General features: G+C 56.0%; 46 protein-coding genes and 4 tRNA genes (1 of these 50 running past the window's edge). 22 read left to right on the top strand and 28 right to left on the bottom strand.

Annotated elements, in window-relative coordinates; genetic code table 11:
* The 13 genes from rnr to nnr all read right to left on the bottom strand — a co-directional run.
* Positions 1–1,542: the 5' portion of a ribonuclease R gene (gene rnr / locus ACOTXF_RS09010; RefSeq protein WP_008502912.1), read on the bottom strand. The gene continues 900 nt to the left of window position 1, outside the view; 1,542 of the gene's 2,442 nt are visible here — the first part of the coding sequence; its start codon is at positions 1,540–1,542; its stop codon lies beyond the left edge, outside the window.
* Between the two features lie 38 nt (positions 1,543–1,580).
* Positions 1,581–2,006, bottom strand: a complete 426-nt coding sequence (nsrR, locus tag ACOTXF_RS09015; protein ID WP_023293453.1) for a nitric oxide-sensing transcriptional repressor NsrR — start codon at positions 2,004–2,006, stop codon at positions 1,581–1,583.
* Between the two features lie 192 nt (positions 2,007–2,198).
* A complete protein-coding gene (locus ACOTXF_RS09020; protein WP_006178975.1) occupies positions 2,199–3,497 on the bottom strand; it encodes an adenylosuccinate synthase in 1,299 nt (432 codons plus the stop codon).
* Between the two features lie 104 nt (positions 3,498–3,601).
* On the bottom strand, positions 3,602–3,799 hold the full coding sequence (locus ACOTXF_RS09025) for a DUF2065 domain-containing protein (protein WP_003855996.1): 198 nt from the start codon (positions 3,797–3,799) through the stop codon (positions 3,602–3,604).
* Between the two features lie 71 nt (positions 3,800–3,870).
* The gene (gene hflC, locus ACOTXF_RS09030; RefSeq protein WP_008502916.1) at positions 3,871–4,875 is read right to left on the bottom strand and encodes a protease modulator HflC; all 1,005 of its coding nucleotides are present in this window, start codon (positions 4,873–4,875) and stop codon (positions 3,871–3,873) included.
* 2 nt (positions 4,876–4,877) lie between these two features.
* Positions 4,878–6,137 carry an FtsH protease activity modulator HflK gene (gene hflK / locus ACOTXF_RS09035; protein WP_032675814.1) on the bottom strand — a complete coding sequence of 420 codons (1,260 nt, stop codon included), beginning with the start codon at positions 6,135–6,137 and terminating at the stop codon, positions 4,878–4,880.
* Between the two features lie 56 nt (positions 6,138–6,193).
* A complete protein-coding gene (gene hflX / locus ACOTXF_RS09040; RefSeq protein WP_047744927.1) occupies positions 6,194–7,474 on the bottom strand; it encodes a ribosome rescue GTPase HflX in 1,281 nt (426 codons plus the stop codon).
* Positions 7,475–7,548: 74 nt separating this feature from the next.
* A complete protein-coding gene (hfq, locus tag ACOTXF_RS09045; RefSeq protein WP_047744928.1) occupies positions 7,549–7,860 on the bottom strand; it encodes an RNA chaperone Hfq in 312 nt (103 codons plus the stop codon).
* Positions 7,861–7,945: 85 nt separating this feature from the next.
* Positions 7,946–8,896 carry a tRNA (adenosine(37)-N6)-dimethylallyltransferase MiaA gene (gene miaA / locus ACOTXF_RS09050; protein ID WP_047073328.1) on the bottom strand — a complete coding sequence of 317 codons (951 nt, stop codon included), beginning with the start codon at positions 8,894–8,896 and terminating at the stop codon, positions 7,946–7,948.
* Complete coding sequence (gene mutL / locus ACOTXF_RS09055; protein ID WP_316937118.1) at positions 8,889–10,733, bottom strand: DNA mismatch repair endonuclease MutL; 1,845 nt, start codon at positions 10,731–10,733, stop codon at positions 8,889–8,891. The genes miaA and mutL overlap by 8 nt, the downstream gene beginning before the upstream one ends.
* Positions 10,734–10,742: 9 nt before the next feature.
* On the bottom strand, positions 10,743–12,083 hold the full coding sequence (gene amiB, locus ACOTXF_RS09060) for an N-acetylmuramoyl-L-alanine amidase AmiB (protein ID WP_232926829.1): 1,341 nt from the start codon (positions 12,081–12,083) through the stop codon (positions 10,743–10,745).
* 16 nt (positions 12,084–12,099) lie between these two features.
* On the bottom strand, positions 12,100–12,561 hold the full coding sequence (gene tsaE, locus ACOTXF_RS09065; protein WP_008502923.1) for a tRNA (adenosine(37)-N6)-threonylcarbamoyltransferase complex ATPase subunit type 1 TsaE: 462 nt from the start codon (positions 12,559–12,561) through the stop codon (positions 12,100–12,102).
* Positions 12,554–14,077 carry a bifunctional ADP-dependent NAD(P)H-hydrate dehydratase/NAD(P)H-hydrate epimerase gene (nnr, locus tag ACOTXF_RS09070; protein ID WP_232926830.1) on the bottom strand — a complete coding sequence of 508 codons (1,524 nt, stop codon included), beginning with the start codon at positions 14,075–14,077 and terminating at the stop codon, positions 12,554–12,556. The genes tsaE and nnr overlap by 8 nt, the downstream gene beginning before the upstream one ends.
* Here nnr and queG point away from each other — a divergent pair.
* Positions 14,076–15,215, top strand: coding sequence for a tRNA epoxyqueuosine(34) reductase QueG (gene queG, locus ACOTXF_RS09075; protein ID WP_048962922.1), 1,140 nt, complete (start codon positions 14,076–14,078; stop codon positions 15,213–15,215). The genes nnr and queG overlap by 2 nt on opposite strands.
* A gap of 270 nt (positions 15,216–15,485) precedes the next feature.
* On the opposite strand, the gene ACOTXF_RS09080 is transcribed toward queG, so the two are convergent.
* From ACOTXF_RS09080 to orn, 4 genes are all read right to left on the bottom strand, one after another.
* Positions 15,486–15,561: transfer RNA gene (locus ACOTXF_RS09080), tRNA-Gly, on the bottom strand.
* Between the two features lie 36 nt (positions 15,562–15,597).
* Positions 15,598–15,673, bottom strand: a tRNA-Gly gene (locus tag ACOTXF_RS09085).
* Between the two features lie 36 nt (positions 15,674–15,709).
* A tRNA-Gly gene (locus ACOTXF_RS09090) sits at positions 15,710–15,785 on the bottom strand.
* Positions 15,786–15,981: 196 nt separating this feature from the next.
* Positions 15,982–16,527: an oligoribonuclease gene (gene orn / locus ACOTXF_RS09095; RefSeq protein ID WP_232926831.1), complete on the bottom strand. Its 546-nt coding sequence runs from the start codon at positions 16,525–16,527 to the stop codon at positions 15,982–15,984.
* Positions 16,528–16,634: 107 nt separating this feature from the next.
* On the opposite strand from orn, the gene rsgA reads away from it, so the two are divergent.
* The 3 genes from rsgA (at position 16,635) to mscM (ending at position 22,096) form a co-directional block, all read left to right on the top strand.
* Positions 16,635–17,687 carry a small ribosomal subunit biogenesis GTPase RsgA gene (gene rsgA, locus ACOTXF_RS09100; RefSeq protein ID WP_044597275.1) on the top strand — a complete coding sequence of 351 codons (1,053 nt, stop codon included), beginning with the start codon at positions 16,635–16,637 and terminating at the stop codon, positions 17,685–17,687.
* 97 nt (positions 17,688–17,784) lie between these two features.
* On the top strand, positions 17,785–18,753 hold the full coding sequence (gene asd, locus ACOTXF_RS09105; protein WP_023293460.1) for an archaetidylserine decarboxylase: 969 nt from the start codon (positions 17,785–17,787) through the stop codon (positions 18,751–18,753).
* A 19-nt stretch (positions 18,754–18,772) separates the two neighbouring features.
* Positions 18,773–22,096 carry a miniconductance mechanosensitive channel MscM gene (mscM, locus tag ACOTXF_RS09110; protein WP_021240719.1) on the top strand — a complete coding sequence of 1,108 codons (3,324 nt, stop codon included), beginning with the start codon at positions 18,773–18,775 and terminating at the stop codon, positions 22,094–22,096.
* A 37-nt stretch (positions 22,097–22,133) separates the two neighbouring features.
* On the opposite strand, the gene yjeM is transcribed toward mscM, so the two are convergent.
* Both yjeM and epmA read right to left on the bottom strand, forming a co-directional pair.
* Positions 22,134–23,633 (bottom strand): glutamate/gamma-aminobutyrate family transporter YjeM, encoded by a 1,500-nt coding sequence (gene yjeM / locus ACOTXF_RS09115; RefSeq protein WP_063846338.1) that lies wholly within the window; start codon positions 23,631–23,633, stop codon positions 22,134–22,136.
* A gap of 178 nt (positions 23,634–23,811) precedes the next feature.
* On the bottom strand, positions 23,812–24,789 hold the full coding sequence (epmA, locus tag ACOTXF_RS09120) for an elongation factor P--(R)-beta-lysine ligase (protein WP_008502931.1): 978 nt from the start codon (positions 24,787–24,789) through the stop codon (positions 23,812–23,814).
* 310 nt (positions 24,790–25,099) lie between these two features.
* Between epmA and frdA the strand changes: the two genes are divergently transcribed.
* From frdA to frdD, 4 genes are read left to right on the top strand one after another with little or no spacing between them, the layout of a single operon-like run.
* Positions 25,100–26,890, top strand: coding sequence for a fumarate reductase (quinol) flavoprotein subunit (gene frdA, locus ACOTXF_RS09125; protein WP_008502932.1), 1,791 nt, complete (start codon positions 25,100–25,102; stop codon positions 26,888–26,890).
* Complete coding sequence (locus ACOTXF_RS09130; RefSeq protein ID WP_003855955.1) at positions 26,883–27,617, top strand: succinate dehydrogenase/fumarate reductase iron-sulfur subunit; 735 nt, start codon at positions 26,883–26,885, stop codon at positions 27,615–27,617. Before frdA ends, ACOTXF_RS09130 begins: the two co-directional genes overlap by 8 nt.
* A gap of 10 nt (positions 27,618–27,627) precedes the next feature.
* Complete coding sequence (gene frdC / locus ACOTXF_RS09135; protein WP_045418063.1) at positions 27,628–28,023, top strand: fumarate reductase subunit FrdC; 396 nt, start codon at positions 27,628–27,630, stop codon at positions 28,021–28,023.
* A gap of 10 nt (positions 28,024–28,033) precedes the next feature.
* The gene (frdD, locus tag ACOTXF_RS09140; protein WP_045418067.1) at positions 28,034–28,393 is read left to right on the top strand and encodes a fumarate reductase subunit FrdD; all 360 of its coding nucleotides are present in this window, start codon (positions 28,034–28,036) and stop codon (positions 28,391–28,393) included.
* Between the two features lie 29 nt (positions 28,394–28,422).
* Here frdD and ampR read toward each other — a convergent pair whose 3' ends face one another.
* On the bottom strand, positions 28,423–29,298 hold the full coding sequence (gene ampR, locus ACOTXF_RS09145) for a LysR family transcriptional regulator AmpR (RefSeq protein WP_008502935.1): 876 nt from the start codon (positions 29,296–29,298) through the stop codon (positions 28,423–28,425).
* 132 nt (positions 29,299–29,430) lie between these two features.
* Here ampR and ACOTXF_RS09150 point away from each other — a divergent pair, with 132 nt between their 5' ends.
* Together ACOTXF_RS09150 and ACOTXF_RS09155 are read left to right on the top strand one after the other, a co-directional pair.
* A complete protein-coding gene (locus ACOTXF_RS09150; RefSeq protein WP_045418072.1) occupies positions 29,431–30,576 on the top strand; it encodes a cephalosporin-hydrolyzing class C beta-lactamase MIR-3 in 1,146 nt (381 codons plus the stop codon).
* Positions 30,577–30,706: 130 nt separating this feature from the next.
* Complete coding sequence (locus tag ACOTXF_RS09155) at positions 30,707–31,237, top strand: lipocalin family protein (protein WP_232926832.1); 531 nt, start codon at positions 30,707–30,709, stop codon at positions 31,235–31,237.
* Here ACOTXF_RS09155 and sugE read toward each other — a convergent pair.
* The gene (gene sugE / locus ACOTXF_RS09160; protein ID WP_008502938.1) at positions 31,234–31,551 is read right to left on the bottom strand and encodes a quaternary ammonium compound efflux SMR transporter SugE; all 318 of its coding nucleotides are present in this window, start codon (positions 31,549–31,551) and stop codon (positions 31,234–31,236) included. The genes ACOTXF_RS09155 and sugE overlap by 4 nt on opposite strands.
* 261 nt (positions 31,552–31,812) lie before the next feature.
* On the opposite strand from sugE, the gene ACOTXF_RS09165 reads away from it, so the two are divergent.
* Positions 31,813–32,412, top strand: coding sequence for a helix-turn-helix transcriptional regulator (locus ACOTXF_RS09165; RefSeq protein WP_021240725.1), 600 nt, complete (start codon positions 31,813–31,815; stop codon positions 32,410–32,412).
* A 37-nt stretch (positions 32,413–32,449) separates the two neighbouring features.
* Here ACOTXF_RS09165 and ecnB read toward each other — a convergent pair whose 3' ends face one another.
* The 3 genes from ecnB to efp all read right to left on the bottom strand — a co-directional run bounded on the left by ecnB (position 32,450) and on the right by efp (position 33,461).
* Positions 32,450–32,596 (bottom strand): lipoprotein toxin entericidin B, encoded by a 147-nt coding sequence (ecnB, locus tag ACOTXF_RS09170; RefSeq protein WP_003025482.1) that lies wholly within the window; start codon positions 32,594–32,596, stop codon positions 32,450–32,452.
* Positions 32,597–32,704: 108 nt separating this feature from the next.
* Entirely contained in the window at positions 32,705–32,836 is a 132-nt protein-coding gene (locus ACOTXF_RS09175) for an entericidin A/B family lipoprotein (protein WP_024907352.1), read from the bottom strand.
* A gap of 58 nt (positions 32,837–32,894) precedes the next feature.
* The gene (efp, locus tag ACOTXF_RS09180) at positions 32,895–33,461 is read right to left on the bottom strand and encodes an elongation factor P (protein WP_008502940.1); all 567 of its coding nucleotides are present in this window, start codon (positions 33,459–33,461) and stop codon (positions 32,895–32,897) included.
* 40 nt (positions 33,462–33,501) lie between these two features.
* Between efp and epmB the strand changes: the two genes are divergently transcribed.
* Complete coding sequence (gene epmB, locus ACOTXF_RS09185; RefSeq protein ID WP_045418076.1) at positions 33,502–34,530, top strand: EF-P beta-lysylation protein EpmB; 1,029 nt, start codon at positions 33,502–33,504, stop codon at positions 34,528–34,530.
* Between the two features lie 65 nt (positions 34,531–34,595).
* Here epmB and ACOTXF_RS09190 read toward each other — a convergent pair whose 3' ends face one another.
* Positions 34,596–34,949 carry a DUF4156 domain-containing protein gene (locus ACOTXF_RS09190; protein WP_008502942.1) on the bottom strand — a complete coding sequence of 118 codons (354 nt, stop codon included), beginning with the start codon at positions 34,947–34,949 and terminating at the stop codon, positions 34,596–34,598.
* A 234-nt stretch (positions 34,950–35,183) separates the two neighbouring features.
* On the opposite strand from ACOTXF_RS09190, the gene ACOTXF_RS09195 reads away from it, so the two are divergent.
* From ACOTXF_RS09195 to iadA, 3 genes are read left to right on the top strand one after another with little or no spacing between them, the layout of a single operon-like run.
* Positions 35,184–35,849, top strand: a complete 666-nt coding sequence (locus ACOTXF_RS09195) for a nucleoside recognition domain-containing protein (RefSeq protein WP_008502943.1) — start codon at positions 35,184–35,186, stop codon at positions 35,847–35,849.
* Positions 35,830–36,291 (top strand): YjiG family protein, encoded by a 462-nt coding sequence (locus tag ACOTXF_RS09200; RefSeq protein ID WP_023293466.1) that lies wholly within the window; start codon positions 35,830–35,832, stop codon positions 36,289–36,291. Before ACOTXF_RS09195 ends, ACOTXF_RS09200 begins: the two co-directional genes overlap by 20 nt.
* A 10-nt stretch (positions 36,292–36,301) precedes the next feature.
* Positions 36,302–37,465: a beta-aspartyl-peptidase gene (gene iadA, locus ACOTXF_RS09205; protein WP_047744934.1), complete on the top strand. Its 1,164-nt coding sequence runs from the start codon at positions 36,302–36,304 to the stop codon at positions 37,463–37,465.
* A gap of 65 nt (positions 37,466–37,530) precedes the next feature.
* On the opposite strand, the gene groL is transcribed toward iadA, so the two are convergent.
* Together groL and ACOTXF_RS09215 are read right to left on the bottom strand one after the other, a co-directional pair.
* Positions 37,531–39,174, bottom strand: a complete 1,644-nt coding sequence (groL, locus tag ACOTXF_RS09210) for a chaperonin GroEL (RefSeq protein ID WP_008502946.1) — start codon at positions 39,172–39,174, stop codon at positions 37,531–37,533.
* A gap of 31 nt (positions 39,175–39,205) precedes the next feature.
* Positions 39,206–39,499 carry a co-chaperone GroES gene (locus ACOTXF_RS09215; RefSeq protein WP_003855929.1) on the bottom strand — a complete coding sequence of 98 codons (294 nt, stop codon included), beginning with the start codon at positions 39,497–39,499 and terminating at the stop codon, positions 39,206–39,208.
* 179 nt (positions 39,500–39,678) lie between these two features.
* Between ACOTXF_RS09215 and yjeH the strand changes: the two genes are divergently transcribed.
* Complete coding sequence (gene yjeH, locus ACOTXF_RS09220) at positions 39,679–40,902, top strand: L-methionine/branched-chain amino acid transporter (protein WP_048961972.1); 1,224 nt, start codon at positions 39,679–39,681, stop codon at positions 40,900–40,902.
* Positions 40,903–40,935: 33 nt separating this feature from the next.
* Here yjeH and ACOTXF_RS09225 read toward each other — a convergent pair whose 3' ends face one another.
* Entirely contained in the window at positions 40,936–41,400 is a 465-nt protein-coding gene (locus ACOTXF_RS09225) for an FxsA family protein (protein ID WP_023616652.1), read from the bottom strand.
* Between the two features lie 334 nt (positions 41,401–41,734).
* Here ACOTXF_RS09225 and aspA point away from each other — a divergent pair, with 334 nt between their 5' ends.
* The 6 genes from aspA to ACOTXF_RS09255 all read left to right on the top strand — a co-directional run bounded on the left by aspA (position 41,735) and on the right by ACOTXF_RS09255 (position 47,520).
* Entirely contained in the window at positions 41,735–43,171 is a 1,437-nt protein-coding gene (gene aspA / locus ACOTXF_RS09230) for an aspartate ammonia-lyase (protein ID WP_003855923.1), read from the top strand.
* Between the two features lie 115 nt (positions 43,172–43,286).
* On the top strand, positions 43,287–44,588 hold the full coding sequence (locus tag ACOTXF_RS09235; RefSeq protein ID WP_003855921.1) for an anaerobic C4-dicarboxylate transporter: 1,302 nt from the start codon (positions 43,287–43,289) through the stop codon (positions 44,586–44,588).
* Between the two features lie 113 nt (positions 44,589–44,701).
* Positions 44,702–45,025 carry a divalent cation tolerance protein CutA gene (gene cutA, locus ACOTXF_RS09240; RefSeq protein ID WP_003855908.1) on the top strand — a complete coding sequence of 108 codons (324 nt, stop codon included), beginning with the start codon at positions 44,702–44,704 and terminating at the stop codon, positions 45,023–45,025.
* Entirely contained in the window at positions 45,001–46,692 is a 1,692-nt protein-coding gene (locus tag ACOTXF_RS09245; RefSeq protein ID WP_048961971.1) for a protein-disulfide reductase DsbD, read from the top strand. Before cutA ends, ACOTXF_RS09245 begins: the two co-directional genes overlap by 25 nt.
* Before the next feature lie 49 nt (positions 46,693–46,741).
* A complete protein-coding gene (locus tag ACOTXF_RS09250; protein WP_021240733.1) occupies positions 46,742–47,317 on the top strand; it encodes a transcriptional regulator in 576 nt (191 codons plus the stop codon).
* A 127-nt stretch (positions 47,318–47,444) separates the two neighbouring features.
* Positions 47,445–47,520: transfer RNA gene (locus ACOTXF_RS09255), tRNA-Phe, on the top strand.
* The last annotated feature ends 287 nt before the right edge of the window (positions 47,521–47,807 follow it).

Here is a 47,807-nt window from a genome sequence, read left to right on the forward strand (position 1 = left end):
TGGCTTATTGCCGCCCGGCAGCTCCAGACCGAGCTCGGCCAGCACGGAGCGGAACGCGGTGATGGCTTCCGTCGACGGTTTATCGTGAATACGAAACAGCGCAGGCTCTTTGGCTTTCTCAACGAAGCGTGCCGCCGAGATGTTCGCCAGGATCATACACTCTTCAATCAGCTTGTGCGCATCGTTACGCTGAGTCTGCTCGATGCGCTCAATGCGGCGCTCGGCGTTGAAGATAAATTTCGCCTCTTCGCTCTCAAAGGAGATCCCGCCGCGCTCTTCGCGCGCCTGATCCAGCGTTTTATAGAGGTTATGCAGCTCTTCGATGTGTTTAACCAGCGGCGCGTACTGTTCGCGCAGATCCTGGTCGCCCTGCAGCATATGCCAGACCTTGGTGTAGGTCAGACGCGCGTGCGAGCTCATCACCGCTTCGTAGAATTTATAGCCAGTTAAGCGCCCTTTGTTGGAGATGGTCATCTCGCAAACCATACAGAGGCGGTCAACCTGCGGGTTCAGGGAACACAGGCCGTTAGACAGCACTTCCGGCAGCATCGGTACAACCTGCGACGGGAAGTAGACCGACGTACCACGGCTGCGCGCTTCGTTATCCAGCGGAGTATGCGGACGAACGTAGTAGCTTACGTCTGCAATCGCTACCCACAGACGCCAGCCGCCGCCGCGTTTTTTCTCGCAGTAGACGGCGTCATCGAAGTCACGGGCGTCTTCACCGTCGATCGTAACCAGCGGCAGGGAGCGGAGATCCACGCGGCCCACTTTGGATTCTTCCGGCACTTCTTCACGCAGGCTTTCGATCTGCTCTTCAACCGCTTTCGGCCAGATGTATGGAATTTCGTGGGTGCGCAGCGCCATATCAACGGCCATGCCGGTGCCCATATTATCGCCAAGCACTTCGACGATTTTACCTACCGCTTTGGTGCGACGGGTTGGGCGCTGGGTGAGTTCCACCACCACCACAAAGCCCATGCGGGCGCCCATCACCTCTTCAGGTGGGATCAGGATGTCGAAGCTCAGACGGCTGTCGTCCGGCACCACGAAGCCCACGCCCGCGTCGGTAAAGTAGCGGCCAACAATCTGGCTGGTTTTTGGCACCAGGACGCGCACGACGCGCGCTTCTCGGCGACCTTTACGGTCAGCGCCCAGCGGCTGCGCCAGAATTTGGTCGCCGTGGATGCACATTTTCATCTGTTCAGATGAGAGATACAGATCGTCTTTACGGCCTTCCACGCGCAGGAAGCCGAAGCCATCGCGGTGACCAATGACGGTCCCTTTCAGCAGATCGAGGCGTTCTGGCAGCGCGTAGCACTGGCGGCGGGTAAAGACCAGCTGCCCGTCACGCTCCATCGCGCGCAGGCGGCGGCGAAGGGCTTCAATTTGCTCTTCACCTTCAATGTTTAATTCAACAGCAAGTTCTTCACGATTGGCGGGTTTTTCGCGTTTTGTTAAGTGTTCAATGATGAACTCGCGGCTGGGGATAGGATTCGCGTATTTTTCGGCTTCGCGTTCCTGGAAAGGATCGTGTGACATGTCGGTTCCTCCGTTGTCAGCTCCGGTGGAAATTTTCTTCATTCCACCAGCAATAATTTATAAAGCGGTTGATTCTCTTCAACCAAATCGGCCAGCGTGTAGTTATCCAGCTCCTTGAGAAAACTTTGCACGGCCTTAGAAAGCGCCTTTTTCAGGCGGCAAGCGGGCGTGATGTGGCAGAACTCGCTGCTGCAGTTCACCAGAGACAGCGGCTCCAGTTCACGTACCACATCGCCAACACGAATACTCTGTGCCGGTTTACCGAGACGGATCCCACCATTCTTCCCGCGGACGGCAGCAACGTATCCGGCACGACTAAGTTGATTGATTATTTTGACCATATGATTACGGGATACGCCGTAGACCTCAGTGACTTCAGAGATACTGGTCATTTTCCCATCGGGTAACGACGCCATGTAGATCAGCGCGCGTAAGCCGTAATCGGTGAAACTTGTTAACTGCACATCAACCTCAGGAAAAAGGGAAATCGCGGACAAACCGCAGAGATATTCATTAATGATGATAAACCAGCCAGATAGTTAGCGGCTAATTTATTTGACAGACGGGGCGAAAAAGCGGAGATCCAGGAGCGGTCGCCGGATGGCGCTACGCTTATCCGGCCTACGGGTCTCCCCGCAGGCCAGCAGTCACGAAGATTATGCGTCGAACGGGTCGCGCAGGATCATCGTTTCAGTACGATCCGGGCCGGTAGAAATAATATCGATCGGCACTTCGGTCAGTTCTTCAATACGCTTGATGTAATCCAGCGCCGCCTGCGGCAGGCCGCTACGCTCTTTCACACCGAAAGTGGTCTCAGACCAGCCCGGCATGGTTTCGTAGATTGGCTCAATGCCTTCCCAGTCGTCAGCAGCCAGCGGCGTGGTGGTCACTTCGCGGCCATCTGGCATACGGTAGCCTACGCAGATTTTCACTTCTTTCAGGCCGTCCAGCACGTCCAGCTTGGTCAGGCAGAAGCCAGACAGGGAGTTGATCTGCACTGCACGACGCACGGCAACCGCATCCAGCCAGCCGGTACGACGACGACGACCGGTGGTCGCGCCAAACTCGTTACCCTGCTTGCACAGGAACTCGCCGGTTTCATCAAACAGTTCGGTCGGGAATGGACCCGCACCTACGCGAGTAGAGTACGCTTTGATGATGCCCAGAACGTAATCCACATAACGTGGACCCAGGCCAGAGCCGGTCGCCACGCCACCCGCGGTGGTGTTAGAAGAAGTAACGTACGGATAGGTACCGTGGTCGATGTCCAGCAGCGTACCCTGCGCACCTTCGAACATGACGAAATCGCCACGCTTGCGCGCCTGGTCCAGCAGATCGGACACATCAACAACCATACCGGTCAGAATGTCTGCAATCGCCATGACGTCATCCAGCACTTTCTGGTAGTCAACAGCGTCAGCTTTGTAGAAGTTCACCAGCTGGAAGTTGTGATATTCCATCACTTCTTTCAGTTTTTCAGCGAAGGTTGCTTTGTCGAAGAGGTCACCCACGCGCAGACCGCGACGTGCAACTTTATCTTCGTAAGCCGGACCGATACCACGACCGGTGGTGCCGATCGCTTTCGCGCCACGCGCTTTTTCACGCGCAACGTCCAGCGCCACGTGATAGTCCAGGATCAGCGGGCAGGCTTCGGAGAGCAGCAGACGCTCACGAACAGGGATACCACGGTCTTCCAGACCTTTCATCTCTTTCATCAGCGCCGCTGGAGACAGCACAACGCCGTTACCGATGATGCTGGTGACGTTTTCGCGAAGAATGCCTGATGGAATAAGATGGAGGACGGTTTTTTCACCGTTGATTACGAGAGTATGGCCTGCGTTGTGACCGCCCTGGTAGCGCACAACATATTTAGCCCGTTCAGTCAGAAGATCAACAATCTTCCCTTTACCTTCGTCACCCCATTGGGTGCCCAGTACGACGACGTTGTTACCCATTTTTTTCAAAATCACCGTTTGCTTAAAAATGGATTCTACCATCGCTTTTTCAGATATACAGCACTTTTTGACCTCAGAATATCCCAAATCCGACCACTTTTTGATCAGCCAATCGTTTTCCTCAACATGTAGTAGATCACGATGCCTGCAACCACAAGACCGCCGCCAAAACGACGTAAAATATTATCCGGCAGTTGGCTCATGGTGGCGATCATTCGACGCCAGGCGCGTGGATAGAGCATCGGTCCCAGACCTTCCAGCACCAGGACCAGGGCCAGCGCGAGCCAGATCGTTGAATTCATGTTTGTTCCTTATAAAAGAAAACCACCGCTCCGTGGGGAGCGGTGGTTTGAATACTCAAACGAGTCTGAGTTTATCGTGTTGCGTTAGTCGGCGTCTTCATATAACGGAAGAAATCGCTGTCCGGGCTGAGCACCATCACATCCTGGTTGCTCTGGAAGCTATTCTCGTAAGCACGCAGGCTACGGATAAAGGCATAGAAGTCAGGATCCTGACTGAAGGCATCGGCAAACAGCTTCGCCGCCTCGGCATCACCTTCACCGCGCAGGATACGGCCCTGACGCTCAGATTCCGCCAGCGTTTTGGCCACTTCGTAGTCCGCAGCAGCACGCAGCTTCTCCGCCTCTTCCTGGCCCTGTGAACGGTGACGACGGGCGACCGCTTCACGCTCGGCGCGCATACGGTTGTAAATCGCCTCGGACACTTCCACCGGCAGGTTGATCTGCTTGATACGCACGTCTACCACTTCAATACCCAGCGCAGCCATACTGTTCGGGTTGATCACCGGCACTTTACCGTTGGTTTCAGCCTGAACGCGTTCAGCCGCTTTGGCAATCGCATCATCTGCTGCAGGCGTTGAAACTTCATCTTCAGTGCCCGCTGTGCCGGAGTTCAGCGCATCGCGAACTTCCAGGGTCAGACGGCCACGGGAGTCGGTCACGATGTCTTTCACATCCAGACGACCAATCTCAGAACGCAGACGGTCAGAGAACTTACGTTTCAGCAGCACTTCTGCCTGAGAAACGTCACCGCCGCCCGTTGCCAGGAAGTAACGGCTGAAATCGCTGATGCGCCATTTGATATAGGAATCAACGATCAGGTCTTTCTTCTCTTTGGTCACGAAACGGTCGGCCTGGTTATCCATGGTCTGGATACGCGCATCAAGCGTTTTCACTGACTGAATGAACGGCACCTTGAAGTGCAGGCCCGGTTCGTAGATCACCGGGCGTTTGTCGCCATCACGCACGACGCTGCTGAACTGGAACTTGATCCCACGCTCGCCCTCTTTCACCACAAAGATCGAGGTATAAAGCACGACCAGTACGATGACAATGATCGCAATAACTGACTTACGCATCCTTATTCCCCCTGACGCTGGTAGTCGTTACGCTGCGCGTTAGCACGGCGTTGGTCCATAATGTCACCATCGCTCGAAGAAGACGTGGTTGTTGCGCTTGTGCTACCGGATGACGCAGGTGGCAGACGCAGCAGGTTGTTCGCACCGCTGTTGTCTTTTGCTGCCGATGCAGAACTGCCTTTCAGCATCTGATCCAGCGGCAGCACCATCAGGTTTCCGCCTTTACTGTCGTTAACCAACACTTTGCGGGTGTGGCTCAGCACTTTTTCCATGGTCTCAATATAGAGACGCTCACGGGTAATTTCCGGCGCCGCTTTATATTCCGGCAGGATCTTCGCGAAGCGAGCGACCTCACCCTGTGCTTCCAGGATGGTCTGCGTCTTATACGCACGCGCTTCTTCCAGAATACGCTGCGCCTGACCGTTAGCACGTGGCTGAACTTCGTTGGTGTAGGCTTCTGCTTCACGGATGTACTGCTGTTCGTTTTCACGTGCAGCAATCGCATCGTCAAAGGCCGCTTTCACCTCTTCCGGCGGACGAGCGGCCTGGAAGTTGACGTCCAGCAGGGTAATCCCCATGTTGTATGGACGAATGGTCTCTTCCAGCTCACGCTGGGTATCGCTACGGATAACGGTACGACCTTCGGTCAGGATACGGTCCATGGTGTATTTACCGATCACCCCGCGCAGGGCGCTGTCGGTCGCCTGGCGCAGACTGTCATCGGCGCTGGTCACGCTAAACAGATAACGCTCAGGATCGGTCACGCGGTACTGCACGTTCATCTCAACGCGCACCACGTTTTCATCAGACGTCAGCATCACACCAGACGCCGCCAGTTCACGAACCGATTCCACGTTGACCGCGGTCACGTCGTCAATGAAGGTCGGTTTCCAGTTCAGGCCCGGCTCAACCAGATGGCTGAACTTACCAAAACGCGTAACGACACCGCGCTCCGCTTCTTTAATGGTGTAGAACCCGGTAGCAGCCCAGATGATTACCACTGCAGCGGCAACAATACCGACTACGCGGCCACCCATTTGCGGGCGCGGCCCCTGGGTGGAATTTCCACCTGAGCCAGAACCTTTACCTCCGCCAAGACCACCAAGCTTCTTGCTCAGCTTGCGGAAGATATCATCCAGATCCGGCGGCCCCTGCTCGCGACCACCTTTGTTGCCATTTCCCCCAGAGTTGCCGCCTTGATTATTGCTGCTTCCCCACGGGTCGCGGTCCTGTCCGTTATTACCGGGCTGATTCCACGCCATGTATATGCTCCATATTTGTTATGCAAGGGCGAATTATTCAGGCATCCCCTTTCTGATCAGACGATATAGTCGACCAGCGCAGGTTCTTGTTTACAGAGGCGACGCCAGTCAACGATCGGCATACGCACCTGCATCCCCACGCTGCCGTCATCCTCCATCCACTCTTTTTCTATCGCCTGAAGCTGATAAAACCGGCTGCGCAGCCTGCCTTCCTGTGGCGGCAGTCGCAGCGTGTGCTGAGCTACCTCACCGGAAAGACGTTCTGTCAAAGCCTGGAAAAGCAGTGGCACACCAAGACCGGTCTGGGCAGAAAGCCAGACCCGAATCGGTTTGTTCTCTTCATCTCTGTCGATACGCGGTTCGAAATCCTCCAGCATATCGATCTTGTTCATCACCAACAGCGTTGGGATTTCGTGGGCGTCGATCTCTTCGAGCACCACGTTCACCGCGTCGATGTTCTCCTGCACGCGCACGTCTGCCGCATCAATCACGTGCAGCAGCAGGGTCGCCTGTCGCGTCTCCTGCAAGGTGGCCTTGAACGCCGCCACCAGGTCATGCGGCAGGTGACGGATAAACCCTACGGTATCCGCCAGCACCGTTTCACCGACGTCTGCAACGTCAATACGGCGCAGCGTCGGGTCCAGGGTCGCAAACAGCTGGTCTGCGGCATAAACCTGGGCCTCGGTTATCTGGTTAAACAGGGTGGATTTACCGGCGTTGGTATACCCCACCAGCGACACCGTCGGGATGTCGGCTTTGGTGCGTGCCCGACGCCCCTGCTCACGCTGTTTCTCGACCCTTTCCAGACGCGAGAGGATCTGGGTAATTCGGCCACGCAGCAAACGACGGTCGGTTTCGAGCTGGGTTTCACCCGGGCCGCGCAAACCAATCCCGCCTTTTTGTCTTTCAAGGTGGGTCCAGCCACGCACCAGACGCGTTGCCAGATGGCGCAGCTGCGCCAGCTCAACCTGCAGTTTCCCTTCGTGGGTACGTGCACGCTGAGCAAAAATGTCTAAAATCAATCCCGTGCGATCGATAACACGGCATTCGCAGAGAGCTTCCAGGTTGCGCTCCTGGGCTGGAGACAGCGCATGATCAAACAACACGACTGACGCGCCGGTTGCTTTTACGGCATCCGCAATTTCGACTGCTTTACCTTCACCAACAAAATACTTTGGGTGCGGCGCTTTACGGCTACCGGTAATCACCTGCATTGCTTCGACACCGGCGGAAGAGACCAGAGATTCAAACTCCTGGAGGTCTTCCATATCTTTGTCTTGCGAAAAATAGATGTGTACCAGCACCGCCTGCTCACCGGCATCATAACGGTCAAACAAGCGTAAACCTCTCTAAAAAGATCAGCGGGGAACGCAGGATCCCTGGCTCCCCGTGAGGATAACAGTGCGAAACCTTATTCGGTCTCGTCGCTGCCCTGCGCTGGCGTTGAAGAACCCTGCGCGTTGCTGCCATGATGGTAGTTACTACCTGTGCCGCCGCCAGCGTTATTGCTGTGATGAGATACCGGACGGGACGGAACAACAGTAGAAATAGCGTGCTTGTAGACCATCTGACTGACCGTGTTTTTCAACAGAATCACGAACTGATCGAAAGACTCAATCTGACCTTGCAGCTTAATACCATTCACCAAATAAATAGAAACTGGAACACGTTCCCGACGCAATGCGTTCAGGAACGGATCTTGTAAAGATTGCCCCTTAGCCATTCTATCTTTTCCTTATATGCTTGTTTTGTACTTAGAACCTTGCGATTCTGAAAAATTGCGCACGATACGTCTCAATTGTACACATTCAGTGAGCGATATCACCAACAACCTCAATCACGTCGTTTAACGCCTGTTGTGGTTTTTCACTGTCTAACCAGTGAACACCTTCCCAACCGCGCAACCAGGTGATCTGGCGCTTCGCTAACTGTCTCGTGGCGCAAACACCTCGATAAACCATTTCATCGTATGAAATCTCACCTTCAAGATACGACCACATCTGGCGGTATCCCACACAACGAATGGAAGGCATGTCCGTATGCAAATCTCCACGGGCAAATAACGCCCGCACTTCTGCTTCAAAATCTGAAGCTAACATCTGATGAAAACGCTGCTCAATTCGCTGATGGAGCAGTTCACGGCTCGCCGGGGCGATGGCGAACTGATGCACCTGATACGGCAGAGCGTCTCCTGACGTTTGCGTCAGTTCCGTTAAAGTTTTACCCGAAATGAAAAAAACTTCCAGTGCCCGGGAAAGCCTTTGCGGATCATTTGGATGGATCCGCGCTGCGGCAACCGGGTCAATCTCCGCCAGTTGCTGATGCAAAACGTCCCATCCCTGCTCTGCCGCCTGCTGCTCAATTTTCGCTCTTACTTCCGGGTCCGCGGATGGCAGAGGTGATAACCCCTCCAGCAGCGCCTTGAAGTAGAGCATGGTTCCGCCAACCAACAGCGGTATACGCCCCGCCGCCGTTATCTCGGCCATCTCGGCTAAGGCATCCCGGCGAAAATCCGCTGCGGAGTAAGCCTGAGCTGGGTCGAGGATATCCAGCAAACGGTGCGGTGCCGCGCGCAGTTCTTCTGCGTCAGGCTTCGCCGTGCCGATGTCCATCCCTCGGTAGATGAGGGCGGAGTCGACGCTAATCAACTCTACCGGCAAAACTTTACGCAACTCAATGGCGAGCGCCGTTTTGCCGGAGGCCGTTGGGCCCATTAAAAAAATTGCCTTAGGCAGGCTCGCCTTACTTACGTCAATCATGTTTCAGGGCGTTCATCGCCGTTTTTAAATCAACAGGTTGTAATAACCCACCCGGCGGCGCTTTCACCAGATGCGGACAGAGGCGTTCAACCTCCGCCAGCACGCTGATGGCCTGTGCAATGCTCCACGGCGCGTGTTCGCTGGCCAGATGGCGGGCGATCCACTGCGCGGTGTTAGCGGCATCAAACGATGTTTGCTGCGCCAGGTAGCCTATCAGTTCAGGAATCAAGTTTTGTAAATTTTGTTGGCGTAAGGGTAAAGGCACTGCACGAATTGTCACATGTTGTGGTTCGAGCACAATTTCAATACCCATTTGCGCCAGCTGTGCTTCGGCACGCTGCAATACCCTTGTTTCATCAGGGGATATTTTCAGGCGAACCGGAATTAACAGCGGCTGCGCACAGGCGGCATTTTCGCCCGGCGTGAGCTGCACCTGTTTAAGCCAGCGTTCGGCAACCGGCAGTGCCAGAAGCATCAATTTGCCGTCACGTTCCAGCAGTGCCATATCCGGCGCGATAATCGTCAGCACCCGGCCAAAACTCTGGCTATGGCCGTCCAGAGAAGGCTGAGGTGCCGGAATGGGTTCTTTACGCTCTACGGCTGGCGTCTCCAGCAGTTTGCGGTACAACGCGCCCTGCTGCTTTTGATAGCCAGGCTGGGCATTCGGGTAGTTGGCACCCGTTGGACGCGGTGCGGCCCCTGCGGAGGAAAAGCGCGGCGCTTCCGGTTCACGCGCAACGGCGGGCTCCGCAAAATGGTTGCGGCCCGCAGCGACACGGTTTTCAGGAATTGGGCGTGGCGCAGGTTCTGCGTGCTCCAGCGGCAACGGCGTTTCACCCTGCTGCTGCAGCACGCTCAGCACGCCCTGATAGATAAAATCATGCACCAGTCGCGACTGGTGGAACCGCACTTCATGCTTGGCAGGATGGACGTTCACATCCACCTGATGCGGGTCGATGTCCAGATAAAGCACGAAAGCAGGCTGCTGATCGGCCCCGAGCTTGTCTTCGCAGGCCTGGCGAATGGCGTGATTGATGAGACGGTCGCGCATCATGCGGCCGTTGACGTAGCAATACTGGATCTCCGCAAACGCAGCGCTGCTCGCGTTCGGATCGGCTACCCAGCCGCGCAGCGCCAGATCGCCGTGCTGCCACTCAATGGCCAGCGCCTGTTCCAGAAACGGGGTCCCGCAAATGGCGCCCAGCCGACGCTCTTTCTGTCCACCTTCTGCCACCGCGCGATACTGGCGCATCACCTTGCCGTTGTGGCTGAGGTTGATGGTGACATCGAAACGCGCCAGCGCGATACGGCGGATGATCTCGTCGATGTGTCCGAATTCGGTCTTCTCGGTACGCATGAACTTGCGTCGGGCGGGAGTGTTGTAGAAGAGATCTAATACTTCAAGCGTCGTGCCGACAGGGTGCGCCGCGGGTTTGACCGTCACATCCATATCGCGCCCTTCGGCGTAAGCCTGCCAGGCTTCCTGCTGTTCGGCGGTACGGGAGGTCAGCGTTAAGCGCGAAACCGAGCTGATACTGGCCAGCGCTTCACCGCGAAAGCCGAGGCTAATAATCGCTTCCAGGTCATCCAGAGAAGCAATTTTACTGGTGGCGTGACGGGCCAGCGCCAGCGCCAGCTCCTCTTTTTTAATGCCGCAGCCGTTGTCGCGAATGCGGATAAGCTTCGCGCCGCCGCGCTCGATATCAATATCGATGCGGGTCGCGCCCGCATCGAGGCTGTTTTCCACCAGCTCCTTCACGACCGACGCGGGACGTTCCACCACCTCACCGGCGGCGATTTGGTTCGCAAGCTGCGGCGGCAGAACCTGAATCGGCATGAATTCTCCTTAGTTGGTCGCGGTCATCTCACCCGGTAGCGCTGCGCTGGCCGTCTGGGCAGCGCCGCTCTGTGGCGCAGACTGCAGCGGATGGGCATCAAAGTATTTACGCAGACCGTTATAAATCGCTTCGGCAATTTGCTGCTGATAGCTGTCGCTTCCCAGCAGACGCTCTTCACCGTTGTTACTGATAAAGCCCGTCTCTACAAGGATGGATGGGATATCTGGCGAGCGCAGAACGCCGAGGCTGGCATGTTCAGGACGACGCTTATGCAGCACACCAATGCTTTGCAGCTGGTTCAATACGTTAGTGGCCACATCATACCCGACGCGCTGAGAATGACCGAATTGTAAATCCAGCACCGCCTGGCTCAGGTACGGGTCTGACTGGCTGTTTGCCAGCACATCGCCCGCGCCGCCTAGCAGTTCAGACTGCTTCTCATGCTCTTCCAGCCAGTTGGCCATTTCGCTGTTGGCGCGACGGTTCGAGAGTACCCATACCGAGGCACCGGTCGCGTTACGGTTAGGCGCAGCATCTGCGTGGATGGAAACCAGGAAATTCGCATTCTGCTTGCGCGCGACGTCCGAACGCCCCATTACCGAAATGAAGTAATCCCCGTCGCGGGTCAACACGCCTTTGAACGTAGGGTCGTCGTTGAGCAGTGCACGCAGCTTACGGGCAATGGCGATGGTGACATTTTTCTCTTGCGTCCCACCCGGGCCAATCGCACCCGGGTCCTGTCCACCGTGACCTGCATCAATGGCGATAATCACTTTGTCACCGCTGGTCGCAGCACGGCGCGTACTCACCGCCGGACGGGTCACCGTATTGCTGCTGGTTGCCGTAGTGATGCGATCGTTCTGTGATTTAAATGGATTACGCGCAGGTTCAGCAGGACGCGGCGTATACACCGGTTCTTCCACGCGTTTGGCAACGACAGGCGGCGGTGGAGGCGGTGGCGGGACATCGGCATTGATGGTAAAGACCACCGTATAGTTCGCCCCGTTTTGCTGCTTCACCGCCTTCGTTTTGCCCTTTTCGGTCAGATCGACCACCAGGCGTAACGACTGGCTATCCTGCGGCGTACCCGAACGGATACTTTTCACCAGGTTGTTGCCGCTGAACTGCAGCGGGAGTCCCTGGATCACGCCTGTCTGCTTGATATCCAGCGCCACGCTGTGGCTGTCTGGCTGTGAAAACGCATACTCAGGATCGCCCATAAAGCTGAACGTGATCCGGGCCTGGCTTTCGCCGTTCGATACCTGAATATCTGAAAGATTTGCCGCCCCGGCCTGCGCGCACAGCAGCACGGTGGCAGCCAACAACCAACCTTTAACGCGATTTATCATCCCGTCATCCCTACGCTTAACCGGCCAGACGCGCCAGTAAGGAACTGCCTGATGAGGAAACAGCACTGATGCGTGCCTCACGCCCTTGAGCCTGGTAATCTAAGTGAATTTCGACATCCGGGTCAGGCAGCACACCCGCACCTTGTTGCGGCCACTCCACCAGGCAAATGGCGTCGTTGGCAAAATAATCACGGATCCCCATAAATTCCAGCTCCTCAGGATCCGCAAGGCGGTATAAATCGAAGTGGTACACCATGAGATTTTCAAGGGTGTACGGTTCTACCAGCGTGTAGGTTGGGCTTTTCACATTCCCGTTATGCCCTAACGCCTGCAAAAAACCCCGGCTGAAGGTGGTTTTACCCGCCCCTAAATCACCATACAGATAAATGACGGTTGCCCCCTGACAGGCCTGCGCCACGCGCTTGCCGAGATCTAAAGTGGCTTGTTCATCAGGTAAAGGAATCGCTCGATTAGTCATTTTCTACGTCAATCACATCCGGGTTAACTACACGCCGCAGCGTGCAAAAGAGATCGGTGGCCAGCATACCGCGCGTACCGTAACGCGTAGCCAGTTTATCTGCCGCAACGCCGTGGGCCACGCAGCCCGCACAGGCTGCATCATAAAGGGGAAGTTTCTGTCCAAGCAATGCGCCAATAATACCGGAAAGCACATCGCCCATGCCGCCGCTCGCCATGCCCGCATTTCCGGCATCAATAATGCCCTGCGTCTCGTCACAGGCGACAACGGTTCCCGCCCCTTTTAAAACGGCAACACCTCCGTAACGTTTTACCAGACGCTGAGCAGAAAGTAAGCGATCGCTTTCAATTTCTGCCACGCTGCAGTTAAGCAGCCGCGCGGCTTCGCCGGGGTGTGGCGTCAGAATGCGATTGTGACGCTTATCCGGGTTTATTGCCAGAAGGTTAAGCGCGTCGGCATCCCACAGCATCGGTTTGCGAAAATTCTCGACCTTTTGCAGAGCCTGTTTACCCCACGTCTGCTGCCCAAGCCCGGGACCGATCACCACCACGTCCGCCCATTCGAGGCTTTCCTCCAGCGTCTGGAGCGTAAGCTCATGGACCATCAGCTCCGGTCGGGCCGTGACGATCGGCGCAATATTCTCAATGCGAGTGAGCACTCGCACTAATCCGGCGCCGCTGCGCAGAGCCGCTTCACCGGTCATGCCAATCGCACCCGCCGTACCGTGGTCACCGCCCACAATCACCAGCCTGCCGTGATCGCCCTTATGTGACGTTGGTCGTCGCGGCGGGAGCCACGCTGCAAGCTGCGACGCATCATAACGCGCGAGGTGCGTTTCCTGCCCGGCCAGCCAGCTCTCCAGCCCCAGCGCACTGTGGTGCAACACGCCAACGACGTCCCGCGCTTTGCCGGTCAGTAGCCCCGGCTTGAGGGCAATAAAGGTCACCGTATGTGCCGCCTGAATCACCGCCCCCGGCGTCGCGCCGGTTTGTGCAATCAGGCCAGAGGGAATATCCAGGGCGACTACCGGCGCGGAATGTCTGTTAGCGTGTTCAATGAGTGCGGCAACGTTTTCGCGCGGCGCGCTGCGCAGCCCGGTGCCCAGCAGCCCGTCAACAATCAGATCAACATCCTCTGGCCAGACGATATCAGGCGCATGAATCACACCGCCGGCGTTCAGCCATGCCTCCCGCGCCGCGCTGGCATCTTCCGGCAGCGGTTTATCACTTTCGAGAGCCAGCAAGGTCACGCGGATACCCGCAGCGACCGCGAGACGGGCGACGACGTAGCCGTCACCGCCGTTGTTGCCGTGCCCGCACAGAATCAGCCAGTGGGCGTCCTGCGGCCAGGCGCTACGGGCAACGTCAAACGCTGCCTCACCCGCGCGGAGCATCAGTTCATACAGGGTAATCCCGAGGCTGTCTGCAGCCTCTTTTTCGGCGCGCCGGAGGTCATCCGCATGCCAGATGGAATGTGGTATACTTGCGGGGTTTTTCTTCACCGTATGGTCCGTCATGTCACAGCCCCTCGTTCTCAATGAATTAGCGCAAAAAATCAAACAGTGGGGTGCTGAGCTTGGCTTCCAGAAGGTAGGCATTACCGATACCGACCTCTCCGCCAGCGAGCCCAAACTGCAGGCCTGGCTGGACAAACAATACCACGGCGAAATGGAGTGGATGGCACGTCATGGCATGATGCGCGCCCGTCCACACGAGCTTTTGCCGGGCACATTACGCGTCATCAGCGTGCGCATGAACTACCTGCCCGCCAACGCGGCCTTTGCGCGCACGCTCAAAGACCCCTCGCTGGGTTACGTTAGCCGGTACGCCCTCGGTCGTGATTACCATAAGCTTCTGCGTAACCGTTTAAAAAAACTCGGGGAAACTATTCAGCAGCACTGTGTTTCGCTGAATTTTAGACCCTTTGTCGATTCCGCGCCTATTCTTGAGCGTCCGATCGCCGAAAAAGCCGGGCTTGGCTGGACAGGTAAGCACTCACTTATTCTTAGCCGCGACGCCGGATCGTTCTTCTTCCTCGGTGAACTGCTGATTGATTTACCGCTGCCGGTAGACGGCCCGGTAGATGAAGGCTGTGGCCGCTGCGTGGCCTGTATGACCATCTGCCCCACCGGCGCCATCGTTGAGCCTTACACCGTTGATGCGCGCCGCTGTATCTCCTACCTCACGATCGAACTGGAAGGCGCCATTCCGGAGGAGTTCCGACCGCTTATCGGCAACCGCATCTACGGCTGCGACGATTGCCAGCTCATCTGCCCGTGGAACCGCTATTCACAGCTCACCGACGAAGAGGATTTCAGCCCGCGCAAGGCGCTCCATGCCCCGCCGCTCGCTGAACTGTTCGCCTGGACCGAAGCCTGGTTCCTGAAAGTGACGGAGGGTTCGGCCATCCGCCGTATCGGCCATCTGCGCTGGCTGCGAAATGTGGCCGTCGCGCTGGGGAATGCCCCGTGGGATGAAGCGAATATTCGGGCGCTTGAAAGCCGTAGAGGTGAGCACCCACTTCTTGATGAACACATAGAATGGGCGATTGCGCAGCAAGTTGAGAAACGTAATGCCTGTGTGGTCGAGGTGCAGCTACCGAAGAAACAGCGTCTGGTGAGGGTGATTGAAAAAGGGCTTCCGCGGGATGCCTGAACTATTCACAGCCTGTGAATAAAATTACAAACTCAAGCGCCATCAGGGCTGGAGAAGAGTTCAAGTGATCTCAATAACATTTTGAAATCAAATTTTATTAAGTAAATACAGTATCTTATGAAGATATTATTCACCCTACTAAGTTTTAACCCTGTTTCGGTTAAGCGCAGTTTCTGTGGATAACTCTGTTCACAAGAGTATTTCAGAGAAAACAGAAAACGTCCCCAGCGATTCTTTTCGCTGTGGATATTTTAGAGATGAAGAAGAATTTGGAGCGGGAAACGAGACTCGAACTCGCGACCCCGACCTTGGCAAGGTCGTGCTCTACCAACTGAGCTATTCCCGCTTGGGTGGTCCGTGCTGTGGAAGCACTTTCAAATTTTGGAGCGGGAAACGAGACTCGAACTCGCGACCCCGACCTTGGCAAGGTCGTGCTCTACCAACTGAGCTATTCCCGCTTGGGCAGTCTGTGCTGTGAAAGCACTTTCAAATTTTGGAGCGGGAAACGAGACTCGAACTCGCGACCCCGACCTTGGCAAGGTCGTGCTCTACCAACTGAGCTATTCCCGCAAATCTGCACTGCTTTTGTTGCTGTCGTAACGTGTAATTCTCTGTCGTTACGGGAGGCGCATTATACGAGAAATCCTTTTAGCTGCAACCCCCCTTAAAGCGATTTTTTCGAAATTCAGTTCAAATGCTTATTTAATCGGCAAGCTGCACAATTTAACGACAAAAACCCGGCCACGCAAGGCGCCGGATCTCAAAATCACAGCTTAATAAAGTTTTCGCGGTAGTAAGAAAGCTCCGCCACGGACTCTCGGATATCGTCCATCGCCTGGTGCGTCCCCTGCTTTTTAAAGCCGTCGAGGATTTCAGGCTTCCAGCGACGCGCCAGCTCTTTCAGCGTGCTGACATCCAGATAGCGGTAGTGGAAGTAAGACTCCAGCTCCGGCATGTACTTAAACAGGAAACGACGATCCTGGCCGATGCTATTCCCACAAATAGGTGATTTGCCCGCCGGAACCCACTGTTTCAGGAACTCAAGCGTCGCCAGCTCCGCCTTACGGTCACCCATGGTGCTCGCCTTCACGCGCTCCACCAGGCCACTGCCGGTGTGGGTACGCACGTTCCACTCGTCCATCAACGCCAGCTGGTCATCAGACTGATGCACCGCAATCGTAGGCCCTTCCGCCAGGATATTCAGGTTGGCGTCCGTCACCAGGGTCGCAATTTCAATAATGCGATCGCGCTCGGGATCCAGCCCGGTCATTTCGAGATCGATCCAAATCAGGTTGTTTTCATCCGCGCTCATGTTATTTTCCACCCTTCTCGCATAACCGGCAGTAGCAGGTTAACTAGTATTAATTAGAGTGTATCATAGAGGTTTTGCCCCCTACGGGCGACCAGGAGCCAGTGCGATTGAGTAAAAATAAACTCTCCAAAGGGCAGCAGCGCCGCGTGAATGCCAATCACCAGCGCCGTCTTAAAACCACTGCGGAGAAGGTCGATTACGACGACAACCTGTTTGGCGACCCAACGGAAGGCGTAGTCATCAGCCGTTTCGGTATGCACGCTGACGTGGAATCCGCCGATGGTGCCATTCACCGCTGCAACATCCGCCGGACCATTCGTTCTCTGGTGACCGGCGACCGCGTCGTCTGGCGACCGGGTAAAGAGGCGGCGGAAGGCGTAACGGTAAAAGGTATTGTTGAAGCGGTCCATGAGCGTACGTCCGTGTTAACCCGTCCCGATTTCTACGACGGGGTCAAACCGATTGCTGCCAACATTAACCAGATTGTTATCGTATCGGCGATTTTGCCCGAACTGTCGCTCAATATTATCGACCGATACCTCGTCGCCTGCGAAACGCTGCAGGTTGAACCGATCATCGTGCTGAACAAAATCGATCTGCTGGACGAAGACGGGATGGCTTTCGTCAATGAGCAGATGGATATCTATCGCAAAATTGGCTATCGCGTCCTGATGGTCTCCAGCTACACCAAAGATGGCCTGAAACCGCTTGAAGAGGCACTGACCGACCGCATCAGCATCTTTGCGGGCCAGTCCGGCGTGGGTAAATCGAGCCTGCTGAACAACCTGCTTGGCCTGCAACAAGAGATCCTCACCAACGATGTGTCTGACGTCTCGGGCCTCGGCCAGCACACCACCACCGCGTCACGCCTGTATCACTTCCCGCACGGCGGCGACGTGATCGACTCCCCGGGCGTGCGAGAGTTCGGTTTATGGCACCTGGAGCCGGAACAAATCTTTAACGGATTTGTCGAATTCCATGATTATTTAGGCGCTTGCAAGTACCGCGACTGTAAACACGATAACGACCCAGGCTGCGCTATCCGTGAAGCGGTTGAGAAAGGCGAAATCGCGGAGACCCGCTTCGAGAATTATCACCGCATTCTTGAGAGCATGGATCAGGTAAAAACGCGTAAAAACTTTTCTGATTCTGATAACTGACAACTAAGCTAAGCATCGCTAAAATCGTCCCCTTTTTTCAGGTTCCGGCGGCTTAACGCCGGATCAGGAACGACAAAACAATGGCCTGGAGGCTACCTTGTTAAACGCATTTAAACTTTCGCTTCAATACATTCTGCCAAAACTGTGGCTCACTCGCCTGGCGGGCTGGGGCGCGAGCAAACGCGCAGGCTGGCTGACCAAACTGGTCATCGACCTTTTCGTAAAATATTACAAGGTCGACATGAAAGAGGCGCAGAAGCCGGATACCGCCAGCTACCGCACCTTCAACGAATTCTTCGTGCGCCCGCTGCGTGACGACGTGCGCCCGGTGAACACCGACCCTAACGTCCTGGTGATGCCGGCAGACGGCGTGATCAGCCAGTTGGGTAACATCGAAGACGACAAAATTCTGCAGGCGAAGGGCCATAACTACAGCCTGGAAGCGCTGCTGGCGGGTAACTACCTGATGGCGGATCTGTTCCGCAACGGTACCTTTGCCACCACCTATCTGTCACCGCGCGACTACCACCGCGTGCACATGCCGTGTAACGGCATCCTGCGTGAAATGATTTACGTCCCGGGCGATCTGTTCTCCGTGAACCACCTGACCGCGCAGAACGTGCCAAACCTGTTTGCCCGTAACGAGCGCGTCATCTGCCTGTTCGATACTGAATTTGGCCCTATGGCCCAGATTCTGGTCGGTGCGACCATCGTTGGCAGCATCGAAACCGTCTGGGCAGGCACCATCACCCCGCCGCGCGAAGGCGTGATCAAACGCTGGACCTGGCCTGCCGGTGAAGCGGAAGGTTCCGTGGCCCTGCTCAAAGGTCAGGAGATGGGCCGCTTTAAGCTGGGCTCCACCGTGATCAACCTGTTTGCGCCGGGCAAAGTGAAGCTGGCTGAACAGCTTGAAAGCCTGTCGGTGACAAAGCTGGGCCAGCCGCTGGCGGTCTCTACTGAAACCTTCGTGACGCCAGAAGCAGAACCGGCTCCGCTGTCACAGGAAGAGATCCAGGCCGAGCACGACGCCAGCCCGCTGGTTGACGACAAAAAAGACGAAGGCTAACAACAGAAGGATCGCTGACGTGCGCCCGATTATCGTTCTACTGATGGCCTGGTGCCTCAGCATGGGGGCGTACGCAGCGACAGCCCCCGACGCCAAACAGATAACCCAGGAACTGGAGCAGGCAAAAGCGGCCAAACCCGCTCAGCCAGAGACCGTCGAGTCGCTCCAGTCCGCACTGAACGCGCTTGAGGAGCGGAAAGGCTCGCTTGAGCGCGCTCAGCAGTATCAGCAGGTTATCGACAACTTCCCCAAACTCTCGCAGACGCTGCGCGCGCAGCTCAATAACTTGCGCGACGAACCGCGCGATGTGCCGGCAGGCATGACCTCCGACGCGCTGAACCAGGAGATCCTGCAGGTCAGCAGCCAGCTTCTGGAAAAGAGCCGCCTTGCTCAGCAGGAGCAGGAGCGAGCGCGCGAAATTGCCGACTCCCTCAGCCAGCTTCCGCAGCAGCAAACCGACGCCCGCCGCCAGCTTAATGAAGTTGAGCGCCGCGTGGGGACACAAAACGGCAACACGCCACAGGCGCAGGCCCAAAATCTGGGCCTGCAGGCAGAATCAGCTCGCCTGAAGGCCCTTGTCGATGAGCTCGAGCTGGCGCAGCTTTCCGCCAATAACCGCCAGGAGCTGTCGCGGATGCGCTCAGAACTCGCTCAAAAGCAGAGCGAGCAGTTGGACGCCTATCTTCAGGCCTTGCGCAACCAGCTCAATAGCCAGCGCCAGCGTGAAGCGGAGCGCGCGCTGGAAAGTACCGAGCTGCTGGCAGAAAATAGCGATAACCTGCCTGCCGGCATCGTCGAGCAGTTTAAGGTCAACCGTGAGCTTTCGGCCGCGCTGAATCAACAGGCGCAGCGTATGGATCTGGTGGCCTCGCAGCAGCGTCAGGCCACTAATCAAACCCTTCAGGTTCGCCAGGCGCTCAACACCCTGCGCGAACAGTCCCAGTGGCTCGGATCGTCAAACCTGCTGGGCGAAGCGCTACGCGCCCAGGTCGCGCGCCTGCCGGAGATGCCGAAGCCGCAGCAGCTGGATACCGAAATGGCCCAGCTGCGCGTTCAGCGACTGCATTTTGAAGATCTTCTCAATAAGCAGCCGCAAATCCGCCAGATCCGTCAGGCTGACGGACAGCCTCTGACCGGCGAGCAAAGCCGCATTCTGGAAGCCCAGCTGCGTACCCAGCGTGAACTGCTGAACTCTCTGCTCCAGGGCGGGGATACGCTGATTCTTGAGCTGACCAAGCTAAAAGTGTCCAACAGCCAGCTGGAAGATGCGTTGAAAGAGGTGAACGAGGCGACGCACCGTTATCTCTTCTGGACGTCCGACGTGCGTCCGATGACCTTCTCGTGGCCAATTGAGATTGTCCAGGATCTGCGCCGTCTGATTTCGCTGGATACCTTCAGCCAGCTGGGACAGGCCAGCGTGATGATGCTCACCAGCAAAGAGACCATTTTCCCGCTGCTGGGGGCGTTAATTCTGGTGGGCTTCAGCATTTACTCGCGCAGACATTTCACCCGCTTCCTCGAGCGTTCCAGTTCCCGGGTGGGGAAGGTTACCCAGGATCACTTCTGGCTGACGTTGCGCACCGTATTCTGGTCGATTCTCGTCGCCTCCCCGCTGCCGGTGCTGTGGATGACGCTGGGCTATGGCCTGCGGGAAGCCTGGCCCTATCCGCTCGCGGTAGCGATTGGCGATGGCGTCACCGCCACGGTACCGCTGCTGTGGGTGGTAATGATTTGCGCCACCTTTGCGCGACCCAATGGCCTGTTCATCGCCCACTTTGGCTGGCCGCGTAATCGCGTGGCGCGCGCCATGCGTTACTATCTGATGAGCATCGGGCTGATTGTGCCGCTGATTATGGCGCTGATCATGTTCGATAATCTCAACGACCGGGAGTTTTCAGGCTCGCTGGGCCGCCTCTGCTTTATGCTGATATGCGGAGCGCTGGCCATCGTCACGCTCAGCCTGAAGCGCGCGGGTATTCCGCTCTATCTGGATAAAACCGGCAGCGGCGACAATATGTTCAACCGGCTGCTCTGGAACCTGCTGCTCAGCGCACCGTTGATTGCGATGCTGGCAGCCGCGGTGGGTTACCTGGCGACGTCGCAGGCGCTGTTGGCACGTCTCGAAACCTCGGTGGCCATCTGGTTCCTGCTGCTGGTGGTGTATCACGTGATCCGCCGCTGGATGCTGATCCAGCGCCGCCGTCTGGCGTTTGACCGTGCCAAGCATCGCCGGGCGGAGATCCTCGCCCAGCGCGCGCGGGGTGAGGAAGAGCCAAACCACGTTAACAGTACGGAAGGTACGACGGAGGCGGATGAGGTCGAACTGGATCTGGATGCCATCAGTACCCAGTCCCTGCGTCTGGTTCGCTCCATCCTGATGCTGATTGCCCTCCTCTCGGTCATCTTCCTGTGGTCGGAGATCCACTCCGCGTTTGGCTTCCTGGAGAACATCTCGCTGTGGGACGTGACGTCCACGGTGCAGGGTGTTGAAAGCCTGGAGCCGATCACCTTAGGGGCGGTGCTGATTGCCATTCTGGTGCTGATCATCACCACCCAACTGGTGCGTAACTTCCCGGCGCTGCTGGAGCTGGCGCTGCTGCAGCATCTGGATTTAACGCCGGGTACGGGCTATGCAATCACGACCATTACCAAGTATCTGATCATGCTGTTTGGCGGTCTGGTTGGCTTCTCGATGATCGGCATTGAGTGGTCGAAGCTCCAGTGGCTCGTCGCAGCGCTCGGCGTTGGGTTAGGTTTTGGTTTACAGGAGATCTTCGCCAACTTCATCTCGGGCCTGATCATTCTGTTCGAAAAACCGATCCGTATTGGCGATACCGTCACGATCCGCGATCTGACCGGCAGCATCACGAAGATCAACACCCGTGCGACGACGATCAGCGACTGGGATCGGAAAGAGATCATCGTGCCAAACAAGGCGTTTATTACCGAGCAGTTCATCAACTGGTCGCTCTCAGACTCCGTTACCCGTGTGGTGCTGACGGTACCGGCACCGTCGGACGCGAACAGCGAAGAGGTCACCCAGATCCTCTACACTGCCGCGGAGCGCTGCTCGCTGGTCATCGACAACCCGGCGCCGGAAGTCTTCCTTGTGGATTTACAGCAGGGGATTCAGATTTTCGAGCTGCGTATCTACGCCGCCGAAATGGGCCACCGTATGCCGCTGCGCCATGAGATCCACCAGCTGATTCTGGCGGGCTTCCGCGAACACGGTATTGATATGCCGTTCCCACCGTTCCAGATGCGTCTGGAAAGCCTGGACGGGCGTAAAACGGGAAGAACGCTGACGTCAGCGGCGCGTACGCGCCCGGCGGGCAGCTTATAACGCATCTCCCCTCCCTTTCGGGAGGGGAATATTCCCGCTACGCCACTTCTGCGATGTACGCCGTCACGCGTCGACGGTAATTCTCATAAATCCCCATCGCTAACAGCGAGAAGAAGATGGGACCGCCCACCATCCACAGCGCGCTGTTCCAGTCGTTCGCCTCAATTACCGGCTGAATAATGGTAAAGATGTTGGCAAACGCCACCACCAGCACCACCACCGTGGTCGCCAGCAGCGTTGCCGCGCGGGTTTTAAAAATCACAAACGGACGTTCAAGCTCCTGCTTCGCCTTAAAGAACGGGAACGCCAGGGTCAGGAACAGGTACGGCAGGGTCATCGACACGTTCGCCATCAGGGTCAGCTTGTTATAGAACGCCGATGCGGTATCACCGCCAAATGAGACCAGCAGAATAAACACGCACACCAGCAGACACTGCATCCACATGGCGTTGGCAGGCATGCCTGCGGTATTGAGCTGGGTCATGCGTCCCGGCCACAGCGCTTTTGGCGTACCCTGGATGATCGCTTTCAGCGGCGAGTAGATCAGCGTGAAGAATGCGCCGGTATAGGCAAGGAACATCGACAGGCCGGTAATGCGCGCAAACCAGATCCCCATGGTGGCCGATGCTTCCGGCGTCAGGTGCATGGCGTTACCCAGCGTCATCCCCAGGCTTTTCATCAGCACGTAGGTAATGTTCCCGAGGTTGGTGGTGTTGTTACTCAATACCTGCTGCCAGTTGGTGCTGACGCCCCAGAGGAAAATCGCCAGTGAATAGCCGATGGAAATCACGATAGCGGCAAAAATAATCCCTTTGGCAAAGTTCTTTTCCGGGTTCTCGGTCTTGTCGACCAGCCCGCCCACCGCTTCAATACCGCCGTAGGCGAAGATGGCAAACACCACGAAGGAGAGCATGGCCAGCCCGGACTGGTAACCTGGATTAGGCGAGGAAACGAAGTTCACCTCCTGCGCAAAATGACCACCGTTCAGGCACAGAATGGCAATACTCACCAACAGCAGCACCAGGTTCAGGCACATCACGGAAATACCGCCAACGGCAGTGATACGGGCAATTTTGTTGATGCCTTTTGACGCCACCAGCGTGACCACCACCATCCAGCATACCGCCAGGATACCGACGACCTGCGTGGAGCTCAGCCCCGCCAGAGACCAGACCTGCGTTTTATCGGCACCGAAAAGAAACGTGGAGAATGGCACCCAGACTTTGGCCGCCGTGCTGACCATCCAGACGACATAAGAGGAGAACCACATAAACGTGCCGATAAAGGCATAACGCGGGCCGACGCTGTTGTTCATCCAGGAGTAGATCCCGCCCTCTTCTTTCCGGTAAGCCGAGCCCATCTCCGCCATCATCAGCGCAAACGGGATAAAGAAGAACAGAGCCGAAACGATATAAAACGGCGTCGCGCTGTAACCCATCAGATAGAACGCTGATGGGCTGTTGGCAAAGCCAAAGACTGAGGTAAATATCATCAGGATGAGCCCGGTGAGGGTCATCTTTTTGAGTGACTGGGACATAGAACCATCCGAAAAGGAATTAAACTGCGCGGATGGTAGCAGATGACCAGACTAATATTGTGGCTATAAGGGGCAAATTAAGAAAAAGACCCGTATATTGATAATATGACAGTTTTTAATGTGGCAGGGCCAAATGACCGAGTAGGCCGGGTAAGCGACAGCGCCACCCGGCAATTCTTTAAGCGCGATCGACCGTAAAGGCAATCACATCGCCAAGCTGCTCTGCGCCCAGGGCCAGCATGACCAGACGGTCTACGCCCAGCGCCACGCCGGAGCAATCTGGCAGGCCTGCTTTTAATGCTTCAAGCAGATTAACATCAATAGGCTGCTGCGGCAGGCCGCGCGCGGCGCGCTTGCGGTTATCCTGCTCGAAACGTTGCGCCTGCTCGCGCGCGTCGGTCAATTCGTGGAAGCCGTTCGCCAGCTCAATACCTTTGTAATAGACCTCAAAACGCTCTGCCACACGGTGGTCTTCGGTACTGATCTGCGCCAGTGACGCCTGGCTTGCCGGGAAGTGATAGACAAACGTCGGACGGTCTTTGCCAATCTGCGGTTCCACGCCGAAGGTGAACAGCAGCTGCAGCAGCGTGTCGCGGTCCTCTTCGGTATCTGCCACGTTGCTCAGATCCAGTTTTGCCGCCACTTCGCGCAGCAGGGTTTTGTCCGCCGACAGCGGATCGATTTCCAGATGGCGCTGGAAGGCCTGCTGATAAGAGAGCGTTTCCGCTTCTGAGCAATCCAGAACCTGCTGAAGCAGATCGTCCACCTCATTCATCAGGCGGTACATATCATAATGCGGGCGGTACCACTCCAGCATGGTGAATTCCGGGTTGTGGTGACGACCCATCTCTTCGTTGCGGAAGCTACGGCACAGCTGATAGACCGGACCACATCCCGCCGCCAGCAGGCGTTTCATGTGGTATTCCGGGCTGGTCATCAGATACAAATTCATGCCCTGAGAGTGGCCGGGGCCAACAAAACGGGTTTCAAACGGGACCAGATGAATATCCGTTACCGTTGCCTGACTCATGCACGGGGTTTCCACCTCCAGGACGCCGCGGTCGGCAAAGAAACGGCGAATCTCCGTCATAATTGCAGCGCGTTTTAACAGATTAGGGATGGATGCGCTCGGCTCCCAGGTGGCCGTTTCGCTCATGAGTTGTTCTCCGATTTCAGACAAGGGCACGAAGTCTACTCGTTAGCAGGGACAGAGACAAATTTTGCGCAGTAAAAAAGCGCATTTCATTTAGGTGAACAATTGCGTGATGCAATTCATCAATCTCAATGATAAATCGCCGGACAGAACAGCAAAAAAATCGAACACGTCAAATTTCCCTGACATCTACACGGTTATACTGTTTTACCCATAAAGGAGCAGTGGAAACGCTTTCGCAATCGTCCTTTTGGACGGGTGAACTACCTTTAGTTTGTCGCGTTGCGAAATAACAAAAATCTGGAGGAATGTCGTGCAAACTTTTCAGGCCGATCTTGCCGTAATAGGCGCTGGCGGGGCTGGATTACGTGCTGCGATTGCTGCAGCGCAAGCTAATCCCAACGCTAAAATCGCATTGATTTCAAAAGTCTATCCAATGCGCAGCCACACGGTGGCCGCAGAAGGAGGATCCGCCGCCGTTGCGCAGGATCATGACAGCTTTGAATACCATTTCCACGACACGGTTGCAGGGGGCGACTGGCTTTGCGAACAGGATGTCGTTGACTACTTTGTGCACCATTGTCCAACGGAGATGACCCAGCTTGAACAGTGGGGATGTCCGTGGAGTCGTCGTCCGGACGGCAGCGTCAACGTTCGTCGCTTCGGCGGCATGAAGATCGAACGTACCTGGTTCGCCGCCGATAAGACCGGCTTCCACATGCTGCACACCCTGTTCCAGACCTCCCTTCAGTTCCCACAAATCCAGCGCTTTGATGAGCATTTCGTCCTCGACATTCTGGTGGATGATGGGCACGCGCGCGGCCTGGTGGCGATGAACATGATGGAAGGCACGCTCGTCCAGATCCGCGCCAATGCGGTGGTGATGGCGACGGGCGGTGCGGGCCGCGTTTATCGTTATAACACCAACGGCGGCATCGTTACCGGCGACGGTATGGGTATGGCGCTCAGCCACGGCGTGCCGCTGCGCGATATGGAGTTCGTGCAGTATCACCCAACCGGTCTGCCGGGCTCCGGCATTCTGATGACGGAAGGCTGCCGCGGTGAAGGCGGTATCCTGGTCAACAAAAACGGCTACCGCTACCTGCAGGATTACGGCATGGGCCCGGAAACCCCGCTCGGCGAGCCAAAGAACAAGTACATGGAACTCGGCCCGCGCGACAAAGTCTCTCAGGCTTTCTGGCACGAGTGGCGCAAAGGCAACACCATCTCCACACCGCGTGGCGACGTGGTTCACCTCGACCTGCGTCACCTGGGCGAGAAAAAGCTGCTGGAACGTCTGCCGTTCATCTGCGAGCTGGCGAAAGCCTACGTCGGCGTCGATCCGGTGAAAGAGCCGATTCCGGTCCGCCCAACGGCGCACTACACCATGGGCGGGATCGAAACCGACCAGCAGTGTGAAACCCGTATTAAGGGTCTGTTCGCCGTCGGTGAATGTTCCTCCGTGGGCCTGCACGGTGCCAACCGCCTCGGCTCAAACTCGCTGGCCGAGCTGGTGGTCTTTGGCCGCATGGCGGGCGAGCGCGCGATGGAACGCGCGGCAACCGCAGGCGAAGCTAACGGTGCCGCGCTGGATGCGCAGGTCGCAGACGTTGAAAAACGCCTGAAAGACCTGGTGAACCAGGAAGGTAACGAGAACTGGTCTAAGATCCGCGACGAGATGGGCCTGTCGATGGAAGAAGGTTGCGGTATCTACCGTACCCCTGAGCTGATGCAAAAAACCGTCGATAAGCTGGCGGAACTGCAGGAGCGCTTCAAGCGCGTGCGCATCACCGACACCTCCAGCGTATTCAACACCGACCTGCTCTACACCATCGAGCTGGGCCACGGTCTGAACGTCGCAGAATGTATGGCGCACTCTGCGCTGGCGCGTAAAGAGTCGCGTGGGGCGCATCAGCGTCTTGATGAAGGCTGTACCGAACGTGACGACGTCAACTTCCTGAAACACACTCTCGCCTGGCGCGATGCGGATGGCACCACACGTCTGGACTACAGCGACGTGAAAATCACCACGCTGCCGCCGGCTAAACGCGTGTACGGTGCAGAAGCAGAAGCCGCCGAGAAGAAGGAGAAGGCGAATGGCTGAGATGCAAAAACTGAAAGTTGAAGTGGTGCGCTACAACCCGGAAGTGGATGCCGCACCGCACAGCGCTTTCTATGAAGTTCCTTACGACGAGCAAACCTCCCTGCTGGACGCGCTCGGGTACATCAAAGACAACCTGGCACCAGACCTGAGCTACCGCTGGTCCTGCCGCATGGCGATCTGCGGCTCCTGTGGCATGATGGTCAACAAGGTGCCGAAGCTGGCCTGTAAGACCTTCCTGCGTGACTACACCAAAGGCATCAAGGTCGAAGCCCTGGGCAACTTCCCTATCGAGCGCGATCTGGTGGTCGATATGACCCACTTTATCGAAAGCCTGGAAGCCATTAAGCCTTACATTATTGGCAACCCGCGCACGCCGGATCAGGGGCCAAACACCCAGACCCCGGCTCAGATGGCGAAATACCATCAGTTCTCAGGCTGCATTAACTGCGGTCTTTGCTACGCCGCCTGTCCGCAGTTTGGCCTGAACCCCGAGTTCATCGGCCCGGCCGCCATTACCCTGGCGCACCGCTATAACGAAGACAGCCGCGACCACGGTAAAAAAGAACGTATGGCGCAGCTTAACAGCCAGAACGGCGTCTGGACCTGTACCTTTGTGGGTTATTGCTCCGAAGTCTGTCCGAAGCACGTCGACCCGGCCGCCGCCATTCAGCAGGGTAAAGTGGAAAGCTCGAAAGACTTTCTTATCGCTACCCTAAAACCACGCTAAGGAGTGCATGATGACGACTAAACGCAAAGCCTATGTGCGGCCTGTGCCGTCCACCTGGTGGAAAAACCTGCCGTTTTATCGCTTCTACATGCTGCGTGAAGGCACGGCGGTACCGGCGGTCTGGTTCAGCCTTGAGCTGATGTACGGCGTTTTTGCCCTCAAGCATGGCCCGGAAACCTGGGCCAGCTTTGTCGGTTTCCTGCAAAACCCGATCATTGTCATTCTGAACCTGATCGTGCTTGCAGCCGCGCTGCTGCATACCAAAACCTGGTTTGAACTGGCACCAAAAGCGGCGAACATCATCGTAAAAGGCGAGAAAATGGGGCCAGAGCCGATGATTAAGGGGCTCTGGGCGGTGACGATTCTGGTCACTGTGGTCATTCTCTTTGTCGCACTGTTCTGGTAAGGAGACTACTGTGATCAATCCAAATCCAAAACGTTCTGACGAGCCGGTCTTCTGGGGCCTCTTTGGCGCAGGCGGCATGTGGAGTGCCATCATTGCCCCCGTCATCATTCTGCTGGTGGGCATTATGCTGCCGCTGGGGCTGTTCCCGGGCGATGCGCTGAGCTACGAACGCGTACTGGCGTTCACGAGCAGCTTTATCGGCCGCGTGTTCATCTTCCTGATGATCGTCCTGCCGCTGTGGTGTGGCCTGCACCGTATTCACCATGCGATGCATGACCTGAAAATCCATGTACCGAGCGGGAAATGGGTATTCTACGGTCTGGCGACCATCCTGACCGTGGTCACGCTGATTGCCGTGATCACTATCTGACGCCTCTGGCCCGCCATCCGGCGGGCCTTTTATTTCTGCATCTTCCCCACCAGCCACTGGGCAAACTCGCGCATTGCGGGCGTTTCTGCGCGTGACTGCAGCCTCGTGAGCCAGTAGCTGCCAAGGTCAATCTGCGTCGCGAAGGGTTGCACAATGCGCTCACTGTTCAGCAGATGGGTGAACATATCGACAGGGGCAATCGCGATGCCCGTACCTGCCTGCGCGGCTTCCAGCATGGTCACGGACGAATCAAATACCATTACCCGGTGCGTCGGTGAAGGCGGGTTTTCTCCCGCGGCCTGCATCCAGGCGGTCCACTCGTCGCGCCGGTAAGAACGCAGCAGGGTAAACTTCAGGATATCGGCAGGGGTGTGCAACGCGGCTGAAATGTCAGGCGTGCAAAGCGGTGCAAGCGGTGCAGGGCAAAGAAACGTCGCTTCCGTGCCGTGCCACGCCCCGCCGCCATAACGAATGGCGTAATCAAGCCCCTCGGCTGCCGGATCGACGCGATTGTTATGCGTCGACAGCTGAAGATCGATATGCGGATAGCAGCGACGAAAGTCAGCGAGCTGCGAGAATAACACCCCGGTAGCAAAGGTACCCACCACGCCAATTTTTAGCTTCTCCTGGGCGCGCTGGCTGGCAAAGCGATCCAGCATTCCGGCAATTCGGTCGAACGAGTCATTCAGCACCGGCAGCAAATTCTCGCCTTCCGTGGTCAACATCAGCCCACGCGAAACGCGGACGAACAGCTGGCAATTAAGGTGCTGCTCCAGCGCCTTTACGTGCTGGCTAATCGCGGAATGGGTGACATTCAGCTCGATAGCGGCATGCGTAAAACTGAGGTGCCTTGCGGCCGCTTCGAAGGCGCGAAGCGAATTAAGCGGAAGATAGCTGCGGGTCATGGTCCCATCCGTTAGAAAAATTAACAGCTAATGCTAAATTTAACCGTTTGTCAGCCACAGTCAAATCCAACAGACTACAGCGGTCTGACGGGCCCGGACACTCCCTTGAACTGCTATTACGGAAGATAACCGATGATGACAAAATCCCTAAGCTGTGCCCTGCTGCTCAGCGTCGCCAGCGCTGCATTCGCCGCACCGATGTCCGAAAAACAGCTGGCTGAGGTGGTGGAACGTACCGTTACGCCGCTGATGAACGCGCAGGCCATTCCGGGTATGGCGGTGGCGGTAATTTATCAGGGTCAGCCACACTACTTTACCTTCGGTAAAGCCGATGTTGCGGCGAACAAACCCGTCACCCCGCAAACCCTGTTTGAGCTGGGCTCTATAAGTAAAACCTTCACCGGCGTACTGGGCGGCGATGCCATTGCCCGGGGTGAAATAGCGCTGGGCGATCCGGTAGCAAAATACTGGCCTGAGCTCACGGGCAAGCAGTGGCAGGGCATTCGCATGCTGGATCTGGCAACCTATACCGCAGGCGGTCTGCCGTTACAGGTGCCGGATGAGGTCACGGATACCGCCTCTCTGCTGCGCTTTTATCAAAACTGGCAGCCGCAGTGGAAGCCGGGCACCACGCGTCTTTACGCTAACGCCAGCATCGGTCTTTTTGGTGCGCTGGCGGTCAAACCTTCCGGCATGAGCTATGAGCAGGCCATGACGACGCGGGTCTTTAAACCCCTCAAGCTGGACCATACCTGGATTAACGTCCCGAAAGCGGAAGAGGCGCATTACGCCTGGGGATACCGTGAGGGTAAAGCGGTCCACGTTTCGCCAGGGATGCTGGACGCGGAAGCCTATGGCGTAAAAACTAACGTGAAGGATATGGCGAGCTGGCTGATAGCCAACATGAAGCCGGATTCTCTTCACGCTCCCTCACTCAAGCAAGGCATTGCTCTGGCGCAGTCTCGCTACTGGCGCGTGGGTGCTATGTATCAGGGGTTAGGCTGGGAGATGCTCAACTGGCCGGTCGATGCCAAAACCGTCGTCGGAGGCAGTGATAACAAGGTGGCGCTGGCACCATTGCCCGTGGCAGAAGTGAATCCACCCGCGCCGCCGGTCAAAGCCTCCTGGGTCCATAAAACAGGCTCGACGGGCGGGTTTGGCAGCTACGTGGCATTTATTCCTGAAAAGCAGCTCGGCATTGTGATGCTGGCGAATAAAAGCTATCCGAACCCGGCACGCGTTGAGGCGGCATACCGTATCCTCGACGCGCTGCAGTAAAACATTGCCGGGTGGCGGCTTCGCCTTACCCGGCCTACAAAACCACGATGTGCGGCGAAATTCGCCGCACAGTCTTCCGCATTTTTCCTGCTGTCATCTACACTTAACAAAAAACAGTAAGGAAACTCCTATGCGCATTCTGCCTGTTATCGCCGCGGTGACAGCCGCGTTTTTAATGGTTGCCTGCAGTTCCCCTACCCCGCCTCCTGGCGTCACCGTCGTCACGCCTTTTGATGCACAACGCTTCCTTGGAACATGGTATGAAATCGCGCGCCTCGACCATCGGTTTGAGCAGGGTTTAGAGAAGGTCACGGCGAATTACAGTCCGATGGATGATGGCGGTATTCAGGTGATCAACCGGGGCTATAATCCCGATCGGGAGATATGGCAGCAGTCGGTGGGAAAAGCGTACTTCACTGGCGACCCGCGACGGGCCGCGCTTAAGGTCTCTTTCTTTGGTCCGTTTTATGGCGGTTATAACGTGATAGCGCTCGACAAAGCGTATCGCCATGCGCTGGTCTGTGGGCCGGATCGCGACTACCTGTGGATACTCTCCCGCACGCCAACGATTTCACCCGAAATGAAGCAGCAGATGCTGGACGTCGCGACCCGGCAAGGGTTTGATGTATCAAAACTTATCTGGGTAAAACAGCCCCATTAGTGGGTGCTGAGCTTAAGCCCAACGATCCCGGCCACAATCAGAGCGAGGCTGGCGATACGCGCCAGACTCGCTGACTCGCCGAGTAGCAAAATGCCTGTGATGGCGGCCCCCACTGCGCCAATACCCGTCCAGACGGCATAAGCCGTTCCCACAGGCAAAGAGCGCATCGCCCAGGATAGCAGAACAATACTGACTATCATGGCGGTAACGGTAATGACGCTGGGCGTCAGGCGGGTAAATCCGTGGGTGTACTTGAGACCAATCGCCCATACCACTTCGAGCAGGCCAGCAATAAAAAGAATGATCCAGGACATGTCAGGCTCCTTAACTTAATGCAAGTTGGGGCCGTCCCCGGTGAAAGAAACGCTTACGGGTCGTCCCGTAAGGCAGAGATTACGCCACCTATTGTGGTTAGCGTGCTATTTTTTTTCAATCCTTTTTTGCTGAACACGTTAAGGCAAGAAATAGCCGCAGTATGGCGCGGAGTTCCGGCTTTTAGCACTCATCCGACTTCTCTATGATGATGTGCTTTCTGATGGCAGGAAGCCAAACCACTAGCCGACTGCGAATAAAATATGTTCAAAATTCTTTTGATTGACCGTTGTCACTTCACCCGCGCGGGGTTTGAAGCATGGCTCAATCATTCCGGTTTGTTCCCGGGACACTACGTTGTGACCGGGCTGAATAATCTGTTTCTTGCCAGAGAACACATTCTGCAATGGAAACCGACGCTGGTTATCGCTGACCTGTACGGCTTCAGGCAGGATATTCACCATTTTCAGCAGCTCTCTTCCCTGCTTAACGCCAGTGAACGATTACCGTTTATTTTGCTGCAGTCGGGAGAGGACAGCGGCATGACCGACTGGCTTGGGAAGTTTCCGGTCTGGTCGTCGCTGTTGAAAAATGCCAGTCTCGAAGAGGTGGCAACGGTTATCAACGATGCGTTAATTTCGCGCGCCAGCGCTGACAGGCCAACGGCGGCAGCCCCTTTGCTGACCCGACAGGAAGAGAAGGTGCTGACATTATGGATGGACGGCGCGAGCAATCAAAAAATTGCCGCTCACCTGAGCATCAACGGAAAAACGGTTTATACCTATAAACGCAATATCCGCATGAAATTACATATGGATACGCGTTTTTCTCCGTTCTTATCCCTGCAGGAATCAGAAAGCTGACGGTACGAAACCCGGCGGGTCCCGTACCGTTTATTCATTACTGCTGAGCTTTTGTTGCCGCACCAGAGATCGCGCTACCACCTTCAGAAATATCCTGACCGACGCCACGCGTGGTATTACAGGCCGTTAACACTGAAGAAAGTACCAGGACTGAAAAGATCGCTGCAATTGTCTTCTTAACCATAATATCTTCCTTTTATAGCCAAAGTTGTTTTGTGTATAGCAACTTAAGGATAGACAAAATCCCGCCGGTTGACGGAAGAGGAAGCATTTTTAGGAAAATTAGACGAACTTAGCTGGCGGCGTGAGAAATGATATGACCCAGATCCTGGATATCTTGTCCCATTCCACGCGTGGTGTTACAGCCAGAAAGCAATGCACTGGAGAGCGCTAACAGAAGCAGAATTTTAACGGTACGTTTCATCATCCCTGCCTGCAAAAAATCGGGCGCAGCGGGCGCTGCGCCTTCAATCATACGTAAATTACTTCACGCGGGATACGTATTCGCCGGAGCGGGTATCCACTTTGATCACTTCGCCAGTCTGTACGAACAGTGGCACTTTCACCACTGCGCCGGTAGACAGTTTGGCTGGCTTACCGCCGGTACCTGCGGTATCACCCTTCAGACCTGGATCGGTTTCAACGATTTCCAGTTCTACGAAGTTTGGTGGGGTCACTGCGATAGGCTGGCCGTTCCACAGGGTCACGATGCACTCAGCCTGATCCAGCAGCCATTTAGCGCTGTCACCTACCGCTTTCTCATCAGCAGACAGCTGTTCGAAAGTGGAGTTGTTCATGAAATGCCAGAACTCGCCATCGTTGTACAGATAGGTCAGGTTCATATCAACAACATCAGCGCCTTCTGCAGAGTCAGTAGACTTGAAGGTTTTCTCAACACGGGTACCGGTCAGCAGACGGCGCAGCTTAACGCGTGCGAATGCCTGGCCTTTACCTGGTTTAACGAATTCGCTGGCTTCAACCGCGTACGGTTCGCCGTCCATCATGATTTTAAGACCAGCACGAAAATCGTTGCTATAGTACGTTGCCATAAGGCCCTCTAAATTTGTTAACTGGTAGCTAAGCCACAAAATGGCGCATATTGTAACCCTAAACACCCCGTCCAGAGAAGATTGGTTATCGCAACTTGCCGATGTAATCACCAGTCCTGATGAATTGCTGCGTCTTTTAGACCTCGATCAGCACCCAGAGTTGCTTGCAGGCCGCGAGGCAAAGCGCCTTTTCGCCCTGCGCGTTCCCCGTGCGTTTGTGGCGCGGATGGAGCAAGGTAACCCCGACGATCCGCTATTAAAACAAACGCTTACTTCGCAGGATGAATTCATTACTGCGCCGGGATACAGCACCGATCCGCTGGAAGAGCAGAACAGCGTGGTGCCGGGTTTACTGCACAAATATCTCAACCGCGCCCTGCTGCTGGTAAAAGGCGGCTGTGCGGTAAATTGTCGTTATTGCTTCCGTCGGCACTTCCCCTATGCCGAAAACCAGGGCAATAAACGCAACTGGCAGGTTGCGCTGGACTATATCGCAGCCCATCCGGAGCTGGATGAGATTATTTTTTCCGGCGGTGACCCGTTGATGGCGAAAGATCATGAGCTGGACTGGCTGCTGACTCAGCTTGAAGCCATCCCGCACATTAAGCGCCTGCGCATTCATAGCCGCTTACCGATTGTTATTCCGGCACGTATCACCGACGGTCTTGTGGCACGCCTGGAGCAATCTCGCCTGCAGGTGCTGCTGGTGAATCATATTAATCACGCGAACGAAATTGACGATGCGTTTCGCGCGGCGATGGCGCGACTGCGTAAAGCGGGCGTGACGCTGCTGAACCAGAGCGTGCTGCTGCGCGGCGTGAATGACAGCGCCCGCGTGCTGGCCGATCTGAGCAATGCCCTGTTTGATGCGGGCGTGATGCCGTATTACCTGCACGTGCTGGATCGCGTTCAGGGCGCGGCGCATTTCATGGTGACGGATGAAGAAGCCCGGCAGATTATGCGCGAACTGTTAACGCTGGTTTCAGGCTATATGGTGCCGAAGCTGGCACGTGAGATTGGCGGAGAGCCGAGCAAGACGCCGCTCGATTTGCAGCTGCGGCAGCACTAAAAAGGCAGGTGGCGCTACGCTTACCCGCCCTACAGGGCCGGGCGCAGCGCCATTAGCACATTACATCAGTTCGGGCACTTATAGACCTGGCCCGTCATCTGGCTGGCGGTCGGCACGAAGCTGGACAGCATACTCTGCGTTGGGCTACTTACGCCGTAAATCACGTTGCCGCCCATTGCCGCAGCCTGATTACGCAGGGCATTCGCCGCTCCGCGCATAGAACCGCCTTCCTCACCGTGCTGACCCGACATCCAGTTACTTTGTTCACCGGTTGCCGTGCCTAACAGCTGGCATTCACTGCCAGGCTTATCTTCCACAAAGCGAACGCCCTGGCCCGCTGCCGACAGCTCATTGCTGGAGCTACAACCCGCCAGCAGCAGTGCTGCCCCTACAATCCCTGCACAGACTTTTACGCGCATGTTATTCCTCGTTTTCAATAAGCTGGACAGTAATTGTCCGTGTGTAAATCTTATACCTAAAAGATGACTAAAAGAAAAACCCCCGCGCATTTCTGCGAGCCAGATTCCGCGAGGCACTCCTCCGACATCTTAAATGAATTCTGATAATAACCTTTGGGATATCGTGTTTTAGCCCCCGATCGTTTTTAGTGATGCAACGTACAACTTTTGTACGCGACTAAAAAAGGAGGTTTTATGAGTGCATCATCCTCAGGAGAGGAAAAAGTGACATGGGTGGGTTATGTGGCGTTTGTACTTACCATCGTTTTTTTCTCGGGCTTTTTCGCCAAAAGCACCGAATGGTGGCGCGTGCTGGATTTTACCGTCTTAAACGGCAGCTTTGGCCCGGTCAACGGCGCCCTGACGTTTCGCGGAACGGGCGGAACGGGGGCGAAAGACGGTTTCCTCTTTGCCCTTGAGCTGGCTCCCTCGGTCATTTTATCGCTTGGTATCATCGCCGTCACCGAAGGTCTGGGCGGGCTGCGTGCCGCACAGCAGCTTATGACTCCCATTTTACGTCCGCTGCTGGGTGTGCCGGGCGTTTGCTCCCTGGCGCTGATAGCCAACCTGCAAAACACCGATGCGGCGGCAGGGATGACCAAAGAGTTAACCGATGAAGGCGCGATTACGGATCAGGAGCGCGCTATTTTCGCCACCTTCCAGACCAGCGGTAGCGCCATCATTACCAACTATTTTTCTTCCGGTGCCGCGCTCTTCACCGTTATCACCATCCCGGTGATTACGCCGCTGGCCGTTATTCTGGTGTTTAAATTCGTTGGTGCGAACGTCCTGCGCCTGTGGATCGCCCACATGGAAAATCGTCATCTTCAGGAGGAAGAACATGATCGCCCAGCCGCGTAAAAATATCATGGATATGTTTATTGATGGCGCCCGGCGCGGCTTTACTATCGCCACCACCAGCCTGTTGCCGAACGTCGTCATGGCGTTTGTCATCATTCAGGCGCTCAAGGTCACCGGCCTGCTGGATATAGTCGGCAAGATATGCGAGCCAATTATGGCGCTGTGGGGCCTTCCGGGTGCGGCGGCAACGGTTCTTTTGGCCTCGGTGATGAGTATGGGCGGCGGCGTGGGCGTCTGCGCCAGCCTGGTCGCCGCCGGCACGCTCAACGGCCACGATGCCACCATCCTGCTGCCCGCTATCTATCTGATGGGCAATCCGGTGCAAAACACCGGCCGCTGCCTGGGTACCGCCGGCGTAAACCCGAAATATTATCCGCATATTATTACTCTTTGTGTCATTAATGCCCTGCTCTCAATGTGGGTGATGCAGCTACTCTTCTGAGGAGATAAAAATGGATTTTTCAGTGCTGAACCCTCACCTTTTCCGCAACGCACATCTCTACGCCCCGGAGGATAAGGGACGTTGCGATCTGCTGATCGCTGCGGGAAAAATCGTGGCGATCGAAAAAGCGAACCACGGAACAACGAGGCCAGACTGCCCGGAAAGCGATCTGGCTGGGGCGGTGGTTTGCCCGGGGTTTATCGACCAGCATGTGCATTTGATCGGTGGCGGCGGTGAGGCGGGCCCTCACACCCGCACGCCAGAGGTTCGCCTGTCTGCACTCGTTGCCGCAGGCATCACCTCGGTTGTTGGCCTGCTAGGCACCGACGGCGTGACCCGGCATCCTGAATCGCTGCTGGCAAAAACGCGGGCCCTTGAACATGAAGGGATCAGCGCATGGATGCTGACGGGGGCGTACGGGCTGCCTTCGCCGACCATCACCGGCAGTGTCGAAAAAGACGTGGCGCTGATTGATAAAATCATTGGCGTGAAATGCGCGATCTCTGACCATCGTTCTTCCGCGCCAGCCGAGGACCAGCTCGCCAGTATGGCTGCCCAGTCACGCGTAGGCGGGCTGTTGGGTGCCAAAGCGGGTATCTCCGTGTTTCACCTCGGCAACAGCCCAAAGCTGCTGGAGCCGCTATTTAGCATCCTGAATAACGCCGACGTTCCCCGCGTAAAATTGCTGCCAACCCACGTTAACCGCGCCCGGGCGCTGTTCGATGCCGCGCTGAGCTATGCCCGCGAAGGCGGCTATATCGACATCACAACCAGCATCGGTGAACCGATTGACGCCGCCAGCGCCATCGTGATGGCCCGCGAGGCGCAGGTGCCGTTTAACCGGCTTACGCTCAGTTCGGACGGCAACGGCAGCCAGCCGAAATTTGATGAGAGCGGCAATCTGGTGGGGATGGGCGTGGCGGGGTTCGAATCCCTGCTCGAAACGCTGCAGCAGCTGGTCAGCCGACATCAGCTGCCGCTGGAAGAGGCGCTTCTTCCCTTTACGCGAAACGTGGCGGCGTTTCTCGGGCTAGAGAATAAGGGACGGATAGCACCCGGATGCGACGCGGATTTCCTGGTACTGACGGACGATCTGAAGATTCGCGAGGTCTGGGCCAAAGGCCGCCAGATGGTGCGTGAAGGTGCCGTGTGCGTCAAAGGGACTTTCGAATAGCACGCAATAAAAAACCCCGGGCATTTCTGCCCGGGGTTCGTTCTGAGAGGTTCAGAACAACATGATTACATCATGCCGCCCATTCCACCCATGCCGCCCATGCCAGCAGCACCTAAGTCAGGCGCATCGCCTTTAGGCAGGTCGGTCACCATGCACTCGGTGGTGATCATCAGACCAGCAACAGAGGCCGCGTACTGCAGAGCAGAACGGGTCACTTTAGTTGGGTCCAGGATACCGAAGTCGATCATGTTGCCGTATTCTTCAGTTGCCGCGTTGTAACCGTAGTTACCTTCGCCCGCTTTCACCTTGTTCGCCACCACAGATGGCTCTTCACCGGCGTTAGACACGATCTGACGCAGAGGCGCTTCCATTGCGCGCAGCGCAACTTTGATACCCACGTTCTGGTCTTCGTTCTGAGCGGTCAGGCCAGCCAGTTTAGCGGCAACGCGCACCAGCGCAACGCCACCACCCGCAACCACGCCTTCTTCTACCGCAGCACGGGTCGCGTGCAGGGCATCGTCAACGCGCGCTTTTTTCTCTTTCATTTCAACTTCGGTCGCAGCACCGACTTTGATTACCGCAACGCCGCCTGCCAGTTTCGCTACGCGCTCCTGCAGTTTTTCACGGTCGTAATCGGAAGTCGCTTCTTCGATCTGCTTACGGATCTGACCAACGCGGCCCTGAATAGCGGCTTCTTCACCCACGCCATCGATGATGGTGGTGGTGTCTTTGTTGATCACAACGCGTTTTGCCTGGCCCAGGTCTTCCAGGGTCGCTTTTTCCAGCTCCATACCGATCTCTTCGGAGATGACGGTACCGCCGGTCAGGGTAGCGATATCCTGCAGCATCGCTTTACGACGATCGCCGAAGCCAGGTGCTTTAACCGCAGCCACTTTCACGATGCCGCGCATGGTGTTAACCACCAGGGTCGCCAGCGCTTCGCCTTCAACATCTTCAGCGATGATAACCAGCGGTTTGCCTGCTTTCGCAACGGCTTCCAGCACTGGCAGCATTTCGCGGATGTTGGAGATTTTTTTGTCAGCCAGCAGGATGAACGGGCTTTCCAGCTCAACAGCGCCAGTCTCTGGCTTGTTGATGAAGTATGGGGACAGGTAACCGCGGTCGAACTGCATACCTTCAACCACGTCCAGTTCGTCTTCCAGACCGGTACCGTCTTCAACGGTGATTACGCCTTCTTTACCGACTTTGTCCATCGCTTCCGCGATCAGTTTACCTACGGTTTCGTCGGAGTTAGCGGAGATGGTACCAACCTGAGCAATCGCTTTAGAGTCAGAGCACGGTACGGACAGCGCTTTCAGTTCTTCCACAGCGGAGGCGACAGCTTTGTCGATACCACGTTTCAGATCCATTGGGTTCATGCCCGCCGCAACGGCTTTCAGACCTTCGGTGATAATGGCCTGCGCCAGAACGGTCGCGGTGGTGGTACCGTCGCCTGCAGCGTCGTTCGCTTTAGAGGCCACTTCTTTCACCATCTGCGCACCCATGTTTTCGAACTTGTCTTCCAGCTCGATTTCACGTGCTACGGAAACACCGTCTTTGGTGATGGTTGGCGCGCCGAAGGATTTATCCAGCACTACGTTACGGCCTTTCGGGCCCAGGGTCACTTTAACTGCATCTGCCAGTACGTTTACGCCGCGGAGCATTTTTACACGAGCGTCGTTACCGAATTTTACGTCTTTAGCTGCCATGTTCTTATTTCCTCAAATTCTCGTGCGTAAATTACGCTTCAACAATTGCCAGAATGTCGCTCTCGGACATGATCAACACTTCTTCATTGTCGATCTTCTCGGATTTCACGCCGTAGCCATCGTTGAAAATTACGATGTCACCAACTTTAACGTCCAGTGGCTGCACAGTTCCGTTTTCCAGGATGCGGCCCTTACCGACAGCGATGATTTCGCCACGCGTTGATTTGGCTGCTGCAGAACCGGTAAGAACGATGCCGCCAGCAGACTTGGTTTCAACTTCTTTACGTTTGACGATCACACGATCATGTAACGGACGAATACTCATTGATAGCTCTCCTTTGAGAAAGTCATTATCAGTTATGGATGACGCCGGCCCGCATGCGGTTTTCCGACTAGTGCCCTGAGAGATGGGGATAGCTTTTTACCCCTTCAAGGGGGAGTTGAAAAAAAATTTTGCGAAAGTGTTACCATCGCCTCTCTTTTGGAATTGGCAGGACGATGTCAATGAGTGGACTCAAGCAGGAGTTGGGGCTGGCGCAGGGCGTCGGCCTGCTCTCAACCTCCTTGTTAGGAACGGGCGTGTTCGCCGTACCTGCACTGGCGGCACTGGTAGCCGGAAATAACAGTCTGTGGGCGTGGCCCGTTCTGATTGTATTGGTTTTCCCGATTGCCATTGTGTTTGCCATCCTGGGGCGGCATTTCCCCAGCGCGGGCGGCGTGGCGCATTTTGTCGGGCTGGCATTTGGCCCGCGACTGGAGCGTGTGACCGGCTGGCTGTTTCTCTCCGTTATTCCGGTTGGGCTTCCTGCGGCGCTGCACATTGCAACCGGCTTTGGCCAGGCGCTGTTTGGCTGGCATGACGAGCAGTTGCTGTTGGCCGAACTGGGTACGCTGGCTATCGTCTGGTGGGTGGGTTCACGCGGAGCCCGCTCCAGCGCCAACCTGCAGACACTGGTTGCGGTGCTGATTGTCGCGCTCGTTGCCGCTATCTGGTGGGCGGGCGATATCACCGTAAAAGAGATTCCCTTCCCGGCCGTGACAGACGTCGACCACTCACAGCTTTTTGCCGCGCTCTCCGTCATGTTCTGGTGTTTTGTCGGTCTGGAGGCCTTTGCTCATCTGGCGTCAGAATTTAAGCAGCCTGAACGTGATTTCCCCCGCGCACTGATGATCGGCCTGCTGCTGGCAGGCACGGTGTACTGGGCGTGTACCGTGCTGGTGTTGCACTTCAAGGCTTTCGGAGCCGATCTCGCCGCCGCGGCATCGCTGCCGGGTATCGTGGTTGAACTGTTTGGTGTGAAGGCGCTGTGGATCGCCTGCGTTATCGGCTATCTGGCCTGTTTTGCCAGCCTCAACATTTATATCCAGAGCTTTGCCCGTCTGGTGTGGTCTCAGGCGCTTTACAGACCTGATAACCGCCTCGCACGGCTGTCTAAACGCCAGCTGCCGCTGAATGCCCTGAATGCCGTACTGGGCTGCTGCGTGGTGAGTACGCTGTGCATTTACGCCCTGAAGGTCAATCTGGATACGCTGCTCGTCTACGCCAATGGCATTTTCATCATGATCTACCTGCTGTGCATGCTGGCAGGTTGTCGTCTGCTGAAAGGCCGTTATAAAGCACTGGCGCTTGTCGGGGGGCTACTGTGCCTGCTGTTGCTGGCAATGGTGGGGTGGAAAAGTATGTACGCCATCGTCATGCTGGCGGTGTTGTGGCTGGCGCTTGAGTAGGCCCGGTAAGCGAAGCGCCACCGGGCAACAAAATCACCGATCGTCTTTGTGATCCAGACGGTCGTGCTGTTCATCCTTACGCTGATACTCCCCTTCAAACGTATCGCCAGGACCAGTACTAAAACCACCGCCCGGCATACGGCTAAAGCGCAGATGCGGCAGCAGCTTCATGGTCAGGTGCTTTTGCACCGGCGGCAGAAGCAGCAGAAGGCCGAGGAAGTCGGTGAAGAACCCGGGCAGAATCAGCAGCAGCCCCGCAATAATCAACGACACGCTTTTGATCATCTCTTCCGCCGGGCTTTCGCCTGCGGCCATCTTTTGCTGCATTATCAGGAAATTTTTGAAACCCTGATTACGCACCAGCGACATGCCGATGACGGAGGTGAAAATCACCAGAATCAGCGTCAGCAGGACGCCCAGCACATGGGCAACCTGGATGAAAATGGAAATCTCAATGTAAACATAGAGAAAGAAAGCAATAAACGGTATCCAGCGCACTGGCATCTCCTGTGTGGCAGAGGCCATCGGCCCCTGTCTGAATGTGTTCGCGACACGCGTTCGTATGAGATGGTGACGGTTAGCGAAAATTCAATCAGTTTGCACGGATATTTTTTTTGGAAATATTAAAGCGGTGACCCATTTCACAGATTAATAATTATCATGGAATCGGCTCGATAATAAGTGATCCAGCTTACGGCAATTCGCTATCATCAGCATATGATCTCGAGCATCTGGCTGATTGAGGGAATAATCGTCGGTCAGAAAATATTCAAAACCACATAAATACTGTGTGTTTAGTACAATCCATCGGCAGCTTGAAAAGAAGGTTCACATGTTAAACAACATTCGTATCGAAGAAGACTTGTTGGGTACCAGGGAAGTTCCAGCGGATGCCTACTACGGTGTCCACACTCTGAGAGCGATTGAAAACTTCTACATCAGCAACAGCAAAATCAGCGACATCCCTGAGTTTGTTCGTGGCATGGTGATGGTGAAGAAAGCCGCAGCCCTGGCCAACAAAGAGCTGCAAACCATTCCTAAAAGCGCGGCAAATGCGATTATCGCAGCCTGCGATGAAGTGCTGAACAACGGCAAATGCATGGATCAGTTCCCGGTTGACGTCTATCAGGGCGGCGCGGGCACCTCCGTCAACATGAATACCAACGAAGTACTGGCAAACATTGGCCTGGAGCTGATGGGTCACCAGAAAGGTGAATACCAGTACCTGAACCCGAACGACCACGTCAATAAATGCCAGTCCACCAACGACGCGTACCCTACCGGCTTCCGTATCGCGGTGTATGCATCCGTGGTGAAACTGGTGGATGCGATCAACCAGCTGGGTGATGGCTTCCAGCGTAAAGCGGTTGAGTTCCAGGACATTCTGAAAATGGGTCGTACCCAGCTGCAGGATGCGGTGCCGATGACCCTCGGCCAGGAATTCCACGCGTTTAACGTCCTGCTGAACGAAGAGACCAAAAATCTGCTGCGCACCTCCGAGCTGCTGCTGGAAGTGAACCTGGGTGCTACCGCCATCGGTACGCGTCTGAACACCCCGGATGGCTATCAGCAGCTGGCGGTACAGAAGCTGGCTGAAGTGTCCAACCTGCCGGTTGTGCCTGCAGAAGACCTGATTGAAGCGACCTCCGACTGCGGCGCCTACGTCATGGTACACAGCGCGCTGAAACGTCTGGCGGTGAAACTGTCCAAAATTTGTAACGACCTGCGCCTGCTCTCTTCCGGCCCGCGCGCTGGCCTGAATGAAATCAACCTGCCAGAACTGCAGGCAGGTTCGTCCATCATGCCAGCCAAGGTGAACCCGGTTGTGCCAGAAGTAGTGAATCAGGTGTGCTTCAAAGTCATCGGTAACGATACGACCGTGACCATGGCCTCTGAAGCGGGTCAGCTGCAGCTGAACGTGATGGAGCCAGTCATTGGCCAGGCGATGTTTGAATCTATCCACATTCTGACCAACGCCTGCTACAACCTGCTGGAAAAATGCATCAACGGCATCACGGCGAATAAAGAAGTCTGCGAGGGTTATGTCTATAACTCCATCGGGATCGTCACCTACCTCAACCCGTTCATCGGGCACCATAACGGCGACATCGTCGGTAAGATTTGCGCCGAAACCGGTAAGAGCGTGCGTGAAGTGGTGCTGGAGCGCGGGCTGTTGACCGAAGCCGAGCTGGACGATATTTTCTCAGCCCAGAACCTGATGCACCCGGCCTATAAAGCGAAACGATATACCGATGAAAGCGAACAGTAACCGTTCAGGCTAGGCTTCTTAAGGCACGTCACTTGTGACGTGCCTTTTTTCTTTTTAGGCGTTACCAAAATACAACAATTCAATATCAACTTGTTAATAAGCAAGGCAGGTCCTTATGTTTGGAGCAGAACTCGTCATCGTCTTGTTGGCGATTTATTTGGGAGCACGACTCGGGGGTATCGGCATCGGTTTTGCCGGCGGTCTTGGAGTGCTCGTTCTTACCCTTATCTTTCAGATTAAACCCGGCGCAATCCCGTTCGACGTTATCGAAATCATCATGGCAGTCATTGCCGCTATTGCCGCCATGCAGGTGGCAGGCGGTATGGACTACCTGGTGAGCCTGGCGGAGCGCATGCTACGCCGCCACCCGAAATACATAACCTTCCTTGCTCCTCTGGTGACCTGGTTTATGACCATTCTCGCCGGTACTGGCCACACCGCTTTCTCCACGCTGCCGGTGATCACCGAAGTGGCGAAAGAACAGGGCATCCGTCCGTCGCGTCCGCTCTCTATTGCCGTCGTCGCGTCCCAGATCGCGATTACCGCCTCGCCGATTTCCGCGGCGGTGGTCTTCTTCGCCGGTATCCTGGAGCCGATGGGCGTGAGCTACCTGACGCTGCTGGCGATCTGCATCCCGGTGACGCTGATTGCGGTGATGATTACCGCCGTGCTGTGTAACTTCCTCGGTGCTGAACTGAAAGACGATCCGGTTTATCAGGAGCGTCTGGCAAAAGGTGAAGTGAGCCTGCGCGGCAGCCAGGTCTTCGAACTGAAGCCACATGCGAAACGCTCCGTGCTGCTGTTTCTGATTGGTATTGTTGCCGTCATGTTCTATGCGACCGCCATCAGCGATACCGTGGGGCTGATCCAGAACCCGGTCCTGCCGCGTAACGAAGCGATTGTGGTGTTCATGCTGACCATCGCGACGCTGATTAGCATCACCTGTAAAATTGATACCAGCGAAGTGCTGAACGCCAGCACCTTCAAATCCGGTATGAGCGCCTGCGTGTGCGTGCTGGGTGTGGCGTGGCTTGGCGATACCTTCGTGAAAGCGCACATCAGTGATATCCAGACCGTCGCTGGTGACCTGCTGCACAACTATCCGTGGCTGCTGGCTGTCGTGCTGTTCTTCGCGGCTACTCTGCTTTACTCCCAGGCGGCGACCACCAAAGCGCTGATGCCTGCGGCGCTGATGCTGGGTGTGACGCCGCTGACGGCAATTGCCTCTTTTGCGGCGGTTTCTGCCCTGTTCGTATTGCCAACCTACCCAACCCTGCTGGCGGCGGTGGAGATGGATGACACCGGCTCAACCCGTATCGGTAAGTACGTGTTTAACCACGCGTTCCTCATCCCGGGCGTGGTGGCGATTACGCTTTGCGTGATCCTCGGCTTTATCATCGGCGGCATTGTGCTGTAAACGGTTAGCCGTTGTAAAAATAGTTAAAATCGGGCCGCTCAGCGGCCCGTTTCATTAATGACCAGTCGTCTTGCGTGATATAGTGAAGACTTTCGTGATGAGGAGGTCGACTTGTGAACACGCCTGATGCCGTTGTCGTACTGTGCACCGCCCCTGATGAAGCCTCTGCCCAGGATCTCGCCGCCAAAGTGCTGGCCGAAAAACTGGCAGCCTGCGTCACGCTCCTCCCCGGCGCTACCTCTCTTTACTATTGGGAAGGTAAGCTGGAGCAAGAGTACGAAGTCCAGATGTTGCTCAAAACCAATCTGACAAACCAGCAGGCACTCCTCGACTGCCTCAAATCTCATCATCCTTACCAAACCCCGGAACTGCTGGTCTTGCCAGTGGTTCATGGCGATAACGACTATCTCTCATGGCTCAACGCTTCCTTACGCTGATCCTGCTGCTGTGCAGCACATCAGTTTTTGCCGGGCTGTTTGACGCGCCCGGCCGTTCGAACTTCATTCCTGCCGATCGGGCGTTTGTTTTCGATTTCCAGCAAAACCAGCACGACCTTACGCTCAACTGGCAGGTGAAAGAGGGCTATTACCTCTATCGCAAGCAGGTGAGCATTACGCCTGCTCAGGCCAGCGTGGGCGCATTACAGATGCCCGCTGGCGAGTGGCATGAAGATGAGTTTTACGGCAAAAGCGAAATCTATCGCCAGCACCTGAGCGTGCCCGTTACGGTGAACCAGGCGGATAAAGGTGCGACCCTGACGGTGACCTATCAGGGGTGCGCGGATGCCGGATTCTGCTATCCGCCTGAAACAAAGGTGGTTCCGCTTAGTGAAGTGAAAGCCTCTGCCACGGTTCCCCCTCTTCCTTCAGGCGAGAAGCGTGAAGCTCCCGCAGACCTTCCGTTCTCCGCGCTGTGGGCCTTGCTGATCGGTATCGGCATTGCCTTTACGCCGTGCGTGCTGCCGATGTATCCGCTCATCTCTGGCATCGTACTGGGCGGCAAACAGCGCCTTTCCACCGCCCGCGCGCTGCTGCTGGCCTTTATTTACGTGCAGGGTATGGCGCTGACCTACACGGCACTCGGCCTTGTGGTCGCCGCTGCCGGGTTGCAGTTCCAGGCCGCACTTCAGCACCCTTATGTGCTGATTGGCCTGTCGGCGATATTTATCCTGCTGGCACTGTCGATGTTTGGCCTGTTCACGCTGCAGTTACCGTCAGCTCTGCAAACCCGCTTAACGCTGATGAGTAATCGCCAGCAGGGTGGTTCGGCAGGCGGCGTGTTTATGATGGGGGCCATCGCCGGACTGATTTGCTCCCCTTGCACCACCGCACCGCTGAGCGCCATCCTGCTCTATATTGCCCAGAGCGGCAATCTGTGGCTTGGCGGCGGTACGCTGTACCTTTACGCGCTGGGCATGGGCCTGCCGCTGATTCTGGTTACGGTTTTCGGCAATCGACTTCTGCCGAAGAGCGGCCCGTGGATGGAGACGGTGAAAACCGCATTTGGTTTTGTGATTCTGGCGCTGCCGGTGTTCCTGCTGGAACGCATTACAGGTGACGTATGGGGCTCTCGCCTGTGGGCGATGCTTGGTGTAGCGTTCTTCTGCTGGGCATTTATCGTCAGTCTGGGGGCGAAAAAAGCGTGGATGCGCCTGGTGCAAATTCTCCTGCTCGCCGCCGCGCTGGTGAGCGTGCGTCCTCTGCAGGATTGGGCGTTCGGCTCGCCGGTCGGCCAGACGCAGGCACATTTGAACTTTATTCAGATTAAGAACGTCGATGAGCTCAACAGCGCGCTTGCGCAGGCGAAGGGCAAACCGGTGATGCTCGATCTCTATGCCGACTGGTGCGTCGCCTGTAAAGAGTTTGAAAAATACACCTTTAGCGATCCACAGGTGCAAAACGCCCTGAAAGAGACGGTTCTGCTCCAGGCGAACGTGACAGCCAATAATGCGCAGGATAAGGCTCTGCTGAAGCAGCTTAACGTGCTCGGGCTGCCAACCATTCTGTTCTTCAATCAACAGGGTCAGGAGCAGCCAGAACAGCGTGTAACCGGGTTTATGGATGCAGCGGCATTTAGCGCGCATTTGCGCAATCGCCAACCGTAAACAACACTTTAAACGGAACATACCGTTGGGAATAGCGGAGGAGATAACCGTGCAACGTGAAGACGTACTGGGACAAGCCCTGCAATTACTTGAGATTTATGGGATCGCCAGCACCACGCTTGAGATGGTAGCCGACCGTATCGATTACCCCCTGGATGATCTTAAGCGCTTCTGGCCGGATAAAGAGGCGCTCGTTTATGATGCTCTGCGCTATCTCAGCCAGCAGGTTGATATCTGGCGCAGGCAGCTGATGCTGAATGAAGAACTGACTGCGGAACAAAAGCTTCTGGCGCGCTATACCGCCCTGACGGAATGTGTCAGCAACAACCGCTATCCGGGCTGCCTGTTTATTGCGGCCTGTACGTTCTATCCCGATCCCGACCATCCTGTCCATCAGTTGGCGGATCAGCAAAAACGGGCTGCGCATGACTTCACTCACGAGCTGCTTACCCGTCTTGAAGTGGATGACCCGGCAATGGTGGCGAAACAGATGGAGCTGGTGCTGGAGGGCTGCCTGAGCCGCATGCTGGTGAACCGTAGTCAGGCCGATGTGGATACGGCGCACCGACTGGCGGAAGATATTCTGCGCTTTGCTCAGTGCCGTATGGGCGGGGCGTTAACGTAAGCGAACCTGTTAAATTTGACGTATTCGACGCGTAAACCATCAGATTGCCGCAAAGTTAAGCAATTGAACAGCTTTTCCCGAAATAATGTTGACGATAAGGCGCGATTGCGGTTTAATGCGCTCCGTTGCCCGGATAGCTCAGTCGGTAGAGCAGGGGATTGAAAATCCCCGTGTCCTTGGTTCGATTCCGAGTCCGGGCACCACTATTTAAAGAACCCAGCCTATGGCTGGGTTTTTGCTTTTCTGCGTTTATAAATCCCTTCTTTAGTATTCTTGCTTCTTTTTACCGTGGGATCATGCGGTCTGCCATGCCCGGTGGCGCTGCGCTTACCGGGCCTGCAGGTTTTGTAGGCCGGATAAGGCGAAGCCGTCATCCAGCATGTTTTCTGGCGTGCAAAGCAAAAAACCCCGCACCTTTCGGTACGGGGTTCTTCTTGTTTGATGCCTGGCAGTTCCCTACTCTCACATGGGGAGACCCCACACTACCATC

Source organism: Enterobacter cloacae complex sp. IR53041 (assembly GCF_049238285.1).
Lineage (GTDB): Bacteria > Pseudomonadota > Gammaproteobacteria > Enterobacterales > Enterobacteriaceae > Enterobacter > Enterobacter roggenkampii.

What these genes read in the sequence shown, in the direction of transcription:
- ACOTXF_RS09020 (WP_006178975.1), bottom strand. Translation starts at nt 3,497, where the DNA reads ATGGGTAACAACGTCGTCGTACTGGGCACCCAATGGGGTGACGAAGGT.
- ACOTXF_RS09025 (WP_003855996.1), bottom strand. Translation starts at nt 3,799, where the DNA reads ATGAATTCAACGATCTGGCTCGCGCTGGCCCTGGTCCTGGTGCTGGAA.
- hflC (WP_008502916.1), bottom strand. Translation starts at nt 4,875, where the DNA reads ATGCGTAAGTCAGTTATTGCGATCATTGTCATCGTACTGGTCGTGCTT.
- hflK (WP_032675814.1), bottom strand. Translation starts at nt 6,137, where the DNA reads ATGGCGTGGAATCAGCCCGGTAATAACGGACAGGACCGCGACCCGTGG.
- hfq (WP_047744928.1), bottom strand. Translation starts at nt 7,860, where the DNA reads ATGGCTAAGGGGCAATCTTTACAAGATCCGTTCCTGAACGCATTGCGT.
- miaA (WP_047073328.1), bottom strand. Translation starts at nt 8,896, where the DNA reads ATGATTGACGTAAGTAAGGCGAGCCTGCCTAAGGCAATTTTTTTAATG.
- mutL (WP_316937118.1), bottom strand. Translation starts at nt 10,733, where the DNA reads ATGCCGATTCAGGTTCTGCCGCCGCAGCTTGCGAACCAAATCGCCGCC.
- amiB (WP_232926829.1), bottom strand. Translation starts at nt 12,083, where the DNA reads ATGATAAATCGCGTTAAAGGTTGGTTGTTGGCTGCCACCGTGCTGCTG.
- tsaE (WP_008502923.1), bottom strand. Translation starts at nt 12,561, where the DNA reads ATGACTAATCGAGCGATTCCTTTACCTGATGAACAAGCCACTTTAGAT.
- queG (WP_048962922.1), top strand. Translation starts at nt 14,076, where the DNA reads ATGTCACAGCCCCTCGTTCTCAATGAATTAGCGCAAAAAATCAAACAG.
- nnr (WP_232926830.1), bottom strand. Translation starts at nt 14,077, where the DNA reads ATGACGGACCATACGGTGAAGAAAAACCCCGCAAGTATACCACATTCC.
- orn (WP_232926831.1), bottom strand. Translation starts at nt 16,527, where the DNA reads ATGAGCGCGGATGAAAACAACCTGATTTGGATCGATCTCGAAATGACC.
- yjeM (WP_063846338.1), bottom strand. Translation starts at nt 23,633, where the DNA reads ATGTCCCAGTCACTCAAAAAGATGACCCTCACCGGGCTCATCCTGATG.
- epmA (WP_008502931.1), bottom strand. Translation starts at nt 24,789, where the DNA reads ATGAGCGAAACGGCCACCTGGGAGCCGAGCGCATCCATCCCTAATCTG.
- ACOTXF_RS09130 (WP_003855955.1), top strand. Translation starts at nt 26,883, where the DNA reads ATGGCTGAGATGCAAAAACTGAAAGTTGAAGTGGTGCGCTACAACCCG.
- frdC (WP_045418063.1), top strand. Translation starts at nt 27,628, where the DNA reads ATGACGACTAAACGCAAAGCCTATGTGCGGCCTGTGCCGTCCACCTGG.
- ampR (WP_008502935.1), bottom strand. Translation starts at nt 29,298, where the DNA reads ATGACCCGCAGCTATCTTCCGCTTAATTCGCTTCGCGCCTTCGAAGCG.
- ACOTXF_RS09150 (WP_045418072.1), top strand. Translation starts at nt 29,431, where the DNA reads ATGATGACAAAATCCCTAAGCTGTGCCCTGCTGCTCAGCGTCGCCAGC.
- ACOTXF_RS09155 (WP_232926832.1), top strand. Translation starts at nt 30,707, where the DNA reads ATGCGCATTCTGCCTGTTATCGCCGCGGTGACAGCCGCGTTTTTAATG.
- sugE (WP_008502938.1), bottom strand. Translation starts at nt 31,551, where the DNA reads ATGTCCTGGATCATTCTTTTTATTGCTGGCCTGCTCGAAGTGGTATGG.
- ACOTXF_RS09165 (WP_021240725.1), top strand. Translation starts at nt 31,813, where the DNA reads ATGTTCAAAATTCTTTTGATTGACCGTTGTCACTTCACCCGCGCGGGG.
- ecnB (WP_003025482.1), bottom strand. Translation starts at nt 32,596, where the DNA reads ATGGTTAAGAAGACAATTGCAGCGATCTTTTCAGTCCTGGTACTTTCT.
- ACOTXF_RS09175 (WP_024907352.1), bottom strand. Translation starts at nt 32,836, where the DNA reads ATGAAACGTACCGTTAAAATTCTGCTTCTGTTAGCGCTCTCCAGTGCA.
- efp (WP_008502940.1), bottom strand. Translation starts at nt 33,461, where the DNA reads ATGGCAACGTACTATAGCAACGATTTTCGTGCTGGTCTTAAAATCATG.
- epmB (WP_045418076.1), top strand. Translation starts at nt 33,502, where the DNA reads ATGGCGCATATTGTAACCCTAAACACCCCGTCCAGAGAAGATTGGTTA.
- ACOTXF_RS09190 (WP_008502942.1), bottom strand. Translation starts at nt 34,949, where the DNA reads ATGCGCGTAAAAGTCTGTGCAGGGATTGTAGGGGCAGCACTGCTGCTG.
- ACOTXF_RS09195 (WP_008502943.1), top strand. Translation starts at nt 35,184, where the DNA reads ATGAGTGCATCATCCTCAGGAGAGGAAAAAGTGACATGGGTGGGTTAT.
- ACOTXF_RS09200 (WP_023293466.1), top strand. Translation starts at nt 35,830, where the DNA reads ATGATCGCCCAGCCGCGTAAAAATATCATGGATATGTTTATTGATGGC.
- iadA (WP_047744934.1), top strand. Translation starts at nt 36,302, where the DNA reads ATGGATTTTTCAGTGCTGAACCCTCACCTTTTCCGCAACGCACATCTC.
- groL (WP_008502946.1), bottom strand. Translation starts at nt 39,174, where the DNA reads ATGGCAGCTAAAGACGTAAAATTCGGTAACGACGCTCGTGTAAAAATG.
- ACOTXF_RS09215 (WP_003855929.1), bottom strand. Translation starts at nt 39,499, where the DNA reads ATGAGTATTCGTCCGTTACATGATCGTGTGATCGTCAAACGTAAAGAA.
- yjeH (WP_048961972.1), top strand. Translation starts at nt 39,679, where the DNA reads ATGAGTGGACTCAAGCAGGAGTTGGGGCTGGCGCAGGGCGTCGGCCTG.
- aspA (WP_003855923.1), top strand. Translation starts at nt 41,735, where the DNA reads ATGTTAAACAACATTCGTATCGAAGAAGACTTGTTGGGTACCAGGGAA.
- ACOTXF_RS09235 (WP_003855921.1), top strand. Translation starts at nt 43,287, where the DNA reads ATGTTTGGAGCAGAACTCGTCATCGTCTTGTTGGCGATTTATTTGGGA.
- ACOTXF_RS09245 (WP_048961971.1), top strand. Translation starts at nt 45,001, where the DNA reads ATGGCTCAACGCTTCCTTACGCTGATCCTGCTGCTGTGCAGCACATCA.